General features: G+C 55.4%; 44 protein-coding genes and 1 pseudogene (2 of these 45 only partly in view). 29 read left to right on the top strand and 16 right to left on the bottom strand.

Annotated features, from left to right (window positions below):
• Positions 1-745: the beginning of a SulP family inorganic anion transporter gene (locus tag ACR3ZL_RS17865; protein ID WP_486172841.1), read on the bottom strand. It extends 959 nt beyond the left edge of the window; only the first 745 of its 1,704 coding nucleotides appear in the window; the start codon lies at positions 743-745; the stop codon falls past the left edge of the window.
• 719 nt (positions 746-1,464) lie between these two features.
• Here ACR3ZL_RS17865 and ACR3ZL_RS17860 point away from each other — a divergent pair.
• The 6 genes and pseudogenes from ACR3ZL_RS17860 (at position 1,465) to ACR3ZL_RS17835 (ending at position 8,209) form a co-directional block, all read left to right on the top strand.
• Positions 1,465-2,827, top strand: a pseudogene (locus tag ACR3ZL_RS17860) (sigma-54-dependent transcriptional regulator).
• Positions 2,828-3,143: 316 nt separating this feature from the next.
• Positions 3,144-3,329, top strand: a complete 186-nt coding sequence (locus ACR3ZL_RS17855; RefSeq protein ID WP_473651755.1) for a hypothetical protein — start codon at positions 3,144-3,146, stop codon at positions 3,327-3,329.
• A gap of 418 nt (positions 3,330-3,747) precedes the next feature.
• Complete coding sequence (locus ACR3ZL_RS17850; protein WP_473651756.1) at positions 3,748-4,425, top strand: 3-keto-disaccharide hydrolase; 678 nt, start codon at positions 3,748-3,750, stop codon at positions 4,423-4,425.
• A gap of 112 nt (positions 4,426-4,537) precedes the next feature.
• Complete coding sequence (tdh, locus tag ACR3ZL_RS17845; RefSeq protein WP_486172840.1) at positions 4,538-5,560, top strand: L-threonine 3-dehydrogenase; 1,023 nt, start codon at positions 4,538-4,540, stop codon at positions 5,558-5,560.
• A 22-nt stretch (positions 5,561-5,582) separates the two neighbouring features.
• Complete coding sequence (gene kbl, locus ACR3ZL_RS17840; protein ID WP_473651759.1) at positions 5,583-6,758, top strand: glycine C-acetyltransferase; 1,176 nt, start codon at positions 5,583-5,585, stop codon at positions 6,756-6,758.
• 11 nt (positions 6,759-6,769) lie between these two features.
• Entirely contained in the window at positions 6,770-8,209 is a 1,440-nt protein-coding gene (locus tag ACR3ZL_RS17835) for an L-serine ammonia-lyase (RefSeq protein WP_473651760.1), read from the top strand.
• A gap of 45 nt (positions 8,210-8,254) precedes the next feature.
• Here the strand turns inward: ACR3ZL_RS17835 and ACR3ZL_RS17830 are convergent, their stop codons facing one another.
• Complete coding sequence (locus ACR3ZL_RS17830; protein ID WP_473651761.1) at positions 8,255-9,124, bottom strand: hypothetical protein; 870 nt, start codon at positions 9,122-9,124, stop codon at positions 8,255-8,257.
• A 301-nt stretch (positions 9,125-9,425) separates the two neighbouring features.
• Positions 9,426-10,046 carry a DUF6677 family protein gene (locus ACR3ZL_RS17825; RefSeq protein ID WP_486172839.1) on the bottom strand — a complete coding sequence of 207 codons (621 nt, stop codon included), beginning with the start codon at positions 10,044-10,046 and terminating at the stop codon, positions 9,426-9,428.
• A 257-nt stretch (positions 10,047-10,303) separates the two neighbouring features.
• On the opposite strand from ACR3ZL_RS17825, the gene ACR3ZL_RS17820 reads away from it, so the two are divergent.
• The 3 genes from ACR3ZL_RS17820 (at position 10,304) to ACR3ZL_RS17810 (ending at position 17,089) form a co-directional block, all read left to right on the top strand.
• On the top strand, positions 10,304-14,407 hold the full coding sequence (locus tag ACR3ZL_RS17820) for an FtsK/SpoIIIE domain-containing protein (protein WP_473651763.1): 4,104 nt from the start codon (positions 10,304-10,306) through the stop codon (positions 14,405-14,407).
• A gap of 94 nt (positions 14,408-14,501) precedes the next feature.
• On the top strand, positions 14,502-15,506 hold the full coding sequence (locus tag ACR3ZL_RS17815) for an endonuclease/exonuclease/phosphatase family protein (RefSeq protein WP_473651764.1): 1,005 nt from the start codon (positions 14,502-14,504) through the stop codon (positions 15,504-15,506).
• Between the two features lie 59 nt (positions 15,507-15,565).
• On the top strand, positions 15,566-17,089 hold the full coding sequence (locus ACR3ZL_RS17810) for a hypothetical protein (RefSeq protein ID WP_473651765.1): 1,524 nt from the start codon (positions 15,566-15,568) through the stop codon (positions 17,087-17,089).
• 14 nt (positions 17,090-17,103) lie between these two features.
• Here ACR3ZL_RS17810 and ACR3ZL_RS17805 read toward each other — a convergent pair whose 3' ends face one another.
• Positions 17,104-17,637 carry a hypothetical protein gene (locus tag ACR3ZL_RS17805; RefSeq protein WP_473651766.1) on the bottom strand — a complete coding sequence of 178 codons (534 nt, stop codon included), beginning with the start codon at positions 17,635-17,637 and terminating at the stop codon, positions 17,104-17,106.
• A gap of 223 nt (positions 17,638-17,860) precedes the next feature.
• Between ACR3ZL_RS17805 and ACR3ZL_RS17800 the strand changes: the two genes are divergently transcribed.
• The 3 genes from ACR3ZL_RS17800 to ACR3ZL_RS17790 all read left to right on the top strand — a co-directional run bounded on the left by ACR3ZL_RS17800 (position 17,861) and on the right by ACR3ZL_RS17790 (position 21,425).
• The gene (locus tag ACR3ZL_RS17800; RefSeq protein WP_486172838.1) at positions 17,861-19,075 is read left to right on the top strand and encodes a glycosyltransferase; all 1,215 of its coding nucleotides are present in this window, start codon (positions 17,861-17,863) and stop codon (positions 19,073-19,075) included.
• Positions 19,076-19,339: 264 nt separating this feature from the next.
• Positions 19,340-20,395: a lipase family protein gene (locus ACR3ZL_RS17795; RefSeq protein WP_473651768.1), complete on the top strand. Its 1,056-nt coding sequence runs from the start codon at positions 19,340-19,342 to the stop codon at positions 20,393-20,395.
• A 31-nt stretch (positions 20,396-20,426) separates the two neighbouring features.
• A complete protein-coding gene (locus ACR3ZL_RS17790; protein WP_473651769.1) occupies positions 20,427-21,425 on the top strand; it encodes an AAA family ATPase in 999 nt (332 codons plus the stop codon).
• Between the two features lie 135 nt (positions 21,426-21,560).
• On the opposite strand, the gene efpL is transcribed toward ACR3ZL_RS17790, so the two are convergent.
• From efpL to ilvN, 6 genes are all read right to left on the bottom strand, one after another.
• A complete protein-coding gene (gene efpL, locus ACR3ZL_RS17785; RefSeq protein WP_473651770.1) occupies positions 21,561-22,124 on the bottom strand; it encodes an elongation factor P-like protein EfpL in 564 nt (187 codons plus the stop codon).
• A gap of 253 nt (positions 22,125-22,377) precedes the next feature.
• Positions 22,378-22,749: a DUF2237 family protein gene (locus ACR3ZL_RS17780; protein ID WP_486172837.1), complete on the bottom strand. Its 372-nt coding sequence runs from the start codon at positions 22,747-22,749 to the stop codon at positions 22,378-22,380.
• An 83-nt stretch (positions 22,750-22,832) separates the two neighbouring features.
• Complete coding sequence (locus ACR3ZL_RS17775; protein ID WP_473651772.1) at positions 22,833-23,975, bottom strand: Gfo/Idh/MocA family protein; 1,143 nt, start codon at positions 23,973-23,975, stop codon at positions 22,833-22,835.
• A gap of 33 nt (positions 23,976-24,008) precedes the next feature.
• Positions 24,009-25,868: a SpoIIE family protein phosphatase gene (locus ACR3ZL_RS17770; protein ID WP_473653526.1), complete on the bottom strand. Its 1,860-nt coding sequence runs from the start codon at positions 25,866-25,868 to the stop codon at positions 24,009-24,011.
• Between the two features lie 215 nt (positions 25,869-26,083).
• Positions 26,084-27,088, bottom strand: a complete 1,005-nt coding sequence (gene ilvC, locus ACR3ZL_RS17765; RefSeq protein WP_473651773.1) for a ketol-acid reductoisomerase — start codon at positions 27,086-27,088, stop codon at positions 26,084-26,086.
• Between the two features lie 108 nt (positions 27,089-27,196).
• The gene (ilvN, locus tag ACR3ZL_RS17760; RefSeq protein WP_473651774.1) at positions 27,197-27,715 is read right to left on the bottom strand and encodes an acetolactate synthase small subunit; all 519 of its coding nucleotides are present in this window, start codon (positions 27,713-27,715) and stop codon (positions 27,197-27,199) included.
• Between the two features lie 474 nt (positions 27,716-28,189).
• On the opposite strand from ilvN, the gene ACR3ZL_RS17755 reads away from it, so the two are divergent.
• The 4 genes from ACR3ZL_RS17755 to ACR3ZL_RS17740 all read left to right on the top strand — a co-directional run bounded on the left by ACR3ZL_RS17755 (position 28,190) and on the right by ACR3ZL_RS17740 (position 32,066).
• Positions 28,190-28,993, top strand: a complete 804-nt coding sequence (locus ACR3ZL_RS17755) for a segregation and condensation protein A (RefSeq protein ID WP_473651775.1) — start codon at positions 28,190-28,192, stop codon at positions 28,991-28,993.
• 211 nt (positions 28,994-29,204) lie between these two features.
• Positions 29,205-30,044, top strand: coding sequence for an MBL fold metallo-hydrolase (locus ACR3ZL_RS17750; protein WP_473651776.1), 840 nt, complete (start codon positions 29,205-29,207; stop codon positions 30,042-30,044).
• Positions 30,045-30,082: 38 nt separating this feature from the next.
• Positions 30,083-31,297, top strand: coding sequence for a radical SAM family heme chaperone HemW (gene hemW, locus ACR3ZL_RS17745; protein ID WP_486172836.1), 1,215 nt, complete (start codon positions 30,083-30,085; stop codon positions 31,295-31,297).
• 196 nt (positions 31,298-31,493) lie between these two features.
• Entirely contained in the window at positions 31,494-32,066 is a 573-nt protein-coding gene (locus tag ACR3ZL_RS17740) for a glutathione peroxidase (RefSeq protein WP_473651777.1), read from the top strand.
• A 130-nt stretch (positions 32,067-32,196) separates the two neighbouring features.
• Here the strand turns inward: ACR3ZL_RS17740 and ACR3ZL_RS17735 are convergent, their stop codons facing one another.
• Together ACR3ZL_RS17735 and ACR3ZL_RS17730 are read right to left on the bottom strand one after the other, a co-directional pair.
• Positions 32,197-34,023 (bottom strand): FecR family protein, encoded by a 1,827-nt coding sequence (locus tag ACR3ZL_RS17735; RefSeq protein WP_486172835.1) that lies wholly within the window; start codon positions 34,021-34,023, stop codon positions 32,197-32,199.
• A gap of 55 nt (positions 34,024-34,078) precedes the next feature.
• Positions 34,079-34,639, bottom strand: a complete 561-nt coding sequence (locus ACR3ZL_RS17730) for a sigma-70 family RNA polymerase sigma factor (RefSeq protein WP_473651780.1) — start codon at positions 34,637-34,639, stop codon at positions 34,079-34,081.
• 188 nt (positions 34,640-34,827) lie between these two features.
• Between ACR3ZL_RS17730 and ACR3ZL_RS17725 the strand changes: the two genes are divergently transcribed.
• On the top strand, positions 34,828-36,012 hold the full coding sequence (locus ACR3ZL_RS17725) for a DUF1559 family PulG-like putative transporter (protein ID WP_473651781.1): 1,185 nt from the start codon (positions 34,828-34,830) through the stop codon (positions 36,010-36,012).
• 149 nt (positions 36,013-36,161) lie between these two features.
• On the top strand, positions 36,162-36,377 hold the full coding sequence (locus ACR3ZL_RS17720) for a hypothetical protein (protein ID WP_473651782.1): 216 nt from the start codon (positions 36,162-36,164) through the stop codon (positions 36,375-36,377).
• 384 nt (positions 36,378-36,761) lie between these two features.
• Here the strand turns inward: ACR3ZL_RS17720 and aspS are convergent, their stop codons facing one another.
• The 4 genes from aspS to ACR3ZL_RS17700 form a co-directional block, all read right to left on the bottom strand.
• On the bottom strand, positions 36,762-38,540 hold the full coding sequence (gene aspS / locus ACR3ZL_RS17715) for an aspartate--tRNA ligase (RefSeq protein WP_473651783.1): 1,779 nt from the start codon (positions 38,538-38,540) through the stop codon (positions 36,762-36,764).
• Between the two features lie 180 nt (positions 38,541-38,720).
• On the bottom strand, positions 38,721-41,237 hold the full coding sequence (locus ACR3ZL_RS17710) for a YidC/Oxa1 family insertase periplasmic-domain containing protein (RefSeq protein WP_486172834.1): 2,517 nt from the start codon (positions 41,235-41,237) through the stop codon (positions 38,721-38,723).
• 242 nt (positions 41,238-41,479) lie between these two features.
• On the bottom strand, positions 41,480-44,092 hold the full coding sequence (locus tag ACR3ZL_RS17705; protein WP_486172833.1) for a hypothetical protein: 2,613 nt from the start codon (positions 44,090-44,092) through the stop codon (positions 41,480-41,482).
• Between the two features lie 91 nt (positions 44,093-44,183).
• Positions 44,184-44,603, bottom strand: coding sequence for a PEGA domain-containing protein (locus ACR3ZL_RS17700; protein WP_473651787.1), 420 nt, complete (start codon positions 44,601-44,603; stop codon positions 44,184-44,186).
• A gap of 295 nt (positions 44,604-44,898) precedes the next feature.
• Here ACR3ZL_RS17700 and ACR3ZL_RS17695 point away from each other — a divergent pair, with 295 nt between their 5' ends.
• The 11 genes from ACR3ZL_RS17695 to ACR3ZL_RS17645 form a co-directional block, all read left to right on the top strand.
• Positions 44,899-46,299 carry a M48 family metalloprotease gene (locus ACR3ZL_RS17695; RefSeq protein WP_486172832.1) on the top strand — a complete coding sequence of 467 codons (1,401 nt, stop codon included), beginning with the start codon at positions 44,899-44,901 and terminating at the stop codon, positions 46,297-46,299.
• Positions 46,300-46,423: 124 nt separating this feature from the next.
• On the top strand, positions 46,424-46,939 hold the full coding sequence (gene tpx, locus ACR3ZL_RS17690) for a thiol peroxidase (RefSeq protein ID WP_473651790.1): 516 nt from the start codon (positions 46,424-46,426) through the stop codon (positions 46,937-46,939).
• 75 nt (positions 46,940-47,014) lie between these two features.
• Positions 47,015-48,091 (top strand): phosphatidate cytidylyltransferase, encoded by a 1,077-nt coding sequence (locus ACR3ZL_RS17685; RefSeq protein ID WP_473651791.1) that lies wholly within the window; start codon positions 47,015-47,017, stop codon positions 48,089-48,091.
• Positions 48,092-48,222: 131 nt separating this feature from the next.
• Complete coding sequence (locus tag ACR3ZL_RS17680; RefSeq protein ID WP_473651792.1) at positions 48,223-49,218, top strand: PhoH family protein; 996 nt, start codon at positions 48,223-48,225, stop codon at positions 49,216-49,218.
• Positions 49,219-49,222: 4 nt separating this feature from the next.
• Positions 49,223-51,586: an HD family phosphohydrolase gene (locus tag ACR3ZL_RS17675; RefSeq protein WP_486172831.1), complete on the top strand. Its 2,364-nt coding sequence runs from the start codon at positions 49,223-49,225 to the stop codon at positions 51,584-51,586.
• Complete coding sequence (gene ybeY, locus ACR3ZL_RS17670; protein WP_473651796.1) at positions 51,586-52,068, top strand: rRNA maturation RNase YbeY; 483 nt, start codon at positions 51,586-51,588, stop codon at positions 52,066-52,068. The genes ACR3ZL_RS17675 and ybeY overlap by 1 nt, the downstream gene beginning before the upstream one ends.
• Positions 52,061-53,389: a hemolysin family protein gene (locus ACR3ZL_RS17665; RefSeq protein ID WP_473651797.1), complete on the top strand. Its 1,329-nt coding sequence runs from the start codon at positions 52,061-52,063 to the stop codon at positions 53,387-53,389. Before ybeY ends, ACR3ZL_RS17665 begins: the two co-directional genes overlap by 8 nt.
• Before the next feature lie 265 nt (positions 53,390-53,654).
• Positions 53,655-54,116 carry a hypothetical protein gene (locus tag ACR3ZL_RS17660; protein WP_473651798.1) on the top strand — a complete coding sequence of 154 codons (462 nt, stop codon included), beginning with the start codon at positions 53,655-53,657 and terminating at the stop codon, positions 54,114-54,116.
• Between the two features lie 180 nt (positions 54,117-54,296).
• Entirely contained in the window at positions 54,297-54,806 is a 510-nt protein-coding gene (locus ACR3ZL_RS17655; RefSeq protein WP_473651799.1) for a hypothetical protein, read from the top strand.
• 136 nt (positions 54,807-54,942) lie between these two features.
• Positions 54,943-56,358: an efflux RND transporter periplasmic adaptor subunit gene (locus tag ACR3ZL_RS17650; protein ID WP_473651800.1), complete on the top strand. Its 1,416-nt coding sequence runs from the start codon at positions 54,943-54,945 to the stop codon at positions 56,356-56,358.
• Between the two features lie 4 nt (positions 56,359-56,362).
• Positions 56,363-57,671: the start of an efflux RND transporter permease subunit gene (locus tag ACR3ZL_RS17645; RefSeq protein ID WP_486172830.1), read on the top strand. It continues 1,799 nt past the right edge of the window; 1,309 of the gene's 3,108 nt are visible here — the first part of the coding sequence; the start codon lies at positions 56,363-56,365; the stop codon falls past the right edge of the window.

The raw sequence follows: 57,671 nt of genomic DNA, 5'->3' as shown, positions 1-57,671 counted from the left end.
AATGGTGTTCGTGAGTCAGGTCAAACGCCAACCCCATCGGGATTGCGATCATCAGGACGATCACTGGCGACGGAATTTTACGTAGCAGCGATACCTTTTTGCCGATCATCGGCCAGACAAACATGGCGATGACACTGATCAACCCGATCGCCGCAATTTCAGGGTTGGCGTTTCGGAGCATCGTGGGGACTTGTCGCAGCAGTTCGAGTGCCCCGCCCGAGGCCGAAACGCCCAGTGCAACGGGAAGTTGCTTGGCGATGATGATCACACCGATCGCGGCCAGCATGCCGTGCACCGCCGCGATGGGGAAGAACTCGGTCAAGATTCCGCCTTTGAAGAATCCAAAGAGCACCTGAATCACCGAAGCGACCAGCATGACCGCCAGCGTCATCTTGTATGCGGAGGCATCTAATTCGGACCAGCCTCCAGTCATGCCATCGCCACCGAACGCGCTGACGCAGCCCAGGACAATGACGATCATCCCCGCGGCTGGACCCTTGATTGTTAATTCGGAATCACTGATGAAAGTCGTGACGATAGCCCCGACGATCGCGGTGAAGATCCCGGCGATGGGCGGGAAGCCGCTGGCCAGTGAAATCCCAAGGCAAAGCGGCAGCGCGATGAGGAAGACAAGAAATCCGGAAACGAAATCGTCTGAAAAGTATTTGGTGAACCCAGCCGCGTTTCCTCGCGGAATTTCAGTTTCGGTCAATGGCGATTGCGAATCGGATGGTTTGAGGTCCACTAAATGTGCTCTAGGAAAGATTGTTTCGGCGGCGAAATCTTGACGCGGTAGCGGTGGAGCGTGCAGACGTTGCAGCTTCGGTGGCTGCCTAAACCAGTGGCAAAATTCAAGTGCGCTGCACGAACACGCTGATGGCATTGCCCATAGCAGTCGCCGTACCAAATCAAGTTTGCCGCACGTTTGGGGAGTCTCAACATGCTTTGGGGGTGTCATATCCCCGGTATTCCAAGTCGCAGTGCGTTTCTGCCCACCCAAGACTTGCTTGGCCAATCTCAACGTTTGTTTCCGTTTGCCAAGACAATCGGCAAACTCGTGCACAGGACATGCAAGGACTTGCATAAGTGCAGCCCACGTCACCCTCCCCAGCCAGCAACTAAGCCCTGCCCTGTGGTCCTGTGGCCCTGTGGCCCTGCAACACTTTGCCCCCTGCAACCGCCTGCATCAGCCATGCAACCACTTGCATCGCCAACCTTCGATTAAAACCACCACTCGAATCGAAGGCCGGTAACCTCGGCTGGACCGGACGACGTTTGGTAGCGTCATTCGCGAGGTTTTCGAGTCATGTACATGAGTCGGCGGGCAGCCCGCCTCGTTGTCGGCACACCAATTGCCTTGCCGGACGCTCACACCCTTGGGGGTGTTTTGAGGCTGTCGCAGATGACACTCCTGCGTTGGCTTTGCTTTGTCTGGAAACCAAAAACTCGTACCGACCTACTTTCATGAACTCAGAACCTTTCAGCGTGTTGATCGTCGATGACGAACCCAATATCCGCTCCGGGTTAGCCAAAGGGCTCGTCGGCGATGTCGATCGAGTCGAGACCGCTGCAACTGCGGCCGAAGCTCTCGGAAAATTTCAAGACGCTGAATTTCAGCTTGCGATCGTGGACGTACGACTGAATTGCGAAATGACGGGCATCGAATTGTTGAAGCGATTTCACGAATTGAATCCGATGACATCGGTCATTGTGATCACCGCTCACGGCACGGTCGAAACTGCGGTCGAAGCCATGCGTGCTGGTGCGTTCGACTTCGTGTTGAAGCCATTGGACTTAAACTTGGTACGACAGCAAATTTGCAAGGCTCGCGAACACTATCGATTGCGAATGGAAAACGACGAGCTACGTCATCGCTTGGTGGGCGCGGGTGAAATAGCCAATATCGTCGGCAACGGCTCGGCGATGCAGGACGTCTTTCAGCAAATTCGCCAGGTCGCTGCGACCGAGGCGACGGTGATGATCCACGGCGAAAGCGGAACCGGGAAGGAGCTCGATTGCGCGGGCGCTCCACGAACTAAGCGATCGAGATCGCGGTCCATTCGTTGCAGTTAACCTGGGGGCAATGCCAGAGACCCTTCTGGAAAGCGAGTTGTTTGGGCATGAAAAAGGTTCCTTCAGCGGCGCGTCTCGTCAGAAACCGGGGTGTTTTGAGCAAGCATCCACAGGCACGCTTTTCTTGGATGAGGTAACCGAGATGTCGGCCAAGAGCCAGGTGGATTTGTTGCGAGTGTTGGAAACAAGGCAATACACACGCGTCGGTGGAGAGCAGGTGATGCATTCCGATGCGCGCGTGATTTCAGCAACCAACCGTGCGGTGCCCGACTTAATCGAACAAGGTGTTTTTCGAGAAGACCTGCTGTATCGCCTCAATGTGATTCCGATCGAAGTGCCGCCACTGCGCGGACGGCGGGAAGACATTCCTTTGCTGGTAGAGCACTTCCTGGAGTCATTCTGCAAGCGGCATAAACGCGAGCCGAAGCGATTGTCTCCATCGGCGATGAAGATTCTCGCCGACGCACCCTGGCCAGGCAACGTGCGTCAACTGCGTAACGTGATCGAACGAATCGTCATCACTTGCGAAGGTGAAACGATTCACGCCGACGAGCTGCCGCTGGATCTTAAAACGGCCAAGTTGGGCGAGGTGACACTGCCCAATTCGCTTGCGGAGGCTGTCGAGGGTTGCGAGCGAGAAACGATCCAGTTGGCGTTAAGAGCTTGCGATCTGCATCGTGAGCGAACGGCGGTGTCGCTCGGAATCAGCGTCCGAACGCTGCACTACAAAATGGGCCGCTACGGTTTGCACTGAATCCGTGATGCGATCGGCGGGGTATGCAATGCGTTGCACCAAATGCAGAGATTGGCGTCACTTAGCGTATCTTCTATGGACGTCCCGACCTGGATGAAAAAAATTGAGAGCGTTTCCCCCCTGTAAAACGTTAGCGTTTACTGAAATCGTTCTGGGAACACGATCGTCGGCATGCTGTGTGCGATAAGCGAAAATCAAGATCATCCGAAACCAGGCTTCGAGGCGGAATCTGGTTGGACTTTCATGATCGGATTCTTATCCGCTGCAAAACCGCAGAGTGATGGTCTTGCCGATCTATCCATGCAGGAGACTCATCATGTCACGCATCATTCGAAACGTTGTCGCGGTCGCCGCACTTGTATCGGTTTTGGGCAGTGCCCAGTGGGCAAGTGCCTCGACGATCCGGAATTGTATTGAGCGGCACCAGCATCCCGGTCACGGTTTCTTCGTCAAGAACACGCACCACAGTTCGCAGCACGTCTATCGACGGTTTCGTCGTTAAGGAGTTTCTTTAGAAGAGTTCGTTGATCGAAAGAACCAAGTGGGCCGTTTGTAAGTGCCCCTTGGTTGGGCGAGATGAAGGCCAGCAATCGGCATTTAGGGACGATGCTGATGAACAAAGCCGACGTGACACGGTTTGAGCGTTTGCCGCGTGTTCGCGTTGATAGTACTACGGAATCGACGCGGCAGACGACTTCGGTGGATTGGATGCGCACAATCCACACCAGTTGTTGCAATTGGCGTAGGAGATCCGTTGCGGGGCTTTCGCTATCCTGCGACCCGTGAACTGTTCCGCTGGAAAGGTTGGATTCTCATCCTGACCTCGCGCGAGAGTTCTTTATTGAGTTCCGTTAGCGAGCCTTCGTTGCACGCATGATCGGTACTTTGAAAGCCCTAGCTCTTCTTACTGAGGATTGAAATTGCGTAGTTCAAAACGGTTGGTTTGTTTGGTCTTTGCGTTGTGCTTCAGTTCGCCCCTGTCGGTTGCGATGGGGGAAGATCAGGCTCTTGAAACGTTGGCGAAGACGGTTGGCTTTCAGTCGCTATTCAATGGCACCGATTTGGACGGATGGGCTGGTTCAGTCGACAGCTACGAGGTTGTTGACGGTACGATTCGAGCGAAAAAGGGGACCTCAGGAGTACTGCACACTCAAGAGAAGTACGCCAACTTCATCGTGAAGTTCGAGTTCAAGTTGCCGCCGGCCGGCAACAACGGACTCGCGATTCGCTATCCCGGATCGGGAGACCCGGCCTATGCGGGAATGTGTGAGTTGCAGGTGCTCGATTCAGAACACCCTACCTATAAGAACATTGACCCGCGACAAGCACACGGTTCGGCCTACGGCATGATTGCGGCTAAACGTGGATTCTTGCGTCCAACGGGACAGTGGAATTCCGAAGTCGTCACCATCCAAGGTTCGACCATCAAGGTTGTCTTGAACGGCACCGTGATCCTGGATGGCGATTTGGCGAACGTGACTGAGTTCATGGCCAACTCGCCTCACCCAGGGAAAGATCTGAAAGAAGGCTACTTTGGATTTGCCGGTCACGGCGATCCCGTGGAATACCGTGATATCCAAATCCAACCACTTCCATAGAGATCACGTAACGGCTTGCAGCACTGTGTTCGCGCAGGCGGCGATCAGTCAGTCGTCATTCGCTGTTATCATTTAAGATTGTCCATTGGTGCAGTTCTAAGGTTCAAACAACATGAAAGCGCTTGTAAAGCGACACGCGAAACCAGGTTTGTGGATGGAAGACGTCCCGATGCCTGAAGTCGGCATCAATGACGTGCTGATTCGGGTTGACCGAACCGGTATCTGCGGAACCGATATGCACATCTACACCTGGGATCATTGGGCTCAAAAGACCATCCCCGTGCCGATGGTTGTAGGGCACGAATTTGTTGGCGAGATTGTCGAAGTCGGTTCCAACGTGATCGACTTTCGCGTTGGTGATGTCGTTAGCGGTGAGGGGCACGTGGTATGCGGGCATTGCCGAAATTGCCTAGCGGGGCGACGTCACTTGTGCGCCCATACCATGGGCGTCGGTGTCAATCGTCAGGGGGCCTTTGCCGAGTACATCTCGATTCCCAAAACCAACGTTTGGGTGCACGACCCCAGTATTGATCGTGACGTCGCTTCCATTTTCGATCCTCTCGGCAACGCTGTGCATACAGCTTTGTCGTTTCCGTTAATCGGCGAAGATGTTTTGATCACCGGTGCTGGGCCGATTGGTTGCATGGCTACAGCGGTCGCACAGTACGCCGGGGCTCGCTACGTAGTCACAACCGATGTGAACCCTTGGCGGCTGGATTTGGCTAAGAAGATGGGAGCCACTCGCGTTGTGGATGTCCGGACGGAATCGTTGAAGGACGTCATGAAGGAACTGGGCATGAAAGAAGGGTTCGACGTCGGTCTCGAAATGTCGGGAAACCCCAGCGCGTTTCGTTCGATGCTCGAAACCATGGGGCATGGCGGCAAGATTGCCATGCTGGGAATTCCCGAAAAGGAGATGGCGATCGACTGGAATTTGGTCGTATTCAATATGCTGCACCTGAAAGGGATCTACGGCCGGGAAATGTACGAAACGTGGTACAAGATGACTGTCATGGTCCAGGGCGGGTTGGACGTGAACTCCGTGATCACCCATCGCTATGATTGCGAAGATTTTGAAAAAGGTTTTCAAACGATGATGTCCGGAGAGTCCGGAAAAGTAATCCTGAAGTGGTAGAGCCTCCCATTTGGTTAAGACTATGTCGAACAGCAGCAAACTTATCGATGTCACATCCCAAACGCTTGATCAGATTCGAGAGGACGGTCTGTACAAGTCCGAGCGAGTCATCACAACATCGCAAAACGCCCGGGTGCAGGTGAAATCGGGCGCGGGGGTCATCAATCTTTGTGCCAACAACTATCTCGGGTTAGCGAACCATCCTCGCGTGGTCGGGGCGGCTCGCGATTCGCTGGATCAGTGGGGCTATGGGCTCGCGTCGGTTCGTTTCATTTGCGGCACCCAAACGATCCACCGGCAACTCGAGAACCTGATATCGGAATTCCTGGGAACCGAAGACACGATCCTGTACGGATCTTGTTTTGATGCCAACGGCGGGTTGTTTGAAACGTTGTTGACCTCCGAAGACGCGATCATTTCCGATTCTTTGAACCACGCTTCGATCATTGACGGAATTCGGCTTTGCAAGGCGAGTCGGTATCGATACGCCAATAACGACATGGCCGATTTGGAGAAACAGTTGCAGGCGGCTTCGTCCAGTCGGATTCGTTTAATCGCGACCGACGGGGTGTTCTCGATGGACGGATCGATTGCTCGACTGGATCAAATTTGTGAATTGGCTGATCGCTATGACGCCTCGGTCATGATTGATGATTGTCATTCGACCGGGTTCATGGGAAAGACCGGACGCGGCACACACGAGCATTGTGGCGTGATGGGGCGAGTGGATGTGATCACGGGGACTCTCGGCAAGGCTCTCGGCGGCGCGAGCGGCGGTTTCACGAGTGGTCGTAAGGAGATCGTCGAATTGCTGCGTCAGCGATCGCGGCCGTACCTGTTTTCTAATTCAGTGGCGCCACCTTTGGTCGCTGGCGGTTTAGAGGCGATCAAGCTATTGATGGAGTCGACGGAGTTGCGGGACCGGTTGGTGAGCAATGCCGCGTTGTTCCGCGAAGGATTGACGAGTTGTGGGTTTGATTTGTTACCGGGCGAACATCCGATTATTCCCGTCATGCTAGGTGATGCTCGCGTGGCGACAGAGATGGCCCAACGTTTGCTCGAAAAAGGCGTTTACGTAGTCGGGTTTTCGTATCCCGTTGTTCCCAAGGGGCAAGCACGTATCCGGACGCAAGTCTCGGCGGCTCATACCGAAGATGACCTGCGGTTTGCGATCGAGTGCTTTGCGGCCGCTAAATAGAAACGCGACCCATGAAACTAATTGCCGCTACCGACGTCAGTGAATCGCTCAGCGTTTTTGACATGTTCAAGATCGGTGTGGGACCGTCAAGTTCACACACGATGGGACCTTGGTTGGCCGCGTTGCGTTTCCTGAATGAGCGATCACCGGACGAGCTTGCGGCGATCACACGAATCGAAATTGAGTTGTTTGGATCTTTGGCAAAGACCGGCAAAGGGCACGGGACCGGGATCGCAGTGATGTTGGGCTTGTCTGGGCAGCATCCGGAAACGATTCCGGTGGATCGGCTTGATTCGCTGGTCGCTGCGATTGAGCAGTCACTTGAACTTCGTTTGCTGGATCAGTTCCCGATCAAGTTTGAACCAGAATCTGACATCGTCTTTCATCGCGATCAATCGTTGCCTCAGCACCCTAATGGGATGAAGTTCACTGCGTGGGAGGGCGAAGACGTTCAGCACAGCGATGTGTTCTTCTCCATCGGTGGCGGGTTTATTCTCAAGGAAGGTGAGAGCCCAGACCCGTCTTCGGTTAAGGTTGTCCACCCGATTAACTGTGCCGCTGACCTGATCAGACATTGTGAAACATTGTCGCTGCCGATTTCAGGTGTGGTGTTGAAAAACGAATTGAGTTGGCGTAGCGAAGCGGAAGTCCGTGGTCAGCTATTGAAGATCCGTGACACGATGTTGGACACGGTTCACCGTGGTTGTCGTTGCGAAGGAACCTTGCCTGGCGGATTGGGCGTCCAGCGCCGCGCCGCTCGTATGGCACGCCGGCTTTTAAGCGACGATGTTACGGACGATCGCGATCAATGGATCGCAGCTATCAGAAGTCAACGTCATGACTTTGCACGTGTCTTGGATTGGGTCAGTTGTTTCGCTTTGGCGACCAACGAAGAGAACGCTGCGTTCGGACGAGTTGTTACGGCACCGACCAATGGTGCCGCCGGTGTGATCCCTGCGGTGCTGTTGTACATGCACTGCTTTTGCGACTTGGAAGACCAGAAGTGGCTGCCGTTCTTGCTTTGCGCAGCGGAGATTGGTTGCATCTTTAAGAAGGGGGCAACGATCTCGGCCGCTCAAGGTGGATGCCAAGCCGAGATCGGTGTTTCCTCCGCGATGGCGGCCGCAGCGTTGGCGGAATGCCTAGGGGCGACGCCACAGCAAGCTGCCGAGGCAGCCGAGATCGCGATGGAACATCACCTGGGGATGACGTGCGATCCAATCGGCGGACTGGTGCAAATCCCGTGCATTGAGCGGAATGCGTTTGGGGCAATCAAAGCGATCGCCGCCGCACGACTGGCTCTTGGACGGGATCCCGGCGAAGCCTGTGTTTCGCTGGACGGTGTTGTCCGCACGATGTGGGAGACGGCGTTGGACATGAACGCCAAATACAAAGAGACCTCCGAGGGAGGTCTCGCGGTTCAAATTTCAGTGAACCTCAGCGAGTGCTAGCGGTTCGCACCAAGCATCATTGACTTTGAATTCTGGCAGCCTGATTCAGCTACCGGAAACTTCTTGTGAGCTTTCGTAGCCAGGTGATTCAATCGCTTCGCTGGTATCGATGTTGCGATTCAGTTCGCTGACGACTGCTCGAGCCGCTTGCAATTCGAGTGGCGAGAAGAAGCGAACGTTACCGGTGTAACGGCTTTCAATTCGGTTTTTCTGGGCCAGTTCGTTCCAGGATAGGCCATCCATCAAGTTCCATGCGGCTGCCTGTGCTGTGTTTTGAGCGACTTGGCCATTACCCAGTGCAACGCAAAGCGACTTCACCTTCGGGTCTTGGGTCACGTTTTCCAAAGGAACGATTGCGTATTTCATACGAGGATTCGGGTCTGGCTTGCCGTGTTCTAGGCAAACAGTGTCCAGAGCGACTTTTTGAACGCGGCCGGCTCGTACGGTGAACATGCCGCCACCGCCGCCCATGCCACCACCCATTCCGCCGCCCATGCCGCCACCCATTCCGCCGCCCATGCCACCGCCGCCGCCCATGGCTTGGCCACCACCACCGCCCATGCCGCCGCCGCCCATTCCACCCATGCCGCCGCCCATACCACCCATGCCGCCACCCATACCGCCGCCGAATTGTCCCATCACGGGAACGCCAGCGAAGGCGTCAGGCATTTGGATGCGAAGGGGTTTATCGGTCAAGTTCTTGACCACTAGGTTCGCTTTGGCCGCATTTTGCGGAATAAACTGGGCCTCGATCTGGCCATCTTCCATCGCTTGGAACAATCCCGCCAACGCCGCGTCCTCGCCGCCGGCTTGTGCGGACGGTGCCGTGATGGACGTCAAACCCGCCACAAATGCGAGGGTGGCGATCGATAATACGAGCGAATTCCGGAGGGAATGACAGTGATGGCGTTTCACAGTGGGGGTCCGAATGGAGGTGGAGGAGGAGCGATTTCGCAGCAACTAGTCTAGTTCGCTCAGCGGACAACCACAAATTGAAAGTCAGCCAACGCGAGTAGGAATTTTGAACATCCGTCGACGAAACATGGCTTCCAAGGTCGCCAGTCCCATTCCTTTCGAACGACAAAACCCCCTATGAGCATGGCAACGCCGATGACTCTTGCTTTGAATCGAGTCGTTTTGCGGGGCCAAACAGCTCTGCGGTTCCAGTTCCAAGCGAATTGCCGGAGTCTGTAGGTGCATTTCGAGCGAACCGATGTTACTCCTTCTTGGATGCTCGACCGCTGATCGGAACCGCCAATGGGCCGCCGAATGCGTCGTAAATCACCAAGAAGTTGAGCAATCCGGCGATCATGGTGAACCAGGTGCCCATTTCGTATCCGGATCCATAAACGGCATACCAAGCCGCGATTTCGTCTGATTCGCTTTCGATGACCGGGCGATGCGGCGGTGCCATGAACCCGCCCCACAGCGGGCGATAGTTGTCCAGGGTTCGCCCGGTCGACGGATCCGTTGCTCGCCGCATGCGATCGCCTTGGACGAGAGCGGGCAGGGCCGCGGCGCCCACGCCGGCTTGTAGGAAATAATGCCAGCGGCGGTCGCCATTGGCCCATGAAGCGTAGACAACATGCCCACCACCCAGCGAAAATCCGAGGAACCAGATCGACAGCACACTGATCACGAAAAGCGTCCCCTTCGCGTGCCGGCCTTGATAAAAGTGGCCAGCACCGGGGATCAGCCAGGCCAGAAACGCGGCTAAATAGCGATTTCGCAGGTCGATTTCGATGTCATCGACTTCGATTTGCGTGTCACCGTTGAGCACTTCGGGCGATAGCTCGATCGTGGCTTCCTTGCCTTTTTTCGATGATTTGCCAGCCAAGTGTTTCTCGATTTCGTTGTCAGGCTTCTGGTTTTTGCAGACGTCGGCAAGCCTTGGGGCGACCGAGCGAGAAGCCGTGTGGGAGTGGACGGAAATGTGGATTGGAGTGCGAATACGCCGCTGAGGCTGCATCAAATGGAACACTGCGGAGACCTTGCCCGCGTGAACGCTACAGACCTTACACTCATTGTGCGAAAATTTCCTCGACGGCGATAGGCAAGCCATCCATCCGGGTTAGATCGGCTAAACTGTGTTCAATGAAAGATTCTGCCGTTTCACCTGTATTGTTGCTTTCGCCGGCCCGCCAGCGTCGTTTGATCGACGGGTTAATCAGCCGCGTGGCAGCTTCGCGCCATGAGCATACGCGATTGCTAGCTGAGCAGAACGCCCAGCACCAAGACATCGAACATGCTTTGGCCAGTCAATTGGCGGCCGTCAAACAAAACTGTTTGCAGGATCGGCAAAGCACGCTCCAGTATTGGGATCAAGCTCAAGAGGACGCGATCGCGGCGTACGAATCGGCAACGATGAAGACTCGCGACGGACTACGCCGAGTCGCCGGTAAATACCGTAAGCTGCGAAACGAACAAGAATCGGCGATTACAGGCAAAGTCGAAAAACGCGTCATCGCGATTGAAAACCAGTTCAATCAATACAAAGACCAGCCCAAGAAAAAGCTCGCGGTCGATGTGCGGCGACTGGATCAAATGGTCGCCGGTGGGGATACAGACCTGGAATGGGCCCGCCATTTGACGATGCGGCGGTTAAACCGATATTTGGAAGTGTCCCACCCGAAGGATCCTTTCGCAGAGTTTCAAGAAGTTGCACCGACGACGGTTAAAGAAGCTGAGGATTTAATCCAGCGTCAAAACCGCCGGCTCAAGAGTGCGACGAAGGAGATGCAGAAGGGGTTCGCATCCGCTGTTGTCGATTCGTTTTACCTGCCGGCCGCGGTAGCGGTATTCATCGCGATCTGGTCGATCACGGTTTTGGTGATGCAGTTGGACAACACACTGCTTTGGATGATTGGTTCGGTTCCCGCCGCCGGTGTGTTCGGGATGACGATTTATGGAGTGTTGTTGATTCCACTTCGGAAGATGACTCGTAAGTTGCATCCGTTAACCGAACGGATCCGTCACTCCGCTGAGGTGGCTGCCAAGATGGGTAAGAACATCTCTGCGAAAGCTTGTAAAGTTGCCGAGCATGAATTGGTTGAGCGACGTAAGGCACAACTTGCCGATGCGAAACGCTGGCAAACCAAGCAACTTGCCGAAGTCGACGAGAGAATCAAAGCGGCTCAGACCGCTGAACAAAACACTTTGGACACGCAGCTTGCAAGAGTTGAGTCGCAGTTCCGAACCGGGTTTGCGGAGCTTCAGAAGACGATGCGAAATCGTGCCGATGAGGTCGCTTCGACAATCTCGGAAACGCTTTCACAAACCGATACCGCTGCGGTCGAGAAGATCAACGCTTCGTTGCAAACGCATCGACACACGCTTTCGTCATTGGCCCATCGGTTAAACACGGGCTTGAAACGCGGCATGATGCGGATTGCGGCCGCCAATGATTTGACTCACTATCGGTTCCCACCCTGGCAAGAGATTCTGACCACGCCGCCGGATCCGCATGAGTCGATTGACTTTTTGCCCATTGGGCAGATCCGGTTGGGCAATCGGCTGAAGTCTCAATTCGATTCCGCGTTGGGGTATTCGCATGATGACGAGTCGCCTGATGAAGCTGATATTCTGGCATCGATGCAGGTCCCAGAATTCATGCCGTTGGCGATTCACCGCCGCCAGCATTCTGGGATGATTATCGAAACGCCTCCGGAGAAACTGGACGAGGCAATCGACATTGCGCACCAAGCCTTGTGGCGTCTGCTCAGCGGCGCGATGCCGGGGCGGGCGAAGGTGACCTTGATTGATCCTAATAGTCGGGGCCAGCATTTTGCGCCGTTCATGGCCTTGGCGGATCACGACCCACAACTAATTAACCATCGGGTTTGGACCACAGGGGAACAGATCACACAACGGCTAGCTGAATTAACGCATCACGTCGAGAACGTTGTTCAGGCAAGCCTGCGTGATCGGTTCAATCGCATCGAGGATTACAACGAGGTGGCTGGTTCGTTAGCGGAACCGTATCACGCCGTTGCTGCGGTGGGCTTCCCGAGCGGTTTGTCTCGCGAGTCGTACAACAATTTGATGTCGCTGATTCAAAGCGGTTCTCGCTGTGGCGTGTTTGTGGTCTTGGTCGTGGAACAGGGAACGACGTGGCCACCGGAAATGCCAGCGATTGAATCGGATAAGTTGATTCGAATCGTTTACGACGAAGAACACTCGCAAAAGCAGACTGTTGGCGCAAGCGAAAAACAAGAAATCGGCAGTTCGCACTGGCTTTGCAAAACCGCCGGATTGGATAACCTTGAATTTTGGCCTGCTCACGCACCACCGCCTGGCATTCGCGAAACGTTGGTGCGACGCATCGGCAAAGGCTCGTTAGAGTCGTCTCGCGTGGTCGTCAACCTGCAATCGTTGTTGCCCAATGAATCCATTCCCGACTCCGGTGCAACGGGAAGCACCGACGCTGGGATCGCGATCACGATTGGAAGCCAAGGTGCCGGTCGGACCCGTTCGCTGTTGCTGGGTGAAGGCGTCCGTCAGCACGTGTTGATTGCCGGTAAGACCGGTTCGGGAAAATCAACGCTGCTACACAGTATCATCACGGCGGGGGCAGCGCAGTACACGCCTGACCAACTGCAGTTCTATCTGCTCGACTTTAAAAAGGGTGTTGAGTTCAAGATTTACGCGGACAGCGGTTTGCCGCACGCGCGTGTCATTGGGATTGAAAGTGAACGCGAGTTCGGACGCAGTGTCCTGCAGCGGCTCGATGCCGAATTGACCACGCGAGGCGAAGCGTTTCGCGATGCCAGCGTGCAAGAACTCGGCGAGTTTCGAGCCAAGTGCCCTGACACGTTGATGCCGCGAATTATCTTGATTGTCGATGAATTTCAAGAATTGTTCACCCGTGACGATTCGCTAGCGGGAGATTGCACCGGCTTGTTGGACCGTTTGATTCGTCAAGGGCGATCTTTCGGGATCCACATTATCCTAAGCAGTCAGTCGCTTGCGGGCGCGAACAGCTTGCCGCGAGCCACCCTCGGTCAGATGGCTGTTCGGGTCGCTATGCAGTGCAGCGAGTCTGATGCCGCCTTGATTTTGTCAGACGACAACACGGCAGCCAAGTTGCTGAACCGTCCTGGCGAAGCAATCTACAACGATGCAAGCGGATTGATTGAGGGTAACCATCCCTTCCAGGTGGCTTGGTTAGCACCGGACGATCACGAGAACATGTTGCAAACGATTACCCAGCGCGATGTGTCGTTTGTCGAGCGTTTGGAATCGCCGATCATTTTCGAGGGCAACCGTCCAAGCCGGTTCACGGCGAAGTTGGCGCATGCCGCACTTGCATCGGCAACTACATCGGACAAGATCGCTGGATTGCTTGGCGAATCGGTCGAGCTAGGACCGCCGACGACTCTGCGGCTGCAGTCGGACACCGGTCGCAACGCCGTCTTGGTTTCGCCGCCGAAGATGCGGGTTGGAGTCGTGGGAACGTTTATCGCCTCGGCCCGAACGCATTCACCGGATTTGAAAATCGCATTGATGGATGGTTCCCGAGCAGATGACGGACCCTCGATCGCGGACTGGGTTCGCGATTGCCAAATTGATGCGGAAATCATTCGATCTCGTGATGCCGAAGCGAACATGATTTCACTGGCGGAAATTGTAGCCGCCCGTGTTGCAGTCGAGTCCGGAAAAGAACCTGAGTCAGCCGACGACGCGAAGCCAGATCCGTTTGCAGGAACATTTTCTCTCGACGATACCCCTGAAACGAACCAACCGGCCGAAGCCCAGCCCGAACCCGCTCTTAAACGAGCCGATGACGACGGGCGACCGTTCTTGTTGATCGTTGATGCGTTGGATCGTTTGCGAGATTTACGGCAAAGCGACACGATGGATTTCTCACTAGAAGCGAAGTCCAAACTTACCGGCAGTCAAGCGTTTCAAGCGGTGCTTCGAGATGGTCCCGCGGTTGGCGTGTTTGTCTTGGTCACGGTTCCGTCCGCTGAAGTCTTGTCACGTTGGTTGCCGCGGCAAAGCCAAAACGATTTGGAACTGCGATTGGTGGGACCCATCAATGCCGCCGATTCGTCGCTGTTGATCGATTCGCCAGCCGCATCCGAACTTTCTCCAGCCACGATGATTCTTTATGACGACGCAGACGGCCGCACGACGAAGTTCCGGATCTGTGACCCGCCCACGACTGTTGCGATCGAATCCCTTCATAGCAATTCGTAGCAAAGCGGTTTGCGGCTTGGCGTTGCTGACATTGTCCATGTTCAGCTTGAACGCACCGGCGGCGATAGGACAATCCATCGTCCGCGTTGCGTCAATGAATGTCTCCCTTTACGGCGAAAAGGCCGGTGAAGTAAAGCGTCAGCTGGCGACGGGATCGGATCCGAAGGCAATCAAGTTGGCCAAAGTGATCAATCACGCTCAGCCCGACATTTTGCTGCTATGCGAGATCGACCATGATTCCGATGGTTCCACCTTGGACGCTTTTGCGGACGGGTATTTGAATGGCGACTACCCACATCGTTGGTCGATCCCGACGAATACGGGAGAGCTTGCCGATATCGATCTCAATGGCGACGGACGGCGGTATCTTCCCGTCGATGCATGGGGCTTTGGTAAGTATCCCGGCCAATACGCGATGGCGGTCTTGTCGAAGTTTCCTATTGACCGAGATTCAATTCGTTCGTTTCAAAAGTTTCGCTGGTCGGACCTGCCCAACGCACTGCGACCGGTTGATCCCGCTACGGGCGAATCGTTCTATTCAGACGACGTTTGGAACTCGTTACGGCTTTCCAGTAAGAATCACGTCGACGTGCCGATTCGGGTGCAGGTCGGCGGCCATGCCCGAACGTTGCATCTGCTCGCCAGCCATCCGACACCGCCGGTGTTTGATGGAAAAGAAGACCGTAACGGAAAACGAAACCATGACGAGATCCGTTTCTGGAACGACTATATAACCGAACCTCAAGCTGCCCATCTCGTTGATGACTCCGGTGTAAAGGGTGGTTTGCCAAAGAACACCTCATTCGTGATCGCGGGCGATCTCAATTCGGATCCCTTGACCGGCGACAGTATTCGCTCGGCGATCGTTAACCTGATCTCACACGAACGCGTCAACGATGTTCAGCCTAAGAGTCAATCACACGGGATCGCGACAGCGTTGTTCGGCCGCCGTGAAGTTCGTGTCGACTACGTGCTGCCCTCTTCGGACTTGTCGATCGTAGATAGCAAAGTGGTTTGGCCAGCCGATGATCAAGAACTCAGTCAAGCGGTTCGGGCGACCGACCACCGGATGGTGTGGGTTGATATCTCGCTGCAGTAGTGGATGGAATCGCGTCTTCGTCCTGTTGTCTTCCCGTTTCCGCTGTGGCAGTTGGCTGAATGAATGAAATGCCAGAGCACGATCGGATCATCGATTGCTTTCCAGGTGAAAGCCGGTCGGCGGGATGGGGCTTGAGATGGGAGTGGGGTGCAGGCCTCGATCGCATTCAATACGGTCTGTTGGTCTTTGCAGCGATTTGCCAAGCCATCACGGTTGGGATCACTTGGCCGCTTTGGCAAACCCGTTCGATGCCGCCGAATCTGCCCACGGTCGACCTGCCACCGTTTTCGTTCGGTTGGTTGATGATCGTGTCGCTGGTGGCGACGTGTTGTCTTCCACGCCGTGGTTTGCTGTTGCACTGGATCGTCTTGCTGCTTGCGAGCTTCTTTGACCAGTTTCGACTACAGCCGCAGTTCTATGCGATTGCGGTATTGATGACGGCTTGTGTTTGGGATCGAGGTCGAGTGGGAACGCGGTGGCTGTTGGCGGCGATGTGGTTGTGGGCGGGACTTCACAAAGCGGTCTCACCAGATTGGTTCGGTCACGGGTTGCACTGGATGACCTCGCGGACGGACTGGAGTTTGAATTTAAACGATCAGGTTTTGGCGTGGGGGATCGCCCTGATTGAGATTGGGGTTGGGTTGTTAGCTTGCTTTCGTCCTCGCTGGGCGGCGGTGCCTTCCGCGGCGATGCACGCCGGCATCGTGGTGACATTATCGCCTTTGCTAATCAACTGGAATTCGAGCGTGATTCCCTGGAATCTCGCAACCGCGGTGATTGGTAGTTGGGTGATGTGGCAGTCCGTCGCTTGGAGGCCTCAAGCGAAATGGGAAATCGCCTTTGCTGCCGTGTGTTTGCTCAGCCCGTTCGGTTTCTACGTCGGCTGGGTAGACCATGGGTTTGCGAATGTTCTTTATTCAGGATCGCTTCCCCGTGGCCTGATCACGACGCGTGATGGAATTCACTCGATCCAAGGCTGGGGGAAGTTGGCGGTTCCGTTTCCTAATGAACATCGGACGCTGCGGATCTTTTTCGAGCAATATTCGCAACCCGGTGACAAATTGCATATTGCTGATCCACGCACTTTGATGGACGACGGCTATTTTGTCTTAGGCTCCGATCATCTCGCTCGTAAGATCGACGCCGATGCATTCTTTGCGGTGAAGTCTGATGACGACACATCGGGATCGCGATCGCATGAAGTAGCGGGGATCGGGCTGGATTCGCAGCGAGCGATTTTTGCGTTGCAGCAAGCCGGAGTGCGGATGGTGCGGCCGGCCTTGGATCAACCCGTCAACGCGGTTGCGTTCACGAAAGACAATTTTGACCCCGCGTTGCTGTTTCACTTGCCGCGTTTGCCAAACTTAAATCAGGTGCAGCTAGCGGGCACTTCAGTGCAGGATCAAGATCTTCAATGGCTCAGTGGCTTGAGACTTTTGACCGGCATCGGGCTGGACCAAACCAACATCACGGATGCGGGTCTGGTCCATCTTCAAGGGATGCCGTACTTGCAGTACATCGAACATGAAGGCACCGCGATCACGGCGGATGCCTTGAAGAAGATTCTAAGCGAACCGTTTTGATAGTTCGCCGTTTGCTACTTGCTAGCGAAATGCGTTTCGGTGTTCACGAATGGATTCGATTGAACCTTACCCGGAACGAACGACTTGGTCGTTGAAACGAGTTCGTTAGCGGCGTTTTGGTTGCCCGATTCGCTCGCGAGACCAGTTTGAACGGACGGGGAGTTCGAAACGCAAATGAATGGGTTTCCAACGGGACCGCCGTAGTTCCGCTGACGCATGCCCGACGAAGCCGCTTGACCTTGGTAGCTGCTAGGTGCGGATACCTGGGGTGGAGCAGCGTAGGGGCTGATTCCGTAAGGTCGGTAGTGCCGAGTGCCGTAGTAGACCGGTGGGCTAACCGAGAAATACGGTGGCGTGGGGACGCTGGAGCGGAATTGGGTACCGTAAGGCTGGTAGAAGCCGAATGGCTGGAAACCAAAACACTGGGCCTGGGCCGTCGATTCGTCGGCAACTGAGGCAAACACGACCATCCCAAGGACAGCGGCGATTTGCAGCGGGCGGCGGAAAGAACGGTGGGTCGATCGATTCGACAGTGGCAAGCGATTCATCTGGAGTCTGCTTTCCCCCATCGCGTTGATGAGGATGGAAACCGCTGGGCAAATCAGGCATCTTCGCTCGGAAGAACGCTGTCTGGCGCGGTTCAGGGGTTTCGATGGAAGTTAAACTGGATGTTTCCGATAGCGGATCAGCCAAAACACCCCCGTGTCGACTCCACGTTAGTTACCCCTCACAATCCTTGCAAACAGAACCAATGACACTTTGAGCAAATCTTTGTCTGAGTTTTCACCACATATATCCGACCGCTCCGGTAATCGTTCGGATGGCCAGGAGACGGGATCCCCCAATTCGGGCGATCCGAATTCCGCTGGCGAACGGGGGGGCTCGCCGTTGCGGATCGCGTGCATCATTCACTCGCTTGATGGTGGTGGTGCGGAGCGTGTGATGGCCGGACTGGCGACTCGGATGGTCGAACGAGGACACCAGGTCTCGCTGATCACTCTGGACGACGGCAAAACGGATCGGCATGCGGTGTCCGGTCGGGTTAAGCGTGTTCCGCTGCAGGTTCTTTCTACGGAACAGCGACCCGTTTCGCTTTGGAACCGACTGCGAACGATTCGGCGAACGATAGCCAGCGGTGACTACCAAGTGGTGTTGGCGTTTTGTGATTGGACGAATGTGTTGACCTTGTTGGCTACCGTCGGGTTGCCCAATTGTCCGCCGATCGTCATCAGCGAACGGAGTGATCCGGCTCGACAGTCGCTGGGGAAAATTCGCGAGTGGTTGAGACGCCGTGTTTACCGGCGGGCCGCGGCCGTGATCTGTTTGAGTTCAGACATTGCCCAAACGCTGAAACGATTGACGGGAGTTCATCCGATCGTGATCGGTTCGGCCGTCGAGGAGGTGGTACCCGTGCCGAGCCCACCTCATCGAGAAGGCGAACCGGTGCAGTTGATTGCGATGGGACGTCTTGAACGCGAAAAGGGGTTTGATCGGTTGCTACATGCTGTCGCTGGTTTGAAAGAGACGCAAGAGGTTCCGGATTGGCGGTTGAGAATTTTGGGTGACGGTGGGGAAGCAGAAAGTCTGCGGCAATTGGCCGTAGAGCTGGAAGTGTCGGATCGAGTTGAGTTTCTGGGTTGGGTGCATCCGGTTTGGAAATTGTTGCAGCAAAGTGATGTGTTTGTGTTGCCGAGTCGTTATGAGGGATTCCCGTCGGCGATGTTGGAAGCCATGGCTGCCGGCGTCGCGGTTGTCGCCGTTGATGTGGGCGGAAGTGTCCGTGATACCATCGACCACGGCCAGAATGGTTGGCTGGTCGCGAACCAAATTGAGTCATTGACCGAAGGCCTTGCCCACGTATTGATGGATCCAGAACTACGTCGGCGAATGGCGTCGCGCGGTCCCGAAACGGCGGGCCGGTTCAGTTGGCCGCGAATGATGGATGCCTATGAGGCTGTTCTTGTCGACGTTGTTAAATCTCGATGATGGAAGTTTGATGTTTAACGGAGGTTTTGATTTGCGAATCACGCGTTTGATAGATGCGAGAGATCGAATGGCTGTACCTCGTACGTCAATTTCTTTCGTCGTTTGAATCCTTCGCAATCTGACGTACCTCGCTGGCCAGTTCCAATCCGCTTGGCCAAATCCAACTGGACTGGCCGATTTCAACCCGCCCGGCCGTTTTCAACCCGCCTGGATGCCTCCATTCCGGTATGCGACAATTAGCTCAACTAAAGGAGTGATTTTGCCATGACCGATTCCGCCACGAATCCTGATCCATCTCAAGCTATTCGCACCGATTCGCATTCGTCCTCAGACGGGGCTGATGGGCAAGTGGATGCGGTGAGTTCATCAGGACCCGATACTCATGCCAATTCGGATGCTCATGCCAATCCTGGCGATCCTGCGAGCCCGGTAGGCTCTTATGATCAAGCGACGGGGGTCGTTCACGATAAAGACGAACGTCCGGTTGTCGTGCACAGCGAAGTCAGTGGTCCGATTTCGGACATGACGTTCTTGCAGAAGTCACTGTTGTTCGCCGAACTCGCGATGGTGGCCTACAACGACGAACGAGAAGCAACCGAAGCGGCTGGCTTGATCGGTTTTCCTGACGTGACGTTCTTTGACCATGACGGATCACAGGCTTTTCGATTTCGGAATGACTATGATACCGTGATCGCTTGCCGAGGAACGGAACCGAACGAATGGAACGACATTCGAGCGGATGCGAACGCAGCCGCGGTGTTGGCCGAAACCGCTGGCAAGGTTCACCGTGGATTTAAAACCGAGGTGGACGATTTGTGGCCAATGTTGGAAACGGCGCTGATCGATAATCAACAACCAGCCTGGTTTTGTGGTCATTCGCTGGGCGGAGCCATGGCCACAATTTGTGCGGGCCGGTGCTTTTTATCTCATATCAACAGCACGCCCAAAGCGTTGTTTACCTACGGCAGCCCCCGAGTGGGTGACCGTCGGTACATCAACTTTGTCCAACTCGACCACTATCGCTTCGTCAACAATAACGACATTGTGACACGAGTCCCGCCAGCCTGGATGGGGTATCGTCATTGCGGCCGCGAGGTCTACATCGATCGAAACGGCAAGTTGGGGCACATCAACGTCTTTTTGAAGAAGCGTGATCGCTGGCGAGGGTTTTTGAAGGGGCTGCGGCAATTCCGCATCGACCATTTTTCCGACCATCCGTTGCATCAGTACATCACGCCGATTTTGGAAGCTGCACGACAAGAGGAAGAAGCGTTGGGGCGTGGCGAAGAAGCCGTCGATCCGGCAGAATTAACCTACTGACTTTTCACCCGATTCCGTCCACGGAGTTCGAATGAGTTCCCCCAAGCCATCTTCCTCCGAATCCGATCCAGCCGCGAGCAACGATTCCGTTGCCTTGTTGGATGGTGTCGAGCTAAAGCTTGCTCATCCCTACCAAGTGCCCGGCGAATGGATTGGGCAAGGCGAAGTGCTCAAGCAACTCTTGGCGTGTTGGATCACGGTCGACGAAACGGACCTTCCGCTGACGCCCCGCTTGCTCGGATCGCCTGGCGTCGGCAAAACGCAATTGGCCATCGCAGCGGCTAAGCAACAAGGTTTGCCGCTGTATATCTACCAGTGCACGGCGGACACTCGTCCGGAAGACTTGTTGATTACACCGGTGCTCAGCCGCGGTGGTGACATTGCCTATCACGCGTCGCCGCTCGTTAGCGCGATGATTACCGGTGGCGTTTGTGTGCTGGATGAAGGCAACCGGATGAACGAGAAGTCGTGGGCCTCTTTGGCGCCGCTTTTCGACAACCGCCGGTATGTCGAGTCCATCGTGGCCGGGATCACGATTCCGGCTTCACCTGACTTTCGTGCTGCGGTGACGATGAACCAGGATGAGTCAACGTTTGAGATTCCGGATTACATCATGAGCCGGCTTCAGCCGACATTGCGTGTGGGGTTCCCGAACAAACAAGACGAGATGGCGATCCTGCAATACCATTTGCCATTTGCTGAACCAGAGATGCTGGCTTTAACGGTTGATTTCCTGCAGCACTCGCACGAGTTAAAGTTGGATTTTTCGCCACGGGATGGCATCAACTTATTGCGTTTCGCAATCAAACGGCTTGCGCAAGATCCGGATCATCCGGTCGCTCAGGAAGACGCTTGGCAAGAGGCACTGGAAAAGTGTCTTGGCGACGAGGCGCTCGACCTTGACTCGCTTGCCGAACGTCGACGTCGAACGCTGGGTGGCGATTCGGTTCCGCTGGGGCTGGCCGATTTGTTCTTCGATCCCGATGACCCGCTTCATCCCGATCGCGATGACGATGATGACGACGACTGAGTCGCGGTAACCCATGGCTGAATGGTCAGGGGTTACAAACAGCATTAGGATTCCAAATCAAGGAAGCCTCTGAAAGACAAAAAGCGATTTGCAAACAGTATCTGCAAATCGCTTTTCTGGTGTTGTGTGATACGGCTACGCTCGCGACAGGAAGTCGCCGGTACGGGTGTCAATCTTGAGACGCTCGCCTTCTTTGATGTATTCAGGCACCTGCACCACCAAACCGGTTTCCAGCGTCGCGGGCTTGGTACGTGATGTGGCGGAATTGCCTTTGACGCCTGGATCGCACTGGGTAATTGCGAGTTCGACACTGGCGGGTAATTCCAGGCCCACGCACGCGTCGTTGTAGATCATCGCTCGCATGCCTTCGAGGCCTTCGGTGATGTACCCGACTTGTTCTTCGACGTCTTCCAGCGGTAGTTCGTACTGCTGGAAATCTTCTTTGTCCATCAAGAACATGTGAGTTGCATCGGTGTACATCAGTTGGACATCCCGTCGTACGAAGTCGGCTTCGTTTAGGATGTCGGTGCCCTTCATCGTGATGTCCACCTTGTTCTTGGTGACCACGTTGCGGGCTCGAAACTTGTAGAGTGTTGCGGCACCGCGAGCGGATGGCGATTGCACAGAGATTCCCTGGATCATCACAGGGTTGCCATCGTGTACGACTACGGTTCCGGTCTTGATATCTTTGGCTAGCATGCGTGGGGCGGTTGGTGAGGCAAAAGGAGACGAATGGAAAATGAACGGGCGAATTCTCGCCTCCGTGATTCCCATTCGTCAAGCTGGTGCTTTTTTACCGCCGCAGGACCGGGTGTTGTGCAGCATGGGACAGCCAAAACGTCGCCATCTTTTACGTTGGCTTGGCTAACGCTACCCGCCGGTGAGGTGGGACCATACGTTAACGATTTGACGTGTCTCAAGGCACCAACGAGTTCCGCGGAGCGACAAACCGCTAGTCCAGAGCGTGAGCTTGCAGTTCTTCCAGGTTGGCAAATTCCAACGCCGAGATATGAGTCGCTTCGAGATTGACTTGCGGAGCTTTGCCAGCGTCGTAAGCCTCTTTCCATCGCGCCGCGCATAGACACCAGCGGTCACCGGGTTGCAGGCCAGGGAATTGATACATCGGCATGGGTGTGCTGAGGTCGTTTCCTCGGGAGCGGCTGAATTCAAGGAACTCCGCTGTTGCCTCGATGCAGACAACGTGCAATCCAACATCTTGGCCGCCGGTGTTACAGCAGCCGTCACGATAAAAACCTGTCATCGGGCTGGTGCTGCATGTTTGCAGCGGGGTGCCGAGAACGTTCTTGGCATTGGATGAGGTCATGGTTGATTTCTTGGGGTTCGGTGATCGAGGCGTCTGACATTCGCGCTGTCAACGACAGGAACGACGACGGGGGATGAGGAACTTTAGGCGTCTAGCGACACCCAGTTGCCGAACTCGATATCACTGCGGCGCAGAGCGTCCAGGACACGCTGAGTCTTCAAGGCGATGTCAGCGGCGTGAACGCTTCCAGGGGCGATGTGATGTGAGTTCTGTAGGACGTCAGTAGCGAAGTTTCGGAACATGCGAACTTCTTGTGAGTCGGCCTCGCCGCTAGCGTGTTCTTTCACGGCGTGAGACGTCGAATGTCGCCCAAAGTTCCAACGACAGTTATCGACTTGAAGATCGTGAGTTTGAACTTGCCACTTCACTTCGGCATCAACAAACGGCAACACGAAGTCGTCCAGTGCGATGTAGCCGCGTTCACCGGTAAGCGTTGCTGTTTGCTGCGATGCACTAAGGAACGAGCAAAAGAACCCAGCCGTGACATCGTTTTCAAAACGCAGTTCGCCCTGGAACTCACTAGGCACTCGGCCTTCATCCAACGTCGCTGTCGAGCGACCTGACACGGCGATGGGCATTTGAAACTTATTGGCCCACAAGCTCATGCGAATGCAATACCAGCCGAGGTCGCCCAAGCAACCGTGAGGTTCTAGTTCGGCGTTGGCACGGATGTTGGATTGTTCGAATGACTCGCCGCCGCAAAACGAGAAATGTGTTTGGATGCGGCGAAGTCGACCAAACCGATGTTCGTCGTCCATGGAATGCCGCATCTCAGTCAGCCGCGATGAGTGATCGAACATCACCCCGTCCATGAATCCGACGCCGGCATCGCGGCAAGCCTGGATCATTTCCTGGGCATCATCCCCGTGGACGGCGACTGGCTTTTCACAAATGACATGCTTGCCAGCCTTTGCCGCCGCGATGACCCATTGTTTGCGAAGTGCAGTGGGAAGGGCGATGTAGACCGCGTCGATGTCGTCGCGTTGTAGAAGTTCTTCGTAACTGCCAACGGCAACCGGACGGGTCAGCGTGGCTTCCTCGTCGGAGTTGAAAACGACGGGTGGGCATTCGAGCGAGCAGTCATGAATGAAAGCTTCGGCACGCTCAATATCGCGACTCGCGACGGCCCCCACCACACTGTTGCCGCTCATTCGAACGGCTTTCCAATTCTTGCGGGCGATCTGTGCTGCACCGAGGAATCCCCAGCGGCAAATTGATTTGGTCATCCGATTGGTTCTCTGCTACGGGGCGATTGGGGGTCACTCGAACGTGTCTTCGGTCTCTTCTTTCTGCTCGATTTCGTGAGTGTCAGACAAGCTCGACAAGTTTTCTCGCGTTTTGTCGAAGTCCACGTCGACGGTCTCGTTGGAGTTGGGCCGGCGTAGTTTGCCTGCGGTCCGTTCGATCACGACCATGCACATGTCGTCGAATTGGTCGGCGGTCCCAATGTGTTGATAGGCGTCATGCACAATGCGCTCTTTCACGAGCACAGCAGCGCAGTCGTCGACGCCGGGCATCGCGATGGTTGTTTGAACGATCTCACGAAGTGGGTCGGTACCCCATTCTTCGTCGTTCTCGTCCATGGCTTCATTCACACCATCGGTGTACATGACGGCTAGGTCACCTTCTTCGAATGAACAAGTGGTGACTTCGTAGGACATACCCTCGTCGATTGCAATCGGCAGTCCCGACTCTTCTTCGCCAGGTTCGTCGATAGAGCCATCTTTGGCGCGGCGGACGATCGGAGGCATGTGTCCCGCGTTGACGATCGAAATTTTGTCCGTGTTTGGATCGATGACGACCAACAAGTAGGTCACAAAACGCTCGACACCCAAACGGCTCATTGAATCGTTCAGTCGTTCGACGGCTTTGGCCAAATCCGGCTCACTGGCGAGGCAAAACCGCGTTTCCGCCGCCAGTTTCGCCATGTACATCGCCGCCGCGACTCCGTGCCCAACAACGTCGGCAACCACAACCGCGACTCGATCATCGGGCAGTTCGACATAGTCGAAATAATCGCCACCGATATGGTGGGCTGCCTTGTAAAAACTTTCCAAGCGATACGTTGGTACGTCCGGCGGCGTCGATGGCAAAAATGCTTGCTGCACCTCGGTGGCTAGCTTTAAGTCGACTTCCACCTCTTTTTGCCGGAGCGATTGTTCGTGCAAACGAGCGTTATTGATCACCACGCTTGCTTGGGCAGCAACGCCGGTTAGCAAGTCGATGTCCTCGTCACGGAATTGCCCGCGGCCTTGTGTCGAGTCGATCTGCAACGCACCGATCGCGTTGCCGTCGCCGTCATGCAGCGGAGCGCACATCATCGAACGGATAGAAAAGTCCGCGATGGATTCGCTGCTATCGAAACGACTGTCGTCCATCGCGTCGAGCGATAGGATCGTTTCACTGCTTTCCATCGTTTTGCGAATGATGGTCCGACTGATTCGTACGGTTTCGGTTTCGTCGACCTTCTTGCGGGTCTTTACCCATCGCGGCACCAATGTGCCATCCGGCGTTTCCATGACGACGAAGCCACGGTCGGCCGAAGGGAAGACCTCGAACAATCCGGCCAGCACTTTGGGAAGCACTTCGTCGAGACTAATCGCACCGGTCAGATTTCGATTGATCGCAATCAAGGCCGCCAATTTCGCCTCGGGCGTGGCGGTCATTTTCAGACCATCGTCACTGCTGCGAAATTCAACTTTGGAACTGGAGACGACCTGAGCTTCGGCGTCGTCGACCATTTGGATACCGAAATTCGAGCCCTCAAAGCTCATTTCGTTAGTTCCACGCGCGAACTCGGGGACCGTGGCTTCATCGGTCGCGCTGGGATCTTTTTCGTGGTAGACCAGTTCCACTTCGCTAATGCGGACCCGATCGCCGGGAACCAGTTTGTGGGCTCGGGTTAAGAGTTGGCCGTTGACAAAGGTGCCATTGCGGCTGCCGAGGTCTTCGATGGTCCAATTCTTCTCACGCCCGATCAGCTTGGCGTGATATCGACTGACAGCGCCGGCGTCGACCACGATGTCGCACTCTGGATGACGCCCGATCCGCATTTCATCGCGGTCGAGCTGAAATGAGTCCGAAGGGGTGCCGCTAACTGTAGTGGTGACGTATGCCATGGCTTTTCCCAATCCAGTGCGATTTCGCATGAGTGCCCCAAGCTATTGAGACATGATTGTTCAATATTGTAGCCGCACTCGCCAGAGTTCGAATCGTGTCGTGGTTTCGAAAAATGGGCGACCGGGATGCGGTCGCCCATCTTCAAAGTGCTTGTTCAAAGCACTCGACAAAATTTCAGTCAGTCATGAAACAGCAGGAAGTTTCACCGTAAGGCTTAAACTTCTTTTTCGTCGATCCAGCTCATCATGCGGCGAAGGCCCATGCCGACTTGCTCAACTTCGTGAGTTTGCTCGCGACGACGGGTTGCCTTGAAGAATGGAGCACCCGCACGGTTTTCGCTGATCCACTTGCGAGCGAACTCGCCGCACTGGATTTCATTAAGGATCTTCTTCATTTCCAACTTGGTTTCCGGCGTGATGATACGCGGGCCAGAAACGTAGTCGCCGTACTCGGCAGTGTTACTGATGCTGTAACGCATGTAGCTGAGGCCACCTTGGTAAAGCAGGTCGACGATCAACTTCAATTCATGCATGCACTCGAAGTAGGCCATTTCAGGTTGGTAGCCAGCTTCGACAAGCGTTTCGAAACCAGCCTTAACCAGTTCGCTAACGCCACCGCAAAGCACAACTTGTTCGCCGAACAAGTCCGTTTCGGTTTCTTCCGCGAAGGTGGTTTCGATCACGCCACCACGGGTTCCGCCGATTCCCTTTGCGTATGCCAAGCCGATTTGCTTGGTGCTTTCCGAGGCTCCTTCGCCCAACGCGATCAAGCTAGGAACGCCGCCACCCTTTTCGTACTCGCTGCGAACCAAGTGGCCAGGGCCCTTAGGTGCGACCAAGAGAGTGTCGATGCCCTTAGGTGGCTCGATTTGGCCGAAGTGAATGTTGAAGCCGTGTGAGCACATCAACACGTTACCCGGCGACAGGTTGTCGCGAATGTGATCGCGGTAGATGTCACCTTGAACTTCATCTGGAAGCAAGATGTTGATCACGTCAGCAGCCTTAGTGGCTTCGGCGATCGTCATAGGCTTGAAGCCGTGCGAAACAGCAAGGTCGTAGTTTGCACTGCCTGGTCGCTGACCGATGATGACTTCACAACCGCTGTCACGAAGGTTTTGCGCTTGAGCGTGGCCTTGCGAACCGTAGCCCAGGATTGCGACCTTTTTACCCTTCAAGTGTGAGAGATCGGCGTCGTTGTCGTAGTAAATGGTTGCGGCCATCGTTTTCAAAACCTTGTGAAGTTCGGACAGTTTGTCAGGTGATAGGGAGGGTGGGGTGCCGCACTTTGCGACGAGGTGGCTCACGCGTGAGCAGTCTGTTTCGTTTTCTTACTCGTTGGCGTTATCGTCCAAGCAACCGCTACGAACCATGGCGATTCGTCCGGTACGAGCGAGTTCGGTGATGCCATAAGGGCGGACACGTTCGATGAACGCTTGGACCTTGTTTTCACGACCGCTGATTTCGATCATGACTTCTTCTGGACCCACATCGACGATTTGGCCGCGGAAAATATCGACCAATTCTCGGATCTCGGCGCGAACGCTGCCTGCCGGTGCGGCGACCTTCAACAACAATAGATCTCGTTCGACGAAATCATTGGAGCTGATATCGAGAACTCGAACGACCGTAACGATCTTTTCGAGTTGCTTGCGAACCTGTTCCAGAACACTGTCATCGCCGACGACCACAAAGGTCATCCGCGAGAGCTTCGGGTCTTCGGTTTCGCCAACCGCCAGAGAATCGATGTTGAAACCACGCGAAGCGAGCATTCCAGAAACGTGAGCCAACACGCCGGGCACGTTTTGAACGAGTGCGGAGAGCAAGTGGCGGTAAATAGTGTTGGGCATGACGCAAAATGCAGCCGTCGGGCTGCCGAGGGAGGGTTCGGGTCGCGATCCAGGGGCAGGCATGATAATTTTGAGGCGGTACGCTGCCAAGGGCTGCGCTTTTTTCGTTGCCTTTTCAGCATTTCGACGCGTTTGGACCGGCGAAAACGGGATGATGGCGCGTTCCCCGGCTGTCCCAACGGTCGCTGGTGGAGCAGTTTGTTGACATTTGGTGGATTTTCTAGCGAGAACAAAATCGACGTTTTCGAATTGAAGTCCGTTTATTGTCGATTGCCGTGAGGTCGCCGGTCTGAGCAAGTTTGCCGATCGTTGCGAGTTTGTCGGCGAGTTGTCCGGCGATGTCAGTTTTCGGCCCGATCGCGATCGTTCCTCAGCTTCACCTTTGAGTAGTTTTACCTTCCAATCAATCCGGCTCTTCCAATCGGGCTTTTCACTGAGCCCACCCGATCGGGCCAACCTTCCACGAGCAATGACATGAACTTTCGAATTGATTTGCCCGCCTATCGAGGTCCGATCGACTTGTTGCTGTATCTGGTGCGGCGTCAGGAAGTGTCTTTGACCGAAATGTCGCTGTCCAAGGTGGTCGAGCAGTATGTCGAGCATCTCGACGTGCTGCAGGAACTCGATTTGGGCGAGGTCGGTGATTTTGTGGAATTGGCGACCACGCTGGTGGAGATGAAGAGCCAGGCCGTTTTGCCCAAAATTGAAGACGATGTAGAAGAAGAGGTGATCGAGGAAACTCACGATTCCTTGGTGCAGCGACTGCTTCAGTACAAGGAAATTCGCGATGCAGCTTCCGTGCTCGACGAGATGTCTTCACGTTGGCAAACGCGGTTTGAGCGGTTGGCTGACGATTTGCCCACACGGCGAAACGATCCTGCCGATCAGCCCATCGTCGAACTCGAGATATGGGATTTGGTCAGCGCCTTCGGGCGGATCATGCGTGAATCAGCGGGACCGCCGCCGACCGAGGTGATCTACGATGACACACCCATCCACGTTTACATGCAGCGGATTCACCATAAGTTGGCCGATAAGCCTCGCGTGGAATTGATCGATTTGGTGGAGCCCGGGCAGCACAAGTCGGCCTACATCGGTTGGTTTTTGGCGATGCTGGAATTGACTCGCCACCACGGCGCTGCGGTTTCAGAAAATGACAATGGGGATATCGAAGTGGTACGCACCGAAGGGTATCGTGCGGAATTGGACGTCAACGAGGTCGACAATTACGCCAGCCAAGCGATCGAGAAAAGCAACATGCCGATTCGGATGAGATAACAATCGCTTGCCCGTGCTTATCCCGAGGGCAATCAACGGTTTCGGGTTTCCCGATCGATTCAAATTTTTGAAGCCCCTGCCGTTCGCTTTCAACTACGCACTTCTATTCGATAGCGAAGTCGTTTGTCCATTTGGCCGCTGAGTTTGTGGCGGTCGAGACGTAATTCTTCGCCACACAACCTTCACTACTACCTGACTCTCGCTCTCACTTATGGTTGAAAACGTTCCAGTTGCTTCTCACGTCCACGATGGATTGACCATCGAAGGCTATTCACGCGCGGCGGTGCAGACGTGTTGGCGAGTGAATGAGTTGAAGCTGCTTTTTGATGTCGGCGTTCAGCCATGGGATTTTATGGGCACGTCGACCATGTTCATCTCCCACGCCCACCTCGACCACATTGCCGCCTTGCCGGCGTACGTGTCACGGCGCCGGATGATGAAGATGGATCCGCCAGTGATCTATATGCCGGATTCCGCTGTCGATACCGCGTGGAAGATGCTGCAAACGTTCCGCTCGCTCGATCGTGGTGCCATGCCGTGCGAACTGGTGGGGTTGCTGGGTGGCGACGAAACCAAGATCGGAAGAGAAATCGTCGTCAAGTCAGTCGATGTGAAGCACACCATCGATGCGTTGGGGTTCATCGTCTATCAGCGACGGATGAAGTTGAAGCCTGAGTATTTGGAATTGTCGGGCGAGCAGATTCGGGATCTGAAGGCTTCGGGCACGGAAATTACCAACGAGGTTCGTATTCCTATTTTCGCGTATACCGGCGACACCGCTCCCCAGGGACTCGACAACAACCCTGAGTTCTATGACGCCAAGATTCTGATCAGCGAATTGACGTTCGCCGCGCCGGAGCATCGTCGGGAAAAGATTCACAAACACGGTCATATGCACGTTGACGATTACAGAGAACGCCAAGATCGATTCAACAACGAATTGATCATCGGTTCGCATGCGAGCACGCGTTATACCGACCCGCAAATCAAGCGTTTCGTCAAGAAGACTCTGCCCACGCTGCTAGACGATCGCCTAAAGCTATGGCTATAGAGCCGACTTCGATAACGACCGAGTCGACTCCCACTGCGTTGACTGCCACCAAATCAGCTCCGCCGGGCGGTTGGCCGAAACCTCGATCGCTGTATGTCCACGTGCCCTTTTGTCGACACCGGTGCGGCTATTGCAACTTCAGTGTGGTCGCGGGACGAGACGATTTGCAGGATCGTTATCTGCAAGCCGTCGAGGTTGAATTGGAACGCATCGCTGGTGCGGGGCCGATGGAGCTCGATACGTTGTATTTTGGTGGTGGAACGCCGACGCAATTGTCGACGGACCGACTAAATCGGTTGCTGCAAACCGTTGCGAGCCGGGTGCAGCTTGCCGATAACGCGGAGGTGACTTGTGAAGTCAACCCTGAAGACGTGACTGATGAGACGATTGAGGTTATGGTTCGCAATGGCGTGAACCGTGTTAGTCTGGGTGTGCAGTCTTTCCATGACGCGAAGTTACAAGCACTTCAACGCGGTCACACCCGTGACCAGGCGATCGCGGCGGTTGAGCAGGTATGTGCCGCGATTGGCAACGTATCTATTGACCTTATCTTTGGCACGCCGGTTCTTGGTCCGGATGGCAAATCGGTGGCCAGCAGCGAGTCGCTGGAATTGTGGCAGAGCGAACTAGCGATGGCGGTTTCGTTACCGATCACCCACGTGTCGACCTACAGTTTGACTTATGAAAAAGGAACGCAGTTTTGGTCTCGTCGGCGAGCCGGCGAGTTGCACGAGGTTCCCGAGGACACTGATATTGCGATGTATCGTGCATGCCGGCGATCGCTTTCAGATGCCGGTTTAGAGCAGTACGAAATCAGCAGCTTCGCCAAACCTTCGTTTCGAAGCCGCCATAACCAAGCTTATTGGAATGGGAACGGTTGGTACGCGATTGGACCCGGGGCAGCGAGTTTTGTTGACGGTGTGCGGAATGTGAACCACCGTAGCCCGACCACATACTTGAAGCAGATTCTGGAGTTGGGCACTGCGATCTCGGAATCCGAGACAATTTCGGTTCAACAGCATGCTCGCGAGCTGGTCGCGTTTGGGCTTCGGCAAATTGACGGTATCGATCTCGGCGGGCTCAACGGGCGCGTCGGGTTCGACTTTGTCGGTGGATTGCAGCCGGTATTGCACGAGATGCGGACAAGTGGATTGCTGGTCAATCGCGAAGATCGTGCGCAGTTGACGCCTCGCGGGTTGCTATTAGCGGATTTTGTCGAGATGAAGATTCTGGAGCTCGACGACCCCATTTAGCTTATTTGATCACGACGTGAACCAAGCGGGTAGTTATCTCGCCCTTCCCGAATGTCTAAGATGGTCGCATAGCTGAAGGCCACGAAATGTCAGGCTCGAAAGCAGTGATCAAATGCATGGTCTCGGCCATGTCGAGGCGTCAGGACTATTTCGGTTCTCGTCTTCCCTCCCATTCCCCACCCAACGGAAAGCAAAAATGATTCGACTGACCCTACTTACCCTCTTCCTGGGATTTGCGATGACTGTTCCGGCTGATGCGGCGAATTCCGCCACCCACGAGTGCTCGTTGGATTTTAAAGCTGAAAACATCGACGGCGAGTCCGTTGATTTGCACGACTATGAAGGCAAGGTTGTCTTGATCGTCAACGTCGCCAGTAAGTGTGGTTACACCAAACAATATGCTGGTTTGCAATCGCTTTACGAAAAGTACAAGGATCAAGGCTTGGTTGTGATTGGTTTCCCTTGCAACCAATTTGGCAAGCAAGAGCCGGGCACCAACGCTGACGTTAAAGAATTCTGCTCGTCAAAGTTCGGAGTCACTTTCCCGATGATGAGCAAGGTGGAAGTCAACGGAAGCGATGCGTGTGATCTGTACAAGCATCTAACTAGCCAGAAGAGCGATGACGTTTCAGCGGGACCGATCAAATGGAACTTTGAAAAGTTCTTGATCGGGCGGGATGGCGAATTGGTAAGCCGTCACCCATCCAAGACCGCACCGATGTCTGACGAATTGACCGCTGAAATCGAAAAACTATTGGCTTCTAAGTAGTTGTCGATTTGTCGTGACTGCAGCGGCTGACTGACGTCAGAGGCCGTAGCCGTTTCGTCGTATTGAAAGAATTACAAGCTTGCGGGCATCTTGTTCGCGAGCTTGTTTTGTATCCGGCCCGGCGTGATGCCTAACGGGCTGGGACGACGGCGTTCCAGGTCGTGCCGATTCTTAGTTCGTCGAATGCGGCGATCGTGGTTGTTCCGCACCACAAGCGTAGTTCGTCCAGACTGCCGTCCGACGTGAAGGGAAGGCCAACGCATTGCCAGTCTTGTTGAGGCTCGATCACCTGAGCGGGGCTTTGCTGATCGAGTATCATCGCGAGCAGGTTGTCGGGCTCATTTGCGCGGCACTGTATCTTGATGACGACCATGTACGTTTTGTTGGGTTCGGTTGTGCCCGCACCGGTGTAACGATCCTCACCCGTAAAGACAGCGAGGTGTTGAAGGTAGTCAAGCGACACGCCGCAAACTTCTTTTTTCTCGTTGGATGAATAGAACGAGATTCCGCATCCGGAAGATATACCGTCGTCAATGATTCGTCTTCGAATCAGTAGGCTGACGAAGTAATCGTGATCTTCATTGAAGGACATCGGTTGAGCTAGCAAGCGAACCGCGCTTTCTCCGATCGAAGACACCATGTAGGTATCCGATGAATGATCACTCGACAGCCAGAAAGGCCGATCCAGGTACACGCCCTGGCGAACCACGCCTTTAGCGGCTTGCTTTGGCCGAGTGTGGCTGTACCAATTCGAGCTCCATCCCAGCCCTGCCGTCTGGTCAGGGATCAAACCCACCGGGTAATCAAACCCTTCGTAGGCGATCAACGCGTCGCTTTGGTTGGACTTGGGGGATCTCGAGACCAGCGACCGCAGGTCCTCGTAATCGTTCTTCGACAGGTTGTTCGCAACACCGCGGCTATTCGTTGAGCTCGCCAGAGGATTGCTGGCGAAGATGCTGTGCTCACCTTCGGAAAGCAAGTTGGGTTTGAATTCAATGTCCGTGTCACGTTCTTTGGGCGAGCACGAAACCGCACCGCTAATGACCTTCACATCGCTGCTGCCGTCCTTGCCGACCGTCACCCCAAATTGGGTGCCAATGTCGACCACGCTTGTCGATGGGGTGCGCAAGGTAAATCCGATGGCCGACTCTTGAACGTCGGTAAGGATGGTGCCGCCGTGAACTGTCACGGCACCGTCGTCATCGAAATGAATGTCGACCGGGGTGCTGCGTGCATCCAAAATCAATTCGACGCCCGCCGTCATGAAGATCCGGCCGATCCCGGTCCGCAAGGACAATGGTCCCTCGGCAATCGGATCACCCAACTGATGCGGCGGAGACCAGGTCGCGTTTTGTTCAAACGTCACGGCAGCGACATAAGTTTGCGGCTTCAGTGATTCGAGTCGCGTGCTTGGTTTGGAGGTTGTGTTCGCTCGAGCAGTTTGTGGGACCGCTGGGTTCGTTGGAGTGGGCTTCGTTTCAGACGGATTTCGTAGTGTTAGAATCGCAAGCAGGCTAGCCGCCAAAACGACCGCGGCAAATCGCCAGCCCCGGCGTGATCGCTCGCGATGGGAGACTGTTTTGGATGGCGTTGTGTGCGAAGCGGACGTACTGGATGTCGCGGAAGTACTGGGCGACGCGGAGTTTTTCGTCGCGGGGGTAGGAAGATTCAGTGTCGTGAAATCAGGAAGCTGGCTCGCTTCGGCGATTCGGTATTGTTCGTCGATCGAATCTTCGTGATCTAGAAACTTACTGGCGATGTCATGGACCGCCAGTTCGTCAGCCAGCATGGCGTCGAAGTGCAAGTAATCCGACGCGTGGTCGCGGCACGATTCATCGTTTCGCAGCAAATCGTTTAGTTCAGCAATTTCATCAGCCGACGCGCTTTCACTCATCGCGGCGTCGAGCAATTCAGTAACACGAGCAATCGAGGACGATTCAGGGGCAGGCTCGTTCATGAGGTTATCCTTGCAGCGTTCGTTCGATTGGATGCATCGGAGATAAGAATCGAGTTCATTGACCGAGTGCCTCTTGGGAGAGCAGTTTCTGTTCGACACACATACGCAGTGCATGCCGTAAGCGAGACAATTTGCTTTTGGTTGCCGCGACCGTGCGGCCTGAAGCGTTCGCGACTTGGTCCAACGAGAAATTCTGACTGTATCGCATCTTGCAAAGTGCAAGGTCGTCGTTCTGCAGTCCCTGCAGACATTCGTTGAGCAAGCCTTGTCGAGTTGCCCAGGCGTCTTGGGACGGTGACTTGACCGCCGTCATCATCTCGGCCACGTCGGAATGAAAAACGACCTTCTCTCGTGCCCGGTCGCGTACGAACGAGAGGATTTCTAGGCGAGCGATCCCGATTGCCCAAGGCAGAAAATCTCGCCCCAGGTCATAGGTGCTTCGTTTTCGCCAGATCGCCAGGTTCGTCCGCTGAAGCACGTCGAGACTGTCCGAATGGTTCGCCATGGACGACAAAATGTACCCCCGTAGCGAACCCTGGGCGCAGGTCAACGCGTTGACGAATTGGTCGTTCGTAGGGTCTGGCGGTAACAAATGTGTATCTCCGGCGACAGTCACTTTGGGTAGGTCTCGTGTAGTAATTCTCCGTCAATTGCCCTGAGGTTTCGATCGATTAAAAAAGAATCGAAAGATTTTTCGAAACGTCCCGCTGGGTTGTGGAGATACCCCATAACGCAAAGTGATGGCGGGTTGGCCCGCCGCAGCGTTTTTTGTGTTCTCAAACCTAATTTAAGAAAGCGTTTCGAATGAAAAGTGAAAATGGCATCCGGCGGGGGTTCACGCTTGTCGAGCTATTGGTGGTAATTGCAATCATCGGCGTGTTGGTCGGGTTGCTGTTGCCGGCGGTGCAGGCGGCCCGCGAAGCAGCGCGGCGTATGAGTTGTAGCAATAATTTTAAGCAAATTGGCCTAGGGATTCATAACTATCACTCGGCGTACAAGCAGTTGCCCATTCATGGGGCGGGTACCCGCGACAACAGCTTGGTTAATCTTTGGGACAAGTCGGAGCTTTCCAACGGTCGATCGCTCAGCATGCTTGTGGGCGTGATTCCGTTCATCGAAGGTCAAGCTCTTTGGGAGCAAATTTCCAATCCTAACGGTCATAATTCCGATGGAACCGTTCGTAGCACAATTCCTCTGAACCCTTGGCCCGCGATGGGACCTTGGCCAGGCAATATCGATTACGGCCCGTGGGCGACCAACATTCCGACTCTTCGCTGCCCAAGTGACCCCGGCGTGGGGCTGCCTTCGTTGGGACGTACCAACTACGCAGCATGCACCGGCGACAATCCACGATTCAGTCACCAGGGTTACATCAACAACGATCGTACTGACAGCAACAGTGATGTGACTGCCAAGTACATGCGAGCTTGTTTCCGCGGTATGTTCCAGCCACGTCGCGAGAGCCGATTCCGCGACATCTTAGACGGACTTTCCAACACGATTTGTGCAGGCGAAATCGCAACTGACTTGGGCGACCAAGACAAACGAACAATCGCACGAAAGGGCGGTTGGTGGGACATCCGTCAAAGTCCAACGCAATGTCAGCAATACGTTAGTAACGAACGCCCGCAATTTTGGGCCGCATCCGCTGGTGCCGGTGCGGACGAAGGTCGTGGTTATCGCTGGGCGGACTTCAGTCCGAACTACAGCCAAGTGATGACGATCTTGCCACCGAACCGCGAAATTTGTGACGTCGACGGTGCATGGTCGAACATGATCGCCACGATGTCGAGTCGTCACCAAGGCGGTTGCCATGTCCTGATGGGCGACGGTGCGGTCAAGTTCGTTACCGATTCGATCGAAGCGGGAGACTCTACCGCCCGTCCAGCCGGTCAAGACAACGGTATGGCCGGAGCAAAGAGCCCCTATGGTTTGTGGGGTGCTTTGGGATCGCGAGCCTACAAGGAAACGATCGACGAAGAATTCTAAGCGTCCAGTACGCGAAGAAATGATATGCGTTGGGCCGGGAACGGCTCAGCGTATTTCGCAATGTTCCAGTTTTATGGCGACTGGCCAGCGGCGGAGAGCTGGCTGGCCAGTCGTCTGTTTATTTGTACTTGATTTACAGGGATATCAGAATGAAGCGTTTTGCTTGCTTGGCAATCTTGATGGTCGGGCTTTGTGGATGTGAAGATTCATCGACCCCCACCACCGTCGTTGGGCCTGGGGATGCAGATGCGATTGCCGAGTTCAAGGCTCTGCAAGAAGAGTCGTTCTCAAAGATCGCTTCCGGCGCTGCAGATGCTGCTGAAAGGCAAAAGGAAGCGGACGCGGCGGCGAAGAAGGCCAAGTGATTGCTCAAGGACCAGATCAGGCCCGAGCTCAGATTGGCGTAGCCGTCAGCTAGTGCTTCATCCAGATTCAAGTTGGGGGTAGTGGGCGAGGCGACGAGCCCGTCTGGTCGGTGAGTGGATAGGATTCGTCGCCTCATCCACTACGATCAACCCCAAAATGAAATGTAGATGAAGCATTAGTGCAATCACCATCTGACAAAGCCAACGGCACACATGGTGTCATTGGATATCGTGGAGCAGGACCACACACCGAAAGACGAGTGCAGACATTTGAACTCAACCGAGTTCGTGCATGTTGGTCCGCGATAGACCAAGTTCGTTAACAACGCGTTCACCAATCCAACAGCAAGCTGGATTGGTGACGCTTGGGAGTCGACTTTTCTATTAAGTCTTGACCGAGACGGTTCGCAATTGCAGCTCGTTGAGCTGATCGGCGTCGACTTCGCCAGGAGCCTGGGTCATCAAGTCGGCAGCCTTTTGCGTCTTCGGGAACGCGATCACTTCGCGGATGTTTTCTAGACCGGCGAAGAGCATCACCCAGCGGTCCACACCAAGTGCGATTCCGCCGTGTGGTGGTGCGCCGAATCGTAGTGCGTCCAGAAGGAACCCAAACCGATCTTGGGCCGTTGCTTCATCCATGCCCAGCAATTCAAACACTTGCGATTGAATTTCGCTGTCGTGGATTCGGATCGTACCGCCACCCGCTTCGCTGCCGTTGATGACCAAGTCATAGGCTTGGGCACGGCACTTTTCAGGCGATTCTTTCAGGTGCGGTAGGTCTTCGGCGAGTGGTGCGGTGAACGGGTGGTGCATGGCAACATACCGCCCGTTTTCCTCGTCCTTTTCGAACATTGGGAACTCGGTCACCCAGCTGCAGTTCAGCTCGCCAGGTTGGAAGAGTTTCATTTCGACCGCAAGTCGTTTGCGAAGTCCCGAGAGTCCCTTGCAGGTCACTTCCCAAGTGTCGGCCAGGAACATCAGCAGGTCGCCGGGTTCGCCGCCGAGCAGCACGCGAATTTCTTCGAGGTGTTCAGCTTCGAAGTTCTTCGCGATCGGGCTCCACAAAGTCTTGTCGTCTTCGACACGGAACCACGCCAAGCCCTTGGCGCCGAAGTCTTGTTGAACGTAGGAGGTCAGTTCGTCGATTTGACGGCGTGAGTATTGAGTGGCGGCGCCGGGAACTCGAATGCCGCGGACGAAGTTGCCCGCATCGGCGGTCCCGCGGAAGACGCGGAAGTCGGTTTTGGCCGCAACGGGGGTAACGTCTACGATTTCCAGGCCGAAACGCAAATCGGGAGCATCGCTGCCGAACCGTCGCATGGCTTCTTCGTAGGTCATCCGTGGCAACGGCAAAGTGATGTCCTTGCCGAGAACTTGCTTGGCGGTCTTGGCGACCAAGCCATCAATCAAGCCGATGATGTCGTCCGCGTCGACGAACGACATTTCCAGGTCGAGCTGAGTGAACTCGGGCTGGCGGTCAGCACGCAGGTCTTCGTCGCGGAAGCACTTGGCGACTTGGACGTAGCGGTCAAAGCCGGCAACCATCAAGATTTGCTTGTAGAGCTGTGGCGATTGCGGCAACGCGTAGAAGTTTCCAGGGTGCACGCGGCTCGGCACTAGGTAATCGCGAGCTCCCTCCGGTGTGCTGCGTCCCAAAATCGGTGTTTCGACGTCGATGAAATCGTGCTCGGCGAAGTAATCTCGCATGCACTTGATGATCTCACTGCGGCGGATCAGAGCCTGCTGCATCTCTTTGCGACGCAGGTCGAGATAGCGGTACTTCAAACGCAAATCTTCGCCGGGCAGGTCGTTTTGACCGGGCGTGAAAGGTGGCGTTTGAGAAACGGACAGGATTTCGAAGTGTTCGCTGCGAACTTCGATTTCGCCGGTCGCCAACTTTGAGTTGACCTTGCCTTCAAGTCGGTCGGCGACGACACCGCGAATCAAGACGACGCTTTCGGCGGGCACGTGGCCAGCGGAATCGATCATCGCTTCGCTTGCCTCGGGCGGTCCGACAACGACTTGGGTTAGGCCGTAACGATCGCGAAGGTCAATGAAAACAGCCCCGCCGTGGTCGCGTTTGTTTTCAACCCAACCGCAGAGTGTGACAGGCGAACCGACGTCGGATTTGCGGAGTTGACCGCAGGTGTGAGAGCGAAGCACGTGGAATGGCGGGGGAAGGTGGAGGCGGATGCAATCGTCGGGACCGCCATCGAGGTGACAGTCCGAACAGTGAAAGCGAGAAGGATAAACGCTCGGCGGCAATTCGCAACGGGCGAGCGATTCGGAGCCCTAAACCAGGGCTCGTTGGATGGAGGCGATGGAGGCGATGGAGGCGAAAAACTAGTTGCGTTTCTTCTTGCCGCCGGATTTTCCGGCCGGTGGACGCTTGCGGTCGCGTGGCAACGGAGCGGCGGGTTCTTCCGGATTCATCTTCTGGCGTAAACGATCCGCCCAACTGTTTCCGCCACCGGTTGGACCGGCGGGTTTCTTAGGAGTCACGGCAAGATCGCCACCAGAATCGCCGCCACGGTGGTTCACCGCACCCTCCAGAACCGTTTGGTCGAAGTGTGGTGTTTTCGGCAAAGTCCGCTTCACCAGGATGCGTTCGCCGATGCCCCACAAGCTACTGGTGATGAAGTAGATGCAAAGTCCCGCCGGCACGCGGAAGAACAGCAAAGCCATGATGAGTGTCATGTATGACATCATCTTTTGAGTCATCGCGGTTTGTTCGTCGGTGGCCGGTGGCATGAACAATTTTTGTTGAGCCAAGAACAGCAACGTCACCACAACAGGCAGGATATTGAAATACGGTCCCAACCAGCCGATACCGCGGGCGGACATGTAATCCCACATCCAGTCGCCCCAGTACATCATCATGTCGGGAGCAGCCAGGTTGGACGCCCAGTTCGTCCAGGAAGCGAAAGCCGCTTGTCGCAGCTCGATGTCGACGGACAAGGTGCGGTACAGGCCAACGAAGATGGGCAACTGAACGAACATCGGCAAACATCCTGACATGGGATTGAAGCCGACCCGCTGCTGCAGCTCTCGTTGAGCTCGAACGCGGGCTTCCATGTCGTCCTTGTGCTTTTCGGTGATCTTTTTCAGTTCAGGAGCCAGCTCTTGCATCCGTTGAGCGTTGACGGCCGCCTTGCGAGAGAGCGGGAACATGGCTCCTCGGACGCAAACGGTTAGCAGCACGATCGCCAGTGCATAGTTGCCGACCATCGAGAACATGTGCAGCAGATAGCCCAGTGGTTTGGCGACCCACCAGAACCAGCCGTAATAAACGCAATCGCCCAGACCGTTGCTTTCCATCAACTCAGGCTGTTTCGGACCGGCGAACAACCGCAGTTGCTGTTTCAGGCTTGATCCAGGTGCGACTTCCGCAGCGACGCTGTCGAGATAGAAGGTCGTGTTGACCGCTCGTTCTTGATTCTTTGGAATCTCTTCGGGGTTCACCGCCAACGACGCGATCGCTCGACGGAACGTGGTCAGCGAAGTCTTCTCTTCGGGCGGCAAATAGGCGACGGTAAAGTATTGAGCGTCGATGCCGATGTAATTCAGATCGCGATTCGGTTTGGGCGAATCTGGAGCGAACAGGTTTTGGTCGTTGGGGACGGCATCGTTGCGAGCTCGCTTGAGGAGCCCGTAACCTGATAGCAGTTCGTGGCCTTCGGCGGCCGTCTTGTAAACTAAGTCGCGGGCAGCCGAGCCACCCCAGTTCGGGCTGATCTTGTTGCTGTACCACCAGCCTTCGAGCGTGACGCCGTTGATGCCTTCCAGGCGGTAAGCAAGATCTTGTGCTTCTTCGGATCGGTTGTCGATTTGAATGTCCAGGTCCAGCATATAGCTGCCTGGGCTAAGCGAATAAGATCGTTGCAGCCCCAGTGCATGACCACCGGCGGCTTTCATTTCCGCTTCGCTCAATCGAACTTCGAAGCTGACCGAATCGACGCCTTCGTCACTGTTTGCTGAATTTCCAGTCGACACGTCCCAGATCAATTCGCTGGGGTCTTGCAGCGAATCGATCGAGTGGGCACCTGGCGCGATTTCCCGTCGCCCGACTTTACCCACCGTTAATAACGAGGAAAGCCGTGACAGGTTGCCTGGGATTTCGTCTTCGCCAGCGGTCTCGGCCAAACGCACCAGGTCTAGCGGGTGTTCGGTCAACTTCGCCGTGAAGGTCAGCGGTTTCGCTTTTTCCGCTTCGGCGTTTTCTTTGCGAAGGACTTCCAGAGTGATTTCGTCACCCGGTTTGGTTTCGATTAGCAATTCACTTAGCGAGACCGAGTTGCTGACCGCATCGCCGTTGAGCGAAATGATCACGTCGCCAGGTTTTAGGCCCGGGGCGACTCCGTCGGTGCTGCAGGTCGCCAAGGCAGCGGGCGTGCCAGGACCGACAATATTGACGACGGTTCCAACCGCGGTCGAACGCGGATCGGCCGCGAAGTAACCCAGGTAGCCGCTTCGCACGTCAACGCGGCGATATTTCAGGCGTCCGTTCGATTTGCGTTGTGTCAGTTCAATTCGCTCGATGCCCGCACCACGACTGTTAAGTGTGACCAGCATGTAGTGACCCGATTCCGGGTCCATCGAACCGAGAGTTCGCCATTCAGGTTGGTCCGGACGCTCGATCTTTTCGGCGTCTTCCGAATCGCTGTCGTCGTCCGAATCCGTGGTTGGGTCTGCGTTGGCGGTCACGATTTCCGCAGCCGGATCGATTTCCGATGCGTTGTCGGAGGCCACATCGTTCGGATTAACGATTGGCTCTGGCGGGACAAACATGACCCGCAACGACATGTAAATCAGAAAGAAAGCGGTCGATGCGAGAACGAAAGAAGAAAAGCGACGATCCACGAAATTGCTGGCCGATCGGGAAAAATGCGGGGAAGGGAGGCGTCAAACCGAGCGGGCACCTAGCGTCGTCGCCCAGATCGGACGTCAACAAAGGGCATCGAAAAGGATCACCCTGGGCGGTCGTCATCGCAGTTCGCAACGAGACCGGTCGAGCCAAACCGGTTCAGCCAAACGGGCATTCTTGCCGCTCAGGCAAAATTTGAAAAGGCAAAGCCCACCCAGATCGTGGGCACTTCCTCGATTTAACTTGTTTTGATCGCTGTAACTGGCAGGGTCCGTCGGGTCGGAGGTCCTGACGCCAGGCCATGCAAGCCGCTGGAGAATATCCACGCGAGCGCCACCAACACCCAGGAGATCCACGCGATAGCCAATGTCGGGGCGTGCCACCAAGGCCGATAAAGCCAGCGAATTTCCCATTGCCCAGCGGTGACGGTGATGGACTGCGACGCAATTTCGCTTGCGCGGACAGGAATCTCGACGGTAGCTGAAGATGCAGACGGCGTGTCAGTGGTCAATTTGGTCCTCGATTGTGGATCCGAGCCCGCTTGCGACTTCGAGTTCAACGGTGAACGGGATCCGGGCGAAATTTCGCGAGGTTTTATTTGATAGGCACGCCAATGTCCGTCTTGGTAGACCGGTCGCTCAAGTTTGGTTGTCGTCGCGGGGTAAATCTTCTGGGTTTGGTCGGCCCGGATGCGTCCGAGATCGGATGCGGCGATCGGATCCGATTCGGCGAGCTCGAAGGTTACCTGTCGGCCGGTTTGTCGGATCTGCCCGCCGATGCCCAGTTCTTTGCGATAGCCCTGCCAAAGTTCGCTAGATCGATCAGGTGCTGTATCGACCTCATGTTTGGAACGCTGCCAAAATCGAGCGATCGCTGCTGGGCGAATTGACACGAGGCTATTGAACTTGGCCTGGTTGTGTTCCAGGTGCCAGCGACCTAACCAGGCCGCCCGCCATTGAGTTTCGACCTGCAACATGCGGTCAGCGTCGGACGTTTGTCGCCAAGTTTTCGGGACGCCACCGTGCGGCAACGTGTTTATCCATCGCAAGCTCGACGCCAATTTCGGCGGTGGTGGCAGCAACGCGGTTTCGCGGGCTCGGTTGATTCGCGGTACGAGATCGTGATGGGCAACCAGCATATCGCACGCCACCCACAGTACGACCAGGGCCAACACTGCGGGCGGTCGCGTGGTTGTCGACGGTTCGGTGTGGTGTCCGAAAGCCAACCGGCGACCGAACCTCAGCAAACCGATCAGTCCCGCGGCGAATAGGAAGGCGTGAGCGATCGCGGTCACAGCACCTTGTTGGGCCAGCGACTTTTGAAAGGGCCCCCAAAGACGATCGCCGCTATCAGGTGATTCTGGAATGGCGGCTGCGACCGCCCATGCAAAGATCGCTGTTAACGCGCTGCTGGCGATGAAGACGGTGGCCAATCGGGATGGTCGCCATCTCGTCACCAGGCTGTTTGCAACATCTCGGGCTTGATGGCGAACTGTCAGATCAACCGCCTGCGCGGACCAGAGAGCCAGCGTGATGGCAACGAAGGGGAGCCATTTCGATGGATAACGCAGCGACCCGTATCCCGGAACGGTTTCCAGCATCAATCCGTAGAGACCACCGTAGGCTCCCAGTGAAGCGATCAAGCCAACCATGCCGATCACGACCCATGGGATTTGATGTTTCCAACGATGATGCCAGGAAGATGGGTGCAGCTTCTGGCAACCCGTGCGTGCAAGCAGAAAGATCAGCGTTACCCACAAGATGCCACCTTGGTACACGGTCGGAGTCCACAGCGCTGTCTCGGGGCGTTTGATTCCTGAGTCGAGCGTGATGCGGTCCCAGCGATGGTGAATGGGCCAAGGCGTTCCATAGAAATTCGGCAACGCCCACTCCGCGATCCGCCATGGTGCAAATGAGAACGCCATCGCTCGTTCTGATTGGGCCTGGCTTGATTTGGCAGCGGATTTTGCTTGAGCAGGGGCCAGATCGCTGGATTTGGGGCTTTGGCTGGGGACACGATCGCTCTGACGAGACCAGTCAATCGACGCGGCGAGCTGTGGGGCGGACAGCAACGCTGCTATGAGGCACGCCAGTGTGAGCTTGACCAGCGACGATGATCGCCACTGTTTCAGTGACGGTTTGACCAGTGCGCCTCGGACGATACTCGCAAGTGATACGGCGAACGCAACGTGCAGGACGGTGGGCGGATCGCCACCAAGCACCATCATCGCCATCGCGATTGCAGGCAGTAACACGCTGCGTATGTTGCGGACGCGTCGCTTCGTGCGATTGATTGTTCTTCTTGGATTCAGTAGTGGGCCAAGGGTGAGCGGCAGCCAAGCGGCACTGACCAGGAACGGTGGATTAGTTGCCAGGAACAGCACGGTGCCGGAAAGCGGGTAAACGATTCCAGCGACGGCGGCGGCCCACGGACGGCAGCGGTAAGTTCGCGCAAGCCAGTAGGCTGTCAGCGAGGCGATCACCAGGTGCAGGACGACGTAAACGCCGATCGCCATCTCGGCGGATAATCTGAGTCGATAGACCAGCATCCGCAGCGGGTAGAAGACAGCGGTGGTGGTTTCACCGGCTAGCGGCATCCCGGTTAGATCGAGCGGGTTCCAGATTGCACGACGAAATTCGCCCCAGGGCCCGAGTACTCGGCCCGCAACACGTACTCGGCTCGCACTTGAGTCTTCGGATAAGCCGGTAGCCTGTTCGTCGCACAACTTCGCGACGTGTTGATAAAGCGGCGTGTAGAAATAGCCGACATCGCGAAACGCTAAACGGTCGCGGCCCGATAGAACGCTGGCGAACAGAATCAGTACGCACACGGGGCCGATGCAGGCGGGCAAGATCGATCCGATTAAGAATTGTCGGAGCGCGATCGGGCTAATTACAACCGGGTTAAGCGAGCGGTCGCGTGTGGGGTCTAGGCGGTCGCGGCTAAGGCGTGATGGCTTGGCTGCGGAGTATTTCGGCTCGACCGAGGACGTTTTCGGTGGGCTCAACCACTTTGGGGACCAGTTCAACATCGATGATACGTTCGTCGCGGATTTCGCCGGGCCACAAAGTTTCGCTGACGAAATCGAGTACTGGCAGTTGGTACCAAGGTGGTTTGACTTTTCGGCGAATCGTTTCAGTCCGGTATCCGTCTTTTTCCAGGCGGATTTCTCGCGTGCCATAGTAGACGAAACTGGTCGCGGCGGGCGACGTGCCAATCAATTGGTTGTCGACCGATACGGTGGCTCCGGGCGGATTCGTCCGGACGGTCATGCGTCGACGCACGCATCCGCTGCTTGCCAGTATGAGGCAACCGGCGACCGCGATGGCGTGAAAACAGGAAAGGTATCGGGTGTGAAACACAACGAAAAACCAAAACAGAAGCGTCTTGCAAGAACAGAATCCGTGTTAGCACGCGGGGATCGCGAATTGCCAGTCCAGATTTTGGCCGATCGTCGAATGGGGGGGAATAGGAAGATGGCGGGCGGTGCGGCGTTTTGATCGTTGCAGGCCTCCTTTTCCGAACCACTTGTGTGGGATCCGGCTTAAAATGCAGTGAAATCGCCTTCACGGTCATCGATCGTCGGCTTTGATGAGAGCTCAACCGCGTGCACCGGCTAAGCACTGCCACCGGCCCCCTTCGCAACCGAGAAATGTTTTGACGCTTTACTTCTTTTTGCTGGTCATCATTTCGTTGATGTGCGGATCCGCCCCGGCGGCGGGCGAAATTTCGCCGCGATCCGTGTTGGCGACGATCACGATGCTTAGCGGATGGGTGGTTTTGATTCACATCGCCGGTCGCTGGATGGCCCGTCAGGTCCTTCGTGGCGAGCTGCATTTCATGGACGCGGCTGACTATTTGCGAACCCAGATGGAAATTTTCCGCTGGTTCGCCTTGCCAATCACGATCATGTGCCACTACGGCTTCTCGTTGGCGGCGTACATCCGAGTTCAGCCGGTGCTGGAATCGAGCATGTTTCTGCAGGCCTGTGTTCTGCTTTGGCCCGGTTTAACGCTGCTGATTTCCACCTGGTCGGCTGAATATTACTTCGCTGCCGTCGTCGGGACTCAGCCGCGAACGTTTCGAAGTTATTTTGCCGCGTTAGCGCGGATGATGCGGTCGGGGCCAGCATGGCTAATTGTGCCCACGTTGCTGTTTATGGGCTTGGGGGATCTTTTGGAGGTCGTGCAGACGGATTGGTTAGGGACCGCTTCGATTTTCAGCAGCGAATCGTCTTGGATTGTGTGGTCGGTGATCGGATTCGGTGGATGTTTGGTGGCGTTGGCGTTGCCTTATCTGGTGCGTTTGATTGCCAAGACGGAGCCGCTGCAACCCGCCATTGAGTCTGAAATACAAACCTGGCTGCGACGCTGCGGGATGTCGACGCATCGTTTTTGGGGCATGCATGTGGCTCGCTGGGATACCGGCGGCCGAATGCTCAACGCGATGGTCGCAGGCTTGGTGCGTCCAGGCCGCTTGTTGTTGATTTCCGATCGATTGCTCGACGAATTGCCTCGCGGCCAGCGATTGATGGTGTTGATGCATGAACTCGCTCACGTCAAACGCTGGCACGTGCCACTTCGCATGGCGGCGATGATGCCGGCATGGTTCGTTTCTAGCGGAGCCAGCAAATGGCTGATTGAGTATGCCGCGATGGACGAATCCGTTGGCGGCGTGGTGGGTGGATTGCTTGGTTTGACCACCACAGTGATGGTGCTTGGCGGGATCAGCCATTTTTGTGAGCTGGACGCCGACGCAACCGCTTGTCGGCTAGCGGTTCGGGCGTGCTCGCGATCCGGTGACTCCGACGAAGCACCTGAGGTGGAAATGACTTTGGAAATGGCGGCTGATTTGATGGCCGATGCGTTGGTTCGCGTCACGGCGGACCACCCGGCGTCGCGGAAGATGAGCTGGTTGCATCCAAGTCTGGCGACCCGGGTGCGGCGATTGCACAAACTAGGGAATCGTCATCGGTCCAGTCATTCTGACTTGGTGCACGGCGACTTACCCCACCCGCTTCCCGATCCGGGTTCCGAAGGGCATACTTTGGCGATCTGAGACCGTTCTCGATTCGGATGCAGCCGTCCCTTGGGGCGTTTGCCCAATCGCTGCGGGCTTTCTGAAAGAAGGCCTGCCCACGTTCGGACTCGCAAACTTCCAATCCATGCACGGGAAAATCACGATGAGTCAAAGCGGCGTAATTACTTTCAAAGGCAACCCGATGACCCTCGCTGGCAGCGGACTGCAGGTCGGCCAAGCGGCTCCTGACTTTCAACTGCATTACGCTCACGAAGGTTTGAAGGCCCTCACACTTGCCGACCTGAAAGGCAAGCCTTCGATCATCAGCATTGTCCCTAGTTTGGACACGCCAACTTGTGCAGTTCAAACCAAGACGTTCAACCAAAAGTTGGGCGAAATGGGCGACAAGATCAATGCCGTCACCGTCAGCCGTGACCTGCCTTTCGCACAAGCTCGTTTTTGTGGTGCGGAAGACGTCAAGATGCGTACGGCCAGCGATTACCAAACTCACGAGTTCGGTGAAGATTACGGCGTTGAAATCGAAGAACTGAAGCTTCTCAGTCGCAGCGTCTTCGTGCTCGACGCTGAAGGCAAAGTGACTTACAAGGAAATCGTTCCGGAAGTCACTCAAGAGCCTAACTACGACGCTGCTCTGGAAGCGTTAAACGACTTGGCGTAAGGACTGTCGGTCTTAATTAGAACAACGTAGCTACCGTCTGAAATGGACGGTTCCACCAAAACGAGGCAGATTCCCTTGCTCGCAGATCGACTTCGAACCAGCTTCGTGATGATCTGCGTGGTGGCTGGATTGTTGTTCTTAGATGCGTGTTATTCGCCATCGCGTTTGGCGGGCCTGACATCGCATTCGCAAAGCACGGCAGGTTTGTATCTATTGCCGTTGCTGTTGTTCTTTGCCCTCGGGACCGCATGGGAATTGAGTGGCCTTTTACGAGGTGCTGGATTTCCGGTGCATCGAATGGTTGCTCTGCTGGGAGCCGGAGTCATCGCGACTTCGCCCGGTGTGGTTCCCATTTGGAACTCGATTGCATTGGCGTTGCCGAGCGTGCTGGACTTCTATCCCGCAACATGTCCGATCGGCCAGATGGGCTGGATTTCACTGGCCACCGTTGCCAGCGTGATTGGCGTGTTCTTGATTGAAATGAAGGACTATTCCCCTGATTCGAATGCTCGCGAAGTCCTGTCTCGGCTTTCGGCCAGTGTCATGATTTTCGCCTACGTCGGAATTCCCATGGCATTGTTGGTCGCGATGCGATCACTGGGGCACGGGAACTGGGGCCTGGCGGCGTTGTTGACGATGATTGCGACGACCAAGAGTACCGACGCGGGGGCTTATTTCTCAGGCAAGGCTTTCGGTAAGAGAAAATTGATCCCGCGGCTTAGTCCGGGAAAGACCTGGGAAGGAGCGATTGGCGGCGTGGTGGTGGCAACCGGTGTGGCAGCAATCTGTATCGCATTCTTGTTTCCGGCGATCGTCCAGTCCGCTGGCATTTCGGTTTCTGCCGAACCCGGTCGCAGCCCAACTGTCTTGAGTGCCAGTGTCACCGGCGAAAATGATTCGCTGGAAAATGATTCACTGGGGGTACGGTCGGATTTGACCGAATTGCCTCCGCTGACGCTCGCCTTGGTTCTCGGGCCGTCGCTGGCGATTTTGGGAATGCTAGGCGATTTAGGCCAATCATTAGTAAAGCGAGCTTGTCAGGCAAAAGATTCAGGAAATTTACTGCCTGGATTGGGGGGGGTGTGGGATGTATCGGATTCTCTGATCTTCGCATCTTTGCCAGCTTTTCTGTGTTTCGTGGCCGTGGCATGACCGCCAGACTGGTTCTGGGAAAATTCAACCATTCGCGTTCGCAGGATTGGCGTGCCTTGCCATCCAACGTATAGAATCAGCGATCGCACCTTTCTTAACAAATCGAATATTGAGGTTCCGTGAAGCCTGTCATGAATGAAGCCACGCTTTCAACAGCGGGCCCCGAGGAAGTTTTGGTTCTGTTTGGTCCCCGCGATCAGCATGTGCGAAAGCTACGACGGCACTTCAGTGTCGACATCACTCATCGTGACGGGCGAATTCGCGTTGCCGGTGAAGAAGTGAGCGTAGGATCGACGCTGCGTGCGCTCGAACGGTTGCGCGTGGTCGCACGTTCCAAGAGCGGCTTGGCGATGTCGGATGTGGAAAAAGCAATCGCTGAAGAAGCCGGTCCCGTCGACGCTGGGCAATCGCCTAGACCGAAGGCGGATTCGGTCAACATCCAAAACGCGGGTCGCAAAATCACGCCGCGGACACCCGGCCAGGCGAAATACGTCGACGCCATTCGCCAGTACGACCTGACGTTCGCGACGGGCCCCGCCGGTTGTGGGAAGACTTACCTTGCCGTCGCAACGGCGGTGGAAGCTTACAAAGCTGGCCAAGTCAAAAAGATCGTGCTCGTTCGTCCGGCCGTGGAAGCGGGGGAAAGTCTGGGCTTCTTGCCTGGTGACTTGCGTGCGAAGCTGAATCCGTATTTGCGTCCGTTAATGGATGCTCTTGGTGAAATGGTCGATTTCGACCAGGCTCGTGGATTGATGGAAGAGGATGTGATTGAGATCATCCCGCTTGCGTATATGCGAGGGCGAACGCTCAACGACGCGTTCATCATTTTGGACGAAGCCCAAAACACGACAGTCGCTCAGATGAAGATGTTCCTGACCCGGATGGGTGAACACAGCAAAATGGTCGTCAGTGGGGACGCAACCCAATTGGACTTGCCGCGAGGCGTGCGCAGTGGACTGCGTGACGCTTTGTATCGGCTTGGCCATATTGAAGGGATCGGCGTGATCCGCTTGTCGGCGCATGACATCGTTCGTCACCGATTGGTGCAAGCGATCGTTAATGCGTACGAAGCTTCGGAGAATCGAGACTCCGATGAATCGTCCCATGCCTCTTCGAAATCGGATTGATTTGATGAGTAATGCAAAGACGCAGCGGGCTGGTAAGGAACGCATCGAGTCGCTTGGTATTCCCAAACCGAAATGGGCGACTTGGTGGGACCGTAGCAACAAAGGGGATCTCGCGATCCGTTTTGGGCTGGCGATCTTTGCTGGCATCGCGCTGTTGGCACTTTGTAAAACGTGGCAGCCCGCATTTTCGTATCGGCACGGTGCGATCCCCGCACGTGACCTGATGACTCGCGTGACCTTTCAGGTTCCTGACAAGGTCGCAACGGACGATTTGCGTGAGCGGAAACGTCGCGAGGTTCTGACTCTCTATCGAAATACGCCCAAGCGGCTGGAGCAACTTCGCGCGGCGCTACGTAACCGATTGTTTTTAGTCTTGGGTGCGTCCTCGTTTGAGCAACTGGGAACCGAAGAACGCCTCGCCCTGACCGAGTTTGACGAAGGTAGCGAAACGGCTCCGGATCACGAGTCTCCTGCCGAACGATTCACGTTGCTCAAACGGGTCTTTAACGAAGACAAAGAGCTGACCGAACTGGAAGAGGTCGTCGAGCTGGCGATGGTTCCGCTCTATAAAAACGGACTCTTGCAGGCCCCGCAACACTCCGCTGAACAGGGGTCGCAGCGGATGATCCGCGTTTTTCAGGCGGATCAAGCTGATGAAGCGGTGCCGGTTGAGTTATCCAAAGTACGGATTGCCGAAGCCGGTGGCGTGCTGGAAAAACTGCTGAAAGATCAATTTCGAACGCGCTTCGAAGGTGAAGAAGGCCAAGTTGCCGCTCGGATGATCTCGAAGTGGTTGCGGGATCGATTGCCTGAATATGAAACTCTGAAGTACGACGATGAACTCTCGCAAGTCGCTCGCGAGCAAGCGGCTGATGCGGTCGAGACCGTGATGATGACCTTCTATTCTGGCCAATCCAAACTGGCGGATTCAGGAAAGGCGCTTAGCGGTCGCGAGCTTTCGTTGCTGCGAAGTGAATGGGAAGTGTTGGTCGCCAACATGGAGTTGTCGGACCGGTTGGCTCGCGTCGCCGCGTTTGCCGGAATGATCGTCGCACTGTATTTGTTGTGCGGATCCTATATCTGGTTTGTCGACGACCGATCATTGTTGTTGGATGTATATAAGTTGGCCCGCTTGCTTGGGTTGGCGGTCGTCACCGTCACGCTTAGCTATTACGCGTCACGCGATGATTGGCGAGCGGAATTAGTGCCGATTGTTTTAGCGTCGATTACGGCGGCCGTTGTCTATGGCCGTGAATTGGCGTTGTTGCTGATGGCGGCAGTCAGCCTTTCGGTCACGCTGTTACTAGGCATGGATTTGGCCAACTTGGTTGTGATGGCGGCCGCGTGTACCTCATGTACTTTGTTGCCAGGACGAATCCGCAGCCGCACGCACTTGATTACCGTGGGTGCGACCAGTGCGGTGATCACGATGCTAACTGTGGTGGGTGTCGGAATTGTCACCGGTCAAACGTTGTCATCCGGCGCACCAGGGTCTGGACTCGAGCCGATGGTGTTGGAATTGCCCATGCACCGTGTGTTGATGGGACTGTTGACGGAAGCCGGATGGGCTGGGTTGTGCATCTGGGTTTCTTCTCTGGCCCTGACCGGCTTGTTGCCTTGGATTGAAAAAGGCTTCGGTGTGCAAACCGACTTGTCGCTACTGGAGCTTGGCGATGCGAGCCATCCGCTGTTGCGTCGATTGGCTCAACGTGCACCGGGGACTTACAACCACTCAATCAACGTCGCTTCGATCGCCGAGGCTGCTGCGGACTCGATTGGTGCGAACGGCTTGTTGGTTCGTGTGGGCGCTTACTTCCATGACATCGGCAAGATGTTCAAGCCGGAGTATTTTATCGAGAACCAATCCGCTGGCATTAACCAGCACGATTCGCTGCAGCCGGCGATGAGCACGCTGGTGATCATTGCACACGTGAAAGACGGTGCGGATTTGGCTCGCAATCACCATTTGCCTCGCCCGATCATCGACTTTATCTTGCAGCACCACGGAACGACGTTGGTGGAGTACTTCTATCGCGAAGCGGCCAAACGCAGCGAGGAAGACCCCAACCGTGAAGCGGTTAGTGACAAGGACTTCCGGTACCCTGGCCCGAAACCGCAAACGTTGGAAGCCGCGGTGTTGATGTTGGCTGATACCGTCGAGAGTGCTTCGCGAACTTTGGTGGATCCGACTCCCGCACGTATTTCCAACCTTGTCGACGCGATTGCTCAAAAGAAAGTTGGCGATGGTCAATTTGATGAGTGTGGTCTGACGTTCTCGCAATTGCATCGCGTGCGCCAGAGTTTGGTTAAGTCATTGACGGCGATTTACCACGCCCGAGTCAAATATCCGGGGCAACAATCCGCGTGATGTTGCCAAGTTTGCCAGACCATGCCCACGTCGAAGTGTTGATCGACGAAGACCAGGAGACATCGCTGCAGAAAGCGGGGGTGTCCGTTTTGGCGATCCAACAAGCTGTGGTCGCAGCAGCTTCGATCGGCGATTGTTCCGAATGCCAAATCGGTGTCCGGGTGGCTGGCGATGAGTCGATCCACCAAGTTAACCGTCAATTCTTGCAACACGATTATCCTACCGACGTGATCAGCTTTCCCTATCAGTTGTCGCCGCCGCAAGTCGAAGGGGAACTGATCGTGAGTTTGGATACGGCGTTCGAGCAGGCAACGTCAGTGGATGCACCAAATTGGTCTGTTGCCAATGAATTGCTTTTGTATGTCGTGCACGGGACTTTGCATTTAGTTGGATTTGACGACACGGCGGCCGATGTTCGTGCGGCGATGCGAGCGGCGGAACGAGCGGCAATGCAGTTGATCGGGGTCGAAGTCGATGGGTAGTGTTCCGGTTTGGCTAGGCGAATTTTCGCTGGGCACGAATTTGGCCTGGGCGATCGTTGGATTCATATTAGGCAGCATCGGTGGTCTCGGTGTGGAGTTGCTCGACGGTTTCGCAGGCCGGTCGCTGGAAATCTATTGCCGCGTTCGTAAGAATCGTGAACGTTTTGGCGCGGTGCTGGATCACCAGGACGATGCAATCCGCGGAAGCGAATACTTGCGGATGATCGGAACGGTCATGTTCTTAATCTTCGGCACGCTTGTCGTTGCGGCGCGGCTGGGGTCGAGCGCAGAAACGCTTGTGGTTTGGGCGGTGATTGCGTGTGTGCTGATGATGTTGACGCACTTGTGGGTGCCAACGGCAGTGACCCGGTTTACCTCGTCGCCGTTGCTTTACCGCACGTGGCCGTTTTGGTTCTTGCTGTCCGTCGCGATGCGTCCTTTGCAGGCACCTGGAGCGCTGCTTGAAGTGATGACGCGTCGTTTAGCTGGGAAGGTTGAACACGAAGACGAGGACGAAGAACAGCTCGAAGACGAAATTCGCACAATCGTGACAGCAGGGACGCGCGAAGGCTACTTTGGGCCGGGCGTGCGGGAAATGATCCAGGGCGTGATGGAACTGCACGAAGACACCGTCGGGCATATCATGACCCCTCGCGGTGATGTGGAGGCGATCGACGCGACGACGCAGTGGATCGATGTGATCAACAGGATCATTGCGAGCGGGCGAACGCGTTATCCGGTCTATGAAACGAGCCTCGATAACGTCGTTGGGATTTTGTTCGTGAAGGATCTTTTGCCGTTCCTGGTTTCTCAACAGTTGCCGGACCAACCGATTGTGGAGCTTTGCCGGCGGCCCTGGTCGGTGCCAAAAGACCGCAGTGTCGAATCGTTGTTGCGGGAGTTCCTACACAACCGATCGCATATGGCAATTGTTGTGGACGAGTTTCAGCAAACCGCCGGTGTCGTGACCATCGAAGACGCTCTCGAGGAAATCGTGGGCGAGATCGTTGATGAGTCTGACGAAGAAGAGGAGTACGAGATCCGAGTCATCGACGATGACACGATCGAGGTCGACGGCCGCGTCATGATCGATGACTTGAACGAGCTGATCCACTGGGATCTGCCCGAGAGTGAAGATTACGAGACGGTGGCAGGTTGGGTGCTTTACCACACCGGTGCCATTCCGGATGCGGGCCAGCAGTTGTCGTTGCATGACTTCGAGATTGAAGTTCTGCGGGCGACCAATCGAAAGATTGAGTCGATGCAGTTACGGCGTGGTTTAGCAATGAATCAAATTGGCAGTGCAAACGGCGACGTGTAGCCATCGGTTGGCACTTTGCGGGTAACGCGTCTACCCAGACGCGATTCATCTCTGCTCTTCTGCTCTGCTTGGGGGCAGCCGTGTTTGCGATCTAAATCCCAACCGTTGTGTTCTTTTGAGACGAGATTGTCGTCGTTTTGGTTGCGCAGGATGACTAGGGAATCGCGTTTTTACGTGGTTTTTGCATTGGTACGGGGTATGCGATTAGTGGTGATCGTCAGCAGTTCTTTCTGCTGAAGCCTCCCCTAAAAAAATGGAACGAATTATGAAACGGATTCTCACCTGTGCAGTAGTGGCAGTAGCGATTGGTGTCTTCGGCTTTACCACCGATGCGTCGGCAGCCAACCACCACTACGACATCCATCACAACAACCAACGTGGGCAGGGTCAGTTCAGCCATCGCTATCCAGTGGTTGCTCACTCGCCGTACGTGCAAAACAATTACGCATCGTCCTACCGTGGTCATGGACGGGCACCCGTTCAGGCCTACAAGCCGAACTACGGGTATGGTGCAGGAGTCCATTCGGTTTCGCCTGGCTATTCCAGCAGTCTGAATCACTCCAATGACTATCGCTACTACTCTGGTTCGGCTTATTCGGCAGGTCCGGCTTATCCCGCTGGCTCGGCCTATTCAAGCGGTTACGCCCGCAATCCAGTGACCACGCGTGGTGGGATTCATTTGGACATTGGTCGTTTTCATGTTTTCGGTGTCGGCGGCCATCATTAGGTTTTCCTGACTGAAGCGGGCTTTTTCAGCGCCGGTGACAACCGGATGAAAGAGCCCAACTGATCCCCGAAAGCGTAGCGACCAGGCTCCCTGGTCGGTCGGGGGTGCCAGAGGGCAGCTAAGCGATTCTTCACACTAACATCTGGTTGTTGGAACCAGAGTTAGTTACCATCGAACGCCATGCACCCGAAGAACCTACTAAGATCGTCGACTCGAAGCCGCGGATTTTCTCGCCGCTGGAGTTCGCGTGTTCATGTTTTGTTCGCTTGGGTCGCTTGCATTTTGTTGCTTCCGTTGCCTGTGCCCATGACGCACCGGCACGATTCGATTGAAGCTCAACAGTCGTTGGCGAATCACATCGCCATTCGGCATCCGGAGTGTCAGCAGACTTGCTTAGACCTCGACGAGCCGCATTGGCACTTCGTCTTGCCATCACATTGCAGCGACAAGGGACCTTGCGAAGACGGCTTGCCGGATCCACCGACAAGCTTTGTCAGTTCCAGTGTCGTAGCGGCACCGATCGCGGGCACTGGCCAAGTTTGTCTGATCGACTATCCAAGCCTTGATTGTTTCGACTGGTCGGGCCGGCCGTTTGAGTTTGGTTTGACTCAGATCGATCCACGCCAACGTTTAGCTGCGGATGCATTGTTGCAGCACCGATGCATGCTTTCTTGCGTGATGCGCTGTTGAAATAGGTTCTCTATCGATTGTTGGCTCGTGAGCGTTTTGTTCATCGAGCAAACCTGAGAATCTCTTTTTCTTTAACAGTAGCATGAATTCAAAACAATTGTTTAGCGCAATCGTTGCGCTCGTGGTAGCGAGCGCGATGAGCTGGTTCGCTTGGGGATTTTTTCGCGGCGACGATAGTAAGCCGCTTACCGACGATGGAGTTGGCGATCATGTCGTGTCCTCGGTTAGCAGCGGAGGCGATCGGATCACGCTTAGCAAAGGGAAACTGCAAACGGCTGAGATTCGCACCGAACCGGTACGTCGCGGCGAGTTGCAACTGACCCGCGTTTTGCCCGCAAGGTTTCTTTACGACGACACGCGGCACGTCTCTTTAAGAACGCCGACCGATGGCATTCTTGAATCGGTCTTGGTCAAGGTTGGGGACCAAGTCGATCGGGATCAACCGGTTGCTGTGCTTCGCAGTCCGGCGATTGGGACCGCTCGTAATCAAATCTTGGCTGCGGAAACAGATCTGGAAATTGCTCGGAAGGCGTATCGCTGGGAGGCTGATATCCATGAAGGTGTCGTCCGTTTGGCGAAACTGATTCGAGCGGGTGAACCCGTTGAGGTGATCCAAGGCGAGCTTAGCGAAGAAACGCTTGGAGACTATGGCGGTCAACTACTAACTGCTTACAGCAAGTCAAAACTTGCGTCGAACCTGGCTCGGTCCCTAGGTGACGCGGGGCAGCGAGGCGCGATCAGCGGTCGACTGGTTCAGCAGCGGCAGAGTGAACAGCAGCAAACCGAATCGGAACTTGCCGCCGCGATCGAGCAGTCATTGTTTCAAACCCAACAGGCATTGGCCAAAGCGGATGCGAAGGTTCGAGAGTCGGAGCGTGCTCTGATGATCTTTCGACAGACACTTGGAACATTGCTGGGAGCAACCGCCGGTGAAACCAGCGGGATCGATGTGTCACCCAACGACCCCGATGTGTCGCGGTTGATCATCAAGTCACCGCTAGCCGGAACGATCGAACGAAAAACGTTTTCCGTAACCGAGCGTGTGACGGCGCAAGACGAGTTATTTGTCATTGCCGACACGACGGTGTTGTGGGTTGAAGCCGACATCCGAGGTCGAGACTGGAGTTCGATCAACGTGAATCAAGGTGACACCGTTCGGGTCCTGACTCCGTCCGTCGACGCGTTACCGCAAGTTGCCAAGGTGTATTTCGTGGGGCGGCAAGTTGATCCAAAGTCGGGAGCGATCCCACTGGTTGCTCAAATCGATAACTCCGCCGGTCAATTCCGGCCAGGGTTGTTCGCACGGATGGAAGTGCCAACGCAGACCATTGCAGATGCCATGATCGTCTCCGAGTCGGCGATCGTTGATCTGGATGGCCAGGCGAGCGTTTTTGTCACGGACGGCGATGGCTTTGTGCCCGTAGCGGTGGAAGTTGGATCGCGTAATGGAGATCAGGTTGAAATCCGCGCCGGAGTTACGGTGGAACAAGCGGTTGTGGTGTCGGGGGCGTTCACGCTCAAGAGTGAACTGCTACTGGAAGGGGAGGAGTGATTCGATGTTAGAACGATTAATCGAATTCTCGCTGAAGAACCGCTTCCTAATCATCATCGCAACCCTTTTGATGGCAGGGCTGGGCGTTCGCAGTGCACTGCTGTTGCCGATCGATGCGGTTCCTGACTTGACCAACACCCAAGTGACCGTGATCACGTCGGCGGGCTCGCTGCCTCCGGTGGAAGTCGAGCGGCAGGTCACCTATCCGATCGAATGGACGATGGGTGGACTACCGAACGTCGATGAGGTTCGCAGTATATCCAAGTTTGGCCTTTCGGTGATCACCATCGTGTTCAACGAAGGCACGGATGTTTACTTCGCTAATCAGCAGGTTAACCAGCGTCTTTCCGCCGCGTCGGCAAGTCTTCCGGCGGGATACGGTCCTCCAGAATTAGGGCCGATGACGACCGCACTTGGCGAGATTTTGCAGTTCGAGGTTCGTGGCGAATCCAAGTCACCGATGGAACTTCGAACCTTGTTGGAGTGGGATATCTCGCCGAAGCTTCGTCAGGTGGACGGAGTCACGGAGATTAACGTGATGGGTGGGTTTTACAAAACGTTCGAAGTCCGGCCCGATCCCGACGAATTGATTGCACAGGGTTTGACGCTCGAAACACTTTTTCAAAGAATCGAAGCGGCCAACGCGAATGCGGGTGGCGGATACGTCATTCATCACGAAGAACAACGTTTCATTCGGGGCCAAGCCTTGTTGAGTGGCGTGGATGATTTGCGAAACATTGTGATCCGTCGGAGTAGTAACGGTTCACCACTTTTGTTGTCCGATGTGGCGGACGTTTCGATTGCCCCCATGCCTCGTCAGGGGGCGGTCAGTCGTGACGGTCGCGGCGAGGCGGTGACTGGCATGGTCATGATGCGAATCGGCGAAAATTCTCGCGATGTCGTTAGCCGCGTGAAGGCTCGTATCGAAGAGGTCCAAAAGACGTTGCCCGATGATGTTTGGTTAGACGTCATCTACGATCGCGAAGAACTCATTGACCGAACCTTGCACACGGTGATCAAAAATCTGCTGGAAGGCGGCGTTCTGGTTGCGATCGTTTTGTTGATCACATTGGGCAGCTTACGCGCGGGAATCATCGTCGCCTTGGCAATCCCGTTGTCGATGCTGTTTGCATCCAACGTGATGCTGGCAACAGGGATCTCCGCCAGTTTGATGAGTTTGGGGGCAATCGACTTTGGGTTGATTGTCGACTCGTCGGTCATCATGGTCGAAAACTGTGTGCGCCGGCTATCGCATAACCAGGACGGCAAAAGTCGCCTCACGATCATTCGCGATGCCTGCATGGAAGTTCGTG

The sequence above is a fragment of the Rhodopirellula sp. J20-39 genome (genome assembly GCF_057365095.1).
Note: the sequence above shows the minus strand (reverse complement) of the source record. Positions and strands in the feature narration are given on the sequence as shown.

Bases quoted from the DNA above. Each gene is read 5' to 3' on its own strand.
- ACR3ZL_RS17750 (WP_473651776.1), top strand. From the start codon at position 29,205: ATGGTTGAAAACGTTCCAGTTGCTTCTCACGTCCACGATGGATTGACC.
- ACR3ZL_RS17675 (WP_486172831.1), top strand. From the start codon at position 49,223: ATGAGTAATGCAAAGACGCAGCGGGCTGGTAAGGAACGCATCGAGTCG.
- ACR3ZL_RS17780 (WP_486172837.1), bottom strand. From the start codon at position 22,749: ATGACCTCATCCAATGCCAAGAACGTTCTCGGCACCCCGCTGCAAACA.
- ACR3ZL_RS17720 (WP_473651782.1), top strand. From the start codon at position 36,162: ATGAAGCGTTTTGCTTGCTTGGCAATCTTGATGGTCGGGCTTTGTGGA.
- ACR3ZL_RS17790 (WP_473651769.1), top strand. From the start codon at position 20,427: ATGAGTTCCCCCAAGCCATCTTCCTCCGAATCCGATCCAGCCGCGAGC.
- ACR3ZL_RS17795 (WP_473651768.1), top strand. From the start codon at position 19,340: ATGACCGATTCCGCCACGAATCCTGATCCATCTCAAGCTATTCGCACC.
- ACR3ZL_RS17740 (WP_473651777.1), top strand. From the start codon at position 31,494: ATGATTCGACTGACCCTACTTACCCTCTTCCTGGGATTTGCGATGACT.
- ACR3ZL_RS17655 (WP_473651799.1), top strand. From the start codon at position 54,297: ATGCACCCGAAGAACCTACTAAGATCGTCGACTCGAAGCCGCGGATTT.
- ACR3ZL_RS17665 (WP_473651797.1), top strand. From the start codon at position 52,061: ATGGGTAGTGTTCCGGTTTGGCTAGGCGAATTTTCGCTGGGCACGAAT.
- ilvC (WP_473651773.1), bottom strand. From the start codon at position 27,088: ATGGCCGCAACCATTTACTACGACAACGACGCCGATCTCTCACACTTG.
- ACR3ZL_RS17810 (WP_473651765.1), top strand. From the start codon at position 15,566: ATGAATGAAATGCCAGAGCACGATCGGATCATCGATTGCTTTCCAGGT.
- ACR3ZL_RS17820 (WP_473651763.1), top strand. From the start codon at position 10,304: ATGAAAGATTCTGCCGTTTCACCTGTATTGTTGCTTTCGCCGGCCCGC.
- ACR3ZL_RS17855 (WP_473651755.1), top strand. From the start codon at position 3,144: ATGTCACGCATCATTCGAAACGTTGTCGCGGTCGCCGCACTTGTATCG.
- ACR3ZL_RS17680 (WP_473651792.1), top strand. From the start codon at position 48,223: ATGAATGAAGCCACGCTTTCAACAGCGGGCCCCGAGGAAGTTTTGGTT.
- ACR3ZL_RS17815 (WP_473651764.1), top strand. From the start codon at position 14,502: ATGAATGTCTCCCTTTACGGCGAAAAGGCCGGTGAAGTAAAGCGTCAG.
- ACR3ZL_RS17805 (WP_473651766.1), bottom strand. From the start codon at position 17,637: ATGAATCGCTTGCCACTGTCGAATCGATCGACCCACCGTTCTTTCCGC.
- tdh (WP_486172840.1), top strand. From the start codon at position 4,538: ATGAAAGCGCTTGTAAAGCGACACGCGAAACCAGGTTTGTGGATGGAA.
- ACR3ZL_RS17835 (WP_473651760.1), top strand. From the start codon at position 6,770: ATGAAACTAATTGCCGCTACCGACGTCAGTGAATCGCTCAGCGTTTTT.
- efpL (WP_473651770.1), bottom strand. From the start codon at position 22,124: ATGCTAGCCAAAGATATCAAGACCGGAACCGTAGTCGTACACGATGGC.
- tpx (WP_473651790.1), top strand. From the start codon at position 46,424: ATGAGTCAAAGCGGCGTAATTACTTTCAAAGGCAACCCGATGACCCTC.
- ACR3ZL_RS17775 (WP_473651772.1), bottom strand. From the start codon at position 23,975: ATGACCAAATCAATTTGCCGCTGGGGATTCCTCGGTGCAGCACAGATC.
- ACR3ZL_RS17735 (WP_486172835.1), bottom strand. From the start codon at position 34,023: ATGAACGAGCCTGCCCCTGAATCGTCCTCGATTGCTCGTGTTACTGAA.
- ybeY (WP_473651796.1), top strand. From the start codon at position 51,586: ATGTTGCCAAGTTTGCCAGACCATGCCCACGTCGAAGTGTTGATCGAC.
- ACR3ZL_RS17770 (WP_473653526.1), bottom strand. From the start codon at position 25,868: ATGGCATACGTCACCACTACAGTTAGCGGCACCCCTTCGGACTCATTT.
- ACR3ZL_RS17725 (WP_473651781.1), top strand. From the start codon at position 34,828: ATGAAAAGTGAAAATGGCATCCGGCGGGGGTTCACGCTTGTCGAGCTA.
- ACR3ZL_RS17755 (WP_473651775.1), top strand. From the start codon at position 28,190: ATGAACTTTCGAATTGATTTGCCCGCCTATCGAGGTCCGATCGACTTG.
- ilvN (WP_473651774.1), bottom strand. From the start codon at position 27,715: ATGCCCAACACTATTTACCGCCACTTGCTCTCCGCACTCGTTCAAAAC.
- kbl (WP_473651759.1), top strand. From the start codon at position 5,583: ATGTCGAACAGCAGCAAACTTATCGATGTCACATCCCAAACGCTTGAT.
- ACR3ZL_RS17660 (WP_473651798.1), top strand. From the start codon at position 53,655: ATGAAACGGATTCTCACCTGTGCAGTAGTGGCAGTAGCGATTGGTGTC.
- ACR3ZL_RS17650 (WP_473651800.1), top strand. From the start codon at position 54,943: ATGAGCTGGTTCGCTTGGGGATTTTTTCGCGGCGACGATAGTAAGCCG.